The 57,671-nt window shown below is 73.9% G+C and carries 49 protein-coding genes (2 of these 49 running past the window's edge); 28 read left to right on the top strand and 21 right to left on the bottom strand.

The window, feature by feature from the left end; translation table 11 throughout:
- The 4 genes from rimO to CXR04_RS07720 form a co-directional block, all read left to right on the top strand.
- Positions 1–53, top strand: partial view of a 30S ribosomal protein S12 methylthiotransferase RimO gene (gene rimO / locus CXR04_RS07735; RefSeq protein WP_101421128.1) — the 3' end only. It extends 1,540 nt beyond the left edge of the window; only the last 53 of its 1,593 coding nucleotides appear in the window; its start codon lies beyond the left edge, outside the window; the stop codon is at positions 51–53.
- Complete coding sequence (pgsA, locus tag CXR04_RS07730; protein ID WP_047018425.1) at positions 50–652, top strand: CDP-diacylglycerol--glycerol-3-phosphate 3-phosphatidyltransferase; 603 nt, start codon at positions 50–52, stop codon at positions 650–652. The genes rimO and pgsA overlap by 4 nt, the downstream gene beginning before the upstream one ends.
- The gene (locus tag CXR04_RS07725; protein WP_101421127.1) at positions 649–1,215 is read left to right on the top strand and encodes a CinA family protein; all 567 of its coding nucleotides are present in this window, start codon (positions 649–651) and stop codon (positions 1,213–1,215) included. The genes pgsA and CXR04_RS07725 overlap by 4 nt, the downstream gene beginning before the upstream one ends.
- A gap of 90 nt (positions 1,216–1,305) precedes the next feature.
- Positions 1,306–1,674 carry a helix-turn-helix domain-containing protein gene (locus CXR04_RS07720; protein WP_101421126.1) on the top strand — a complete coding sequence of 123 codons (369 nt, stop codon included), beginning with the start codon at positions 1,306–1,308 and terminating at the stop codon, positions 1,672–1,674.
- Positions 1,675–1,764: 90 nt separating this feature from the next.
- Here CXR04_RS07720 and CXR04_RS07715 read toward each other — a convergent pair whose 3' ends face one another.
- A complete protein-coding gene (locus tag CXR04_RS07715) occupies positions 1,765–2,553 on the bottom strand; it encodes an Fpg/Nei family DNA glycosylase (RefSeq protein WP_101426248.1) in 789 nt (262 codons plus the stop codon).
- Positions 2,554–2,701: 148 nt separating this feature from the next.
- Between CXR04_RS07715 and CXR04_RS07710 the strand changes: the two genes are divergently transcribed.
- Complete coding sequence (locus CXR04_RS07710; RefSeq protein WP_101421125.1) at positions 2,702–4,306, top strand: sensor histidine kinase; 1,605 nt, start codon at positions 2,702–2,704, stop codon at positions 4,304–4,306.
- A gap of 49 nt (positions 4,307–4,355) precedes the next feature.
- The gene (locus CXR04_RS07705) at positions 4,356–5,009 is read left to right on the top strand and encodes a response regulator transcription factor (protein ID WP_101421124.1); all 654 of its coding nucleotides are present in this window, start codon (positions 4,356–4,358) and stop codon (positions 5,007–5,009) included.
- 322 nt (positions 5,010–5,331) lie between these two features.
- On the opposite strand, the gene CXR04_RS07700 is transcribed toward CXR04_RS07705, so the two are convergent.
- Positions 5,332–10,113 (bottom strand): ATP-dependent helicase, encoded by a 4,782-nt coding sequence (locus CXR04_RS07700; RefSeq protein ID WP_101421123.1) that lies wholly within the window; start codon positions 10,111–10,113, stop codon positions 5,332–5,334.
- Positions 10,114–10,159: 46 nt separating this feature from the next.
- Here CXR04_RS07700 and CXR04_RS07695 point away from each other — a divergent pair, with 46 nt between their 5' ends.
- From CXR04_RS07695 to CXR04_RS07685, 3 genes are all read left to right on the top strand, one after another.
- Positions 10,160–11,011, top strand: a complete 852-nt coding sequence (locus tag CXR04_RS07695) for an AraC family transcriptional regulator (protein WP_101421122.1) — start codon at positions 10,160–10,162, stop codon at positions 11,009–11,011.
- 89 nt (positions 11,012–11,100) lie between these two features.
- Positions 11,101–11,877, top strand: coding sequence for an AzlC family ABC transporter permease (locus CXR04_RS07690; protein WP_101421121.1), 777 nt, complete (start codon positions 11,101–11,103; stop codon positions 11,875–11,877).
- Positions 11,874–12,182 (top strand): AzlD domain-containing protein, encoded by a 309-nt coding sequence (locus CXR04_RS07685; protein ID WP_101421120.1) that lies wholly within the window; start codon positions 11,874–11,876, stop codon positions 12,180–12,182. The genes CXR04_RS07690 and CXR04_RS07685 overlap by 4 nt, the downstream gene beginning before the upstream one ends.
- 108 nt (positions 12,183–12,290) lie before the next feature.
- Here the strand turns inward: CXR04_RS07685 and CXR04_RS07680 are convergent, their stop codons facing one another.
- Positions 12,291–13,196, bottom strand: a complete 906-nt coding sequence (locus CXR04_RS07680) for a hypothetical protein (protein ID WP_101421119.1) — start codon at positions 13,194–13,196, stop codon at positions 12,291–12,293.
- 90 nt (positions 13,197–13,286) lie between these two features.
- On the opposite strand from CXR04_RS07680, the gene CXR04_RS07675 reads away from it, so the two are divergent.
- Complete coding sequence (locus tag CXR04_RS07675; RefSeq protein WP_027752675.1) at positions 13,287–13,481, top strand: DUF3046 domain-containing protein; 195 nt, start codon at positions 13,287–13,289, stop codon at positions 13,479–13,481.
- A 192-nt stretch (positions 13,482–13,673) separates the two neighbouring features.
- Positions 13,674–14,861, top strand: coding sequence for an AI-2E family transporter (locus CXR04_RS07670; protein WP_101421118.1), 1,188 nt, complete (start codon positions 13,674–13,676; stop codon positions 14,859–14,861).
- On the opposite strand, the gene CXR04_RS07665 is transcribed toward CXR04_RS07670, so the two are convergent.
- Positions 14,858–16,282, bottom strand: a complete 1,425-nt coding sequence (locus tag CXR04_RS07665) for a HAMP domain-containing sensor histidine kinase (RefSeq protein WP_101421117.1) — start codon at positions 16,280–16,282, stop codon at positions 14,858–14,860. The two genes, CXR04_RS07670 and CXR04_RS07665, sit on opposite strands and share 4 nt — an antisense overlap.
- A 12-nt stretch (positions 16,283–16,294) precedes the next feature.
- Positions 16,295–17,041: a response regulator transcription factor gene (locus tag CXR04_RS07660; RefSeq protein ID WP_101421116.1), complete on the bottom strand. Its 747-nt coding sequence runs from the start codon at positions 17,039–17,041 to the stop codon at positions 16,295–16,297.
- Positions 17,042–17,300: 259 nt separating this feature from the next.
- Here CXR04_RS07660 and CXR04_RS07655 point away from each other — a divergent pair, with 259 nt between their 5' ends.
- The 5 genes from CXR04_RS07655 to CXR04_RS07635 all read left to right on the top strand — a co-directional run bounded on the left by CXR04_RS07655 (position 17,301) and on the right by CXR04_RS07635 (position 22,453).
- Positions 17,301–18,080, top strand: coding sequence for an amino acid ABC transporter ATP-binding protein (locus CXR04_RS07655; RefSeq protein ID WP_101421115.1), 780 nt, complete (start codon positions 17,301–17,303; stop codon positions 18,078–18,080).
- Positions 18,081–18,116: 36 nt separating this feature from the next.
- Positions 18,117–18,965, top strand: a complete 849-nt coding sequence (locus CXR04_RS07650; RefSeq protein ID WP_101421114.1) for a glutamate ABC transporter substrate-binding protein — start codon at positions 18,117–18,119, stop codon at positions 18,963–18,965.
- A gap of 116 nt (positions 18,966–19,081) precedes the next feature.
- Complete coding sequence (locus CXR04_RS07645) at positions 19,082–19,753, top strand: amino acid ABC transporter permease (protein ID WP_101421113.1); 672 nt, start codon at positions 19,082–19,084, stop codon at positions 19,751–19,753.
- Positions 19,750–20,724 carry an amino acid ABC transporter permease gene (locus CXR04_RS07640; protein WP_101421112.1) on the top strand — a complete coding sequence of 325 codons (975 nt, stop codon included), beginning with the start codon at positions 19,750–19,752 and terminating at the stop codon, positions 20,722–20,724. The genes CXR04_RS07645 and CXR04_RS07640 overlap by 4 nt, the downstream gene beginning before the upstream one ends.
- Before the next feature lie 142 nt (positions 20,725–20,866).
- Positions 20,867–22,453 carry an FAD-dependent monooxygenase gene (locus CXR04_RS07635; RefSeq protein ID WP_101421111.1) on the top strand — a complete coding sequence of 529 codons (1,587 nt, stop codon included), beginning with the start codon at positions 20,867–20,869 and terminating at the stop codon, positions 22,451–22,453.
- A gap of 60 nt (positions 22,454–22,513) precedes the next feature.
- Here the strand turns inward: CXR04_RS07635 and dapF are convergent, their stop codons facing one another.
- From dapF to miaA, 3 genes are all read right to left on the bottom strand, one after another.
- On the bottom strand, positions 22,514–23,380 hold the full coding sequence (dapF, locus tag CXR04_RS07630; RefSeq protein WP_101421110.1) for a diaminopimelate epimerase: 867 nt from the start codon (positions 23,378–23,380) through the stop codon (positions 22,514–22,516).
- A 68-nt stretch (positions 23,381–23,448) separates the two neighbouring features.
- Positions 23,449–23,907 carry a hypothetical protein gene (locus tag CXR04_RS07625; protein WP_164716222.1) on the bottom strand — a complete coding sequence of 153 codons (459 nt, stop codon included), beginning with the start codon at positions 23,905–23,907 and terminating at the stop codon, positions 23,449–23,451.
- Positions 23,908–24,020: 113 nt separating this feature from the next.
- Positions 24,021–24,959, bottom strand: a complete 939-nt coding sequence (miaA, locus tag CXR04_RS07620; protein ID WP_101421109.1) for a tRNA (adenosine(37)-N6)-dimethylallyltransferase MiaA — start codon at positions 24,957–24,959, stop codon at positions 24,021–24,023.
- Between the two features lie 180 nt (positions 24,960–25,139).
- Here miaA and CXR04_RS07615 point away from each other — a divergent pair, with 180 nt between their 5' ends.
- Positions 25,140–25,376, top strand: coding sequence for a hypothetical protein (locus CXR04_RS07615; RefSeq protein WP_101421108.1), 237 nt, complete (start codon positions 25,140–25,142; stop codon positions 25,374–25,376).
- 66 nt (positions 25,377–25,442) lie between these two features.
- Here CXR04_RS07615 and CXR04_RS07610 read toward each other — a convergent pair whose 3' ends face one another.
- The 9 genes from CXR04_RS07610 to CXR04_RS07570 form a co-directional block, all read right to left on the bottom strand.
- Positions 25,443–26,165: a class III extradiol dioxygenase subunit B-like domain-containing protein gene (locus tag CXR04_RS07610; RefSeq protein ID WP_101421107.1), complete on the bottom strand. Its 723-nt coding sequence runs from the start codon at positions 26,163–26,165 to the stop codon at positions 25,443–25,445.
- Between the two features lie 150 nt (positions 26,166–26,315).
- Entirely contained in the window at positions 26,316–27,812 is a 1,497-nt protein-coding gene (miaB, locus tag CXR04_RS07605; protein WP_101421106.1) for a tRNA (N6-isopentenyl adenosine(37)-C2)-methylthiotransferase MiaB, read from the bottom strand.
- Positions 27,813–27,898: 86 nt separating this feature from the next.
- Positions 27,899–29,395, bottom strand: a complete 1,497-nt coding sequence (hflX, locus tag CXR04_RS07600; protein ID WP_101421105.1) for a GTPase HflX — start codon at positions 29,393–29,395, stop codon at positions 27,899–27,901.
- Positions 29,396–29,577: 182 nt separating this feature from the next.
- Entirely contained in the window at positions 29,578–31,140 is a 1,563-nt protein-coding gene (locus CXR04_RS07595) for a M1 family metallopeptidase (RefSeq protein WP_234380107.1), read from the bottom strand.
- 57 nt (positions 31,141–31,197) lie between these two features.
- On the bottom strand, positions 31,198–33,420 hold the full coding sequence (locus tag CXR04_RS07590) for a RelA/SpoT family protein (RefSeq protein ID WP_101421104.1): 2,223 nt from the start codon (positions 33,418–33,420) through the stop codon (positions 31,198–31,200).
- 97 nt (positions 33,421–33,517) lie between these two features.
- Positions 33,518–35,572 carry an ATP-dependent DNA helicase gene (locus CXR04_RS07585; RefSeq protein ID WP_234380106.1) on the bottom strand — a complete coding sequence of 685 codons (2,055 nt, stop codon included), beginning with the start codon at positions 35,570–35,572 and terminating at the stop codon, positions 33,518–33,520.
- 40 nt (positions 35,573–35,612) lie between these two features.
- Complete coding sequence (locus tag CXR04_RS07580) at positions 35,613–37,424, bottom strand: IucA/IucC family protein (RefSeq protein WP_101421103.1); 1,812 nt, start codon at positions 37,422–37,424, stop codon at positions 35,613–35,615.
- A gap of 21 nt (positions 37,425–37,445) precedes the next feature.
- Positions 37,446–38,225, bottom strand: a complete 780-nt coding sequence (locus CXR04_RS07575) for a GNAT family N-acetyltransferase (RefSeq protein WP_101421102.1) — start codon at positions 38,223–38,225, stop codon at positions 37,446–37,448.
- 40 nt (positions 38,226–38,265) lie between these two features.
- Entirely contained in the window at positions 38,266–40,209 is a 1,944-nt protein-coding gene (locus tag CXR04_RS07570; protein WP_101421101.1) for an IucA/IucC family protein, read from the bottom strand.
- 365 nt (positions 40,210–40,574) lie between these two features.
- Here CXR04_RS07570 and CXR04_RS07565 point away from each other — a divergent pair, with 365 nt between their 5' ends.
- On the top strand, positions 40,575–41,756 hold the full coding sequence (locus CXR04_RS07565) for a trypsin-like serine peptidase (protein ID WP_101421100.1): 1,182 nt from the start codon (positions 40,575–40,577) through the stop codon (positions 41,754–41,756).
- Positions 41,757–41,881: 125 nt separating this feature from the next.
- A complete protein-coding gene (locus CXR04_RS07560) occupies positions 41,882–42,883 on the top strand; it encodes a TAXI family TRAP transporter solute-binding subunit (RefSeq protein ID WP_101421099.1) in 1,002 nt (333 codons plus the stop codon).
- 51 nt (positions 42,884–42,934) lie between these two features.
- Here CXR04_RS07560 and CXR04_RS07555 read toward each other — a convergent pair whose 3' ends face one another.
- Positions 42,935–43,660, bottom strand: coding sequence for a class I SAM-dependent methyltransferase (locus CXR04_RS07555; protein ID WP_101421098.1), 726 nt, complete (start codon positions 43,658–43,660; stop codon positions 42,935–42,937).
- Positions 43,661–43,909: 249 nt separating this feature from the next.
- Here CXR04_RS07555 and recA point away from each other — a divergent pair, with 249 nt between their 5' ends.
- A complete protein-coding gene (gene recA, locus CXR04_RS07550; RefSeq protein WP_101421097.1) occupies positions 43,910–45,049 on the top strand; it encodes a recombinase RecA in 1,140 nt (379 codons plus the stop codon).
- 3 nt (positions 45,050–45,052) lie between these two features.
- Positions 45,053–45,859, top strand: a complete 807-nt coding sequence (recX, locus tag CXR04_RS07545) for a recombination regulator RecX (protein ID WP_101421096.1) — start codon at positions 45,053–45,055, stop codon at positions 45,857–45,859.
- 353 nt (positions 45,860–46,212) lie between these two features.
- Here recX and lexA read toward each other — a convergent pair whose 3' ends face one another.
- Entirely contained in the window at positions 46,213–47,004 is a 792-nt protein-coding gene (gene lexA / locus CXR04_RS07540; protein WP_101421095.1) for a transcriptional repressor LexA, read from the bottom strand.
- A gap of 528 nt (positions 47,005–47,532) precedes the next feature.
- Between lexA and nrdR the strand changes: the two genes are divergently transcribed.
- Both nrdR and CXR04_RS07530 read left to right on the top strand, forming a co-directional pair.
- Positions 47,533–48,126, top strand: a complete 594-nt coding sequence (gene nrdR, locus CXR04_RS07535) for a transcriptional regulator NrdR (protein ID WP_047018459.1) — start codon at positions 47,533–47,535, stop codon at positions 48,124–48,126.
- Between the two features lie 148 nt (positions 48,127–48,274).
- Positions 48,275–51,157 carry a vitamin B12-dependent ribonucleotide reductase gene (locus CXR04_RS07530; RefSeq protein ID WP_101421094.1) on the top strand — a complete coding sequence of 961 codons (2,883 nt, stop codon included), beginning with the start codon at positions 48,275–48,277 and terminating at the stop codon, positions 51,155–51,157.
- 179 nt (positions 51,158–51,336) lie between these two features.
- Here CXR04_RS07530 and CXR04_RS07525 read toward each other — a convergent pair whose 3' ends face one another.
- On the bottom strand, positions 51,337–52,236 hold the full coding sequence (locus CXR04_RS07525) for a LysR family transcriptional regulator (RefSeq protein WP_101421093.1): 900 nt from the start codon (positions 52,234–52,236) through the stop codon (positions 51,337–51,339).
- Between the two features lie 102 nt (positions 52,237–52,338).
- On the opposite strand from CXR04_RS07525, the gene CXR04_RS07520 reads away from it, so the two are divergent.
- Genes CXR04_RS07520 through CXR04_RS07510 form a run of 3 tightly spaced genes read left to right on the top strand, consistent with a single transcriptional unit; the run spans position 52,339 to position 54,558 of the window.
- Complete coding sequence (locus tag CXR04_RS07520; protein ID WP_101421092.1) at positions 52,339–52,761, top strand: RidA family protein; 423 nt, start codon at positions 52,339–52,341, stop codon at positions 52,759–52,761.
- 53 nt (positions 52,762–52,814) lie between these two features.
- Positions 52,815–53,420 (top strand): YdbC family protein, encoded by a 606-nt coding sequence (locus tag CXR04_RS07515; protein WP_101421091.1) that lies wholly within the window; start codon positions 52,815–52,817, stop codon positions 53,418–53,420.
- Between the two features lie 22 nt (positions 53,421–53,442).
- On the top strand, positions 53,443–54,558 hold the full coding sequence (locus tag CXR04_RS07510) for an ADP-ribosylglycohydrolase family protein (RefSeq protein WP_234380720.1): 1,116 nt from the start codon (positions 53,443–53,445) through the stop codon (positions 54,556–54,558).
- 28 nt (positions 54,559–54,586) lie between these two features.
- Here the strand turns inward: CXR04_RS07510 and CXR04_RS07505 are convergent, their stop codons facing one another.
- Entirely contained in the window at positions 54,587–56,134 is a 1,548-nt protein-coding gene (locus tag CXR04_RS07505) for an MFS transporter (protein ID WP_442802360.1), read from the bottom strand.
- Positions 56,135–56,249: 115 nt separating this feature from the next.
- Between CXR04_RS07505 and CXR04_RS07500 the strand changes: the two genes are divergently transcribed.
- On the top strand, positions 56,250–56,882 hold the full coding sequence (locus CXR04_RS07500) for a TetR/AcrR family transcriptional regulator (protein WP_101421089.1): 633 nt from the start codon (positions 56,250–56,252) through the stop codon (positions 56,880–56,882).
- A 96-nt stretch (positions 56,883–56,978) separates the two neighbouring features.
- On the top strand, positions 56,979–57,671 hold the 5' portion of the coding sequence (locus tag CXR04_RS07495) for a ribonuclease HII (RefSeq protein WP_101421088.1). It continues 21 nt past the right edge of the window; 693 of the gene's 714 nt are visible here — the first part of the coding sequence; its start codon is at positions 56,979–56,981; its stop codon lies off the right edge, out of view.

Here is a 57,671-nt window from a genome sequence, read left to right as displayed (position 1 = left end):
GCGAGCCCGATCGGCGGCGGCCCAGGGAGCCGGCCGAGGAGGCCGCGAGATGAGCCCCGCCCCGGCCGTCGGTCAGGCCGGTCTGTGGAACATCGCCAACGTCCTCACGATGGTGCGGCTGCTGCTCGTACCGGCGTTCGTGCTGCTCATGGCCGCCCACGGCGGCCATGACCCGGCCTGGCGCTCGTTCGCATGGGCCGCCTTCACGGTCGCCATGATCACCGACCTCTTCGACGGGGAGCTGGCCCGCCGCTACGACCTCGTCACCGACTTCGGCAAGATCGCCGACCCCATCGCCGACAAGGCGATCATGGGTGCCGCACTGATCTGCCTGTCGGCGCTGGGCGACCTGCCCTGGTGGGTGACGATCGTGATCCTGGCGCGGGAGATCGGCATCACCCTCATGAGGTTCTGGGTGATCAGGCACGGTGTGATCCCGGCCAGCCGGGGCGGGAAGCTGAAGACCCTGGCCCAGGGCGTGGCCGTGGGCATGTACATCCTCACCCTCACCGGACCGCTCGCCACGCTGCGCTTCTGGATCATGGCCGCCGCCGTGGTCCTGACCGTGGCGACCGGCCTGGACTACGTCAAGCAGGCGATCGTGCTCCGCCGCAGGGGGCTGGCCGCCGAACGGGAGCAGAGAGTCCAGTGACCACAAAGAACACCGACGGGGCCGCTGCCGGCCTGCTCGCCCTGTGCGACGAGCTCGGCGTCACCCTCGCCGTCGCCGAATCCCTCACCGGCGGCCTCCTCGCCGCCGAGATCACCGCGGTGCCCGGCGCCTCCCAGGCGTTCCGGGGCGCCGTCATCGCGTACGCGACCGACCTCAAGCGCGACGTGCTCGGCGTCGACAGCTCGCTGCTCGCCCAGCGCGGCGCCGTCGACGGCGAGGTCGCCAGGCAGATGGCCGCCGGGGTGCGCTGGCGGCTCGGCGCCGACTGGGCGGTGGCGACGACGGGCGTCGCGGGACCCGATCCGCAGGACGGCCAGCAGCCGGGTACGGTCTTCGTGGCCGTGGCCGGTCCCGAGGGGCGGACCGAGACGCGGTCGCTGAACCTGACGGGCTCTCGCACGGAGATCCGCACGGCGGCCGTGGGGGAGGCGCTGACGCTCCTCCGGCGGCACCTGGACGCGGTACCGAAGGGGCAAGACGGGCGGAAATACCCGGAAAATCCTGATCAGGAGGCCCCGTATTCCTCGCTTGGCGAACGGTGAAGATGACTTCCGTCGCCGCACTGTCACGGTCCGAGGCGGTACGGTGGAGCGGAGAGGATCCGGATCCGAGGTCCTAGGAGGGAGCCACGCATGATTCTGCTCCGTCGCCTGCTGGGTGACGTGCTGCGCCGGCAGCGACAGCGCCAGGGCCGGACGCTGCGCGAGGTTTCCTCGTCAGCGCGTGTTTCCCTCGGCTATCTGTCGGAGGTCGAGCGAGGCCAGAAGGAAGCCTCCTCCGAGCTGCTCAACTCCATCTGTGAAGCCCTGGACGTGCGGATGTCCGAGCTGATGCGCGAGGTGAGCGGCGAGCTCGCCCTCGCGGAGCTGGCCGAGTCCGCGGCGGCCACCGAGCCGATTCCCGCCCCCGTGCGGTCGTTCACCGTGACCTCGGTGACGGGAATGCCCGACGAGCGAGTCACCATCAAGGCGCCCAAGGAGCCCGACCCCGTCGCGGCCTGAGCGTAGAGAGCCTGGCACGAGAGCCTGGTCCGCCCTCGGCGGAGCCGGGCTCTCGGCTTGCGTGTGCGGGCGTACGGGCCGCGGCCGCGGTCACCCGCCCGGCTGGCAGCGCGGGCACCAGTACGTCACCCGCTCGTCCGCCGTCTCCCCCTGCGCCCGTTTGCGCACCGCCGTCCCGCAGCGCAGGCACGGGCGCCCGCCGCGGCCGTAGACCCACAGCCGCCGGTCGGGGCGCCGGGAGGGCGTCGTCGTACGGGCCACGCGGTCCCGGTTCGCCTCCAGCAGCCGCTGCGCGGCGGCCACGAGCCGGCCGGGCTCGGAGAGCGCGGCGACCGGTGCGTACGGGCTGACGCCGGCGAGGAAGCACAGCTCCGACTTGTAGACGTTGCCGATCCCGGCGAGGTTGCGCTGGTCGAGCAGCGCCTCGCCGAGCGGGCGGGCGGGGTCGGCGAGCAGCCGGCGCTCCGCCTCCGCCGGGTCCCAGTCGGGGCCGAGGAGGTCGGGACCGAGGTGGCCGACGATCCGGTCCTCGGCGGCGGTGCGCAGCAGCTCCAGCACCGGCAGCCGGTAGCCGACCGCGGTGCGGTCGGCGTTGCCGAGGACGGCGCGGATCTGGTGGCCCGGCCCGCCGCGCCACCGCTCCCCGTCCGCGTACGTGATCCAGGCGCCCTCCATCCGCAGGTGCGAGTGGAGCGTCAGGCCGCCCTCGACGCGGGTCAGCAGGTGCTTGCCGCGCGGGACGACCTCGGTGACCTCGCGGCCGGTGAGGTCGGCCGTGGCCAGCTTGGGCACACGGAGGTCGCAGCGGGTCAGCCGGCGCCCCGCCAGCGCCTCGTGCAGCAGGCGGGCGGTGCGCCAGACGGTGTCTCCTTCGGGCACGTACCCCATCGTGCCAGGCGCTGGGCGTACGCCTCTGGCGTACCGGGTGGGGATAACCCCACCCTGGTCCGGGGCCTGCGCGGGCGGTGCCCGGGGTGCCGCGCGGGCCACGATGGGCGGCATGATGAGGACGGAAGAAGGAGGCGGGATGAGCAGGCCACGGCGGTATGCGACCGCGCTGGGGCGCGCCCTCGTGCTGGTGGCGCTCGCCCCGCTGGTGACCCTGGTGCAGGCCGTCATGCTCGCGTCGCTCGTGCTCGCCTTCGGCCTGGGGCTGATGTTCGTCTTCCCCTGGGCCGTCGGCCTCACCCGCGGCGTCGCCAACCTGGCGCGGACCGTGCAGGGCCGCTGGACGGGACGCCCGATCCCCGCGCCGTACCTGCCCGCGCCGCCGCATCCGCGGCCCGGTCCCGACGGGCGCTACCGGCACCTGGGCATCAGCTACCGCAGCCCCGCCCTGCCGGAGTTCTTCGAGCGCGTGCACCGGCTGCTGGCCGACCGCGCGACCTGGCGGGACACCCTGTGGCTGGTCGCCGACCCGGTCGTCGGCCTGGCGATGGCCGCGCTGCCGCTGATCGCCGTCGGCTACGGGGCGGCCGGCATGGCGCTGCCGCTGCTGTGGGACCCGTCGTACCCCGGGGACACCCTCGGGCACTACGCGGGCGTCGAGGTCGCCTCGCAGGGCACCGCCCTGGCGCTCGTGCCGGTGGGCGCGGCGCTCTTCGTGCTCGGGCTGTGGGCCGGACCGCGGGCGATGGCGCTGCACGCGCGCTGGACGCGGGCGGTGCTGGCGCCGACGCGGGCGTCGGAGCTGGCGCTGCAGGTCGCCGAGCTGGACCGGAAGCGTACGGCGGCCACCGACTGGCAGGCGGCGGAGGTGCGGCGCATCGAGCGGGACCTGCACGACGGGCCGCAGGCCCGGCTCGTCGCCCTCGGCATGACGGTCTCGGCGGCGGAGGAGCTGGTCGACGAGGACCCGGCGGCGGCGAAGGTCCTGCTGCGGCAGGCGCAGGAGTCGTCGTCCACGGTGCTGCAGGAGCTGCGCGGGCTGGTACGGGGCATCCACCCGCCGGTGCTCGCGGAGCGGGGGCTCGGGGACGCCGTACGGGCGCTGGCGCTGGACAGCGCGCTGGACGTACGGGTCGAGGTCGACCTGCACGGGCACCTGCCGGACCCGGTGCAGTCGGCGGCGTACTTCGCGGTGGCGGAGATCCTCGCCAACGCGGGCAAGCACGCGGGCGCGGACCGGGTGGACATCGACCTGTGGCACCGCGACGGCGTGCTGCGCGCGACGGTCACCGACGACGGGCGCGGGGGCGCGGTGCCGGTGACGGGCGGCGGGCTGCGGGGCGTGGAGCGGCGGATCAAGCCGTTCGACGGGGTGCTGGCGATCAGCAGCCCCGAGGGCGGGCCGACGACGGTGGCGGTGGAGATCCCGTGCCCGCTGGGGGAGGAGTGCTGCGAGCCGGACGCCGCCGCGCCCGGAGCGGCGCGGGGAGCGGCGGCCGGGCGCGGGGAGCTGTGGCTGACGGCGCTGGCACCGGTACTGTGTTCCGTCGCGCTGTTCCCGCAAGGGCTGGTCGCGGGGCTGCTGCTGATCTTCGGCACGGACAACAGGTCGTGGTTCCTGGCGCTGTACATGCCGGAGCCGCTGCGCTGGCCGACGGTGCTGGCGATGGTGGCGCTGGGCCTGAGCGGGGTGCCGCCGCTGCTGCGACGGTGGCGGAAGACCGGTGCGGCGCAGCAGTGCTGACGGGGGACGTGCGGCCGTCCCGGGTGACGGGGCGGAGAGGAGCGGGGTAGTGCGAGTCGTCCTGGCGGAGGACCAGTACCTGCTGCGGGACGGGCTGACGCGGCTGTTGCAGGCGCACGGCATGGAGATCTGCGCGGCGGTCGAGTCCGGGGACGAGCTGCTGGCGGCGCTGCGCGCCGAGCGACCGGACGTGGCGGTGGTCGACATCCGGCTGCCGCCGACCTTCACGGACGAGGGGCTGCAGGCGGCGCTGGCGGCCCGCCGGGAGCGGCCCGACCTGCCGGTGCTGATCCTGTCGCAGCACGTGGAGCAGTTGTACGCACGGGAGTTGCTGGCGGACGGCCGCGGGGCGGTGGGGTACCTGCTGAAGGACCGGGTGTTCGCGGCGCGGCAGTTCGTGGACTCGGTGCGGCGGGTGGCCGAGGGCGGCACGGCGATGGACCCGGAGGTCATCGCGAAGCTGCTGGCGAGCAACGCGCGGGACGAGCCGCTGCGGCGGCTGTCGCCGCGGGAGCGGGAGGTGCTGGCGGGGATGGCGGAGGGCCGCTCGAACGCGGCCATCGCGCGTCAGCTCTTCCTCTCCGAGGGCGCGGTGAGCAAGTACACGACGAGCATCTTCGCGAAGCTGGACCTGCCCCCGTCGGACGACGACAACCGCAGGGTGCGGGCGGTGCTGGCGTATCTGAACGGGCAGGTGGAGTAGGCCCGGAGCCCCTGCGGCGGGCCACGGCGGGTCCGGTTCGGCAGCGGGGTGCGCGAGTGCCTGCGGAGGGACACGGGTGGCGACGCCCGCGCTGCGCGGGCCGGGACGGCGGTCTCGACCGGGCCGCGGCGGCTGCACCGGGGGATGCGGCTGGGCCGAGTTCGGCCCGTGGGTGCCGGGCGCTGCCGCGGCGCGGAGCGCTTGGTGGGGCAGCAGTGGGCGCGGGCGCGCTGCGGCTGGGGAGCGCGCGCCTGCACCGCCGCCGGCGGCGGGCGGCGGTGGCCGCTCCCTGCCCGGCCGGGCCCGGCCACCGCTCTCGCTCTCAGGCGCGGATGCGCAGGCCGCGGGGGGTGGCCAGGAAGCCGGACTGCTCCAGGAGTGAGCCCAGGGGAGAGTCCAGGGCCGCGGTGGCGTTGATGCGCTCCACCGTCGCCGTACGGCCCAGGGCGCCGCCGCGGGCCGACGCCGCGAGCGCTTCTGCCGCGGCGGCGAGGCGGGGGTCGTCCGCCGGGGGCCAGGCCAGCAGCGTGCGGCCGCCGCGCTCCACGTACAGCGCGAGGTCGCCGTCGACCAGCACCACCAGCGCGCCGGCCTTGCGGCCTGGCTTGTGCGTCGTGCCGGGCGGGGGCTCGGGCCAGGGCAGGGCCGCCCCGTACGCGTTCGCCGGGTCCGCCGCGGCCAGCACCAGCGCCCGCTGCCCGCCGCGGCCGGCACCCCCGGCGCCGTACGCCCGTGGGCCGCCGCCGCGCGGGCGGGCGCCGCCCAGGGTGTGCCCGCCGTACGGACCCGCCGGGCCCTCCTCGGCCACGAAGCCGTCGTCCGCCGCCGCCCCCGCCGCCGCGGCCTCCACCGCCCCGCGCTCCCGCGCGGTGGCCACCGCCCGCAGCCGGTCCACCGCGCCGTCCATCGCGAACTGCGCGGCGCCCAGCCCCTCCACGACATATCCGCGGCGGGCCTGGCCCGTCTCCTCGAACGCCGACAGCACCCGGTACGCCGCCGAGAAGCCGCCCTCCACGCCCTCCGCCGACACCGCGCCGCGGGTGACGACTCCGTGCCGGTCGAGCAGCGTGCGGGCCAGCGCGTGCGCGCGGTGCGTGGTGTCCGCTTCGCGCTCGGGCAGCAGGGACCAGCGGCCGGAGACCGTCGGCGGCCCGTTCCGTGACGCCGTGCGCGCGGCGCCCGCGACCGCCAGGCTGCCGTAACGCCCGCGCGGCGTGGGCCGCTTCGCGCGGTGCGCGGTGGCGCCCGCGGTGCGGCCCGAGCCGAGGAGGGCCCGCAGCGGTCCCAGGGTGTCGTTCGTCAGCCGCCCGGACCAGGCCAGGTCCCAGACGGCGTCGGCGAGCTGCGCGTCGGTGGCGTCCGGGTGCGTCGCGCGCACCTGCTCGGCGATCTGCCGGAAGAAGAGCCCGTACCCGCCGGTCAGCGCGGTCAGCACCGCCTGGTGCAGCGGCGTGACCTCCAGCGGATGCGGCTCGTGCAGCAGCAGCGGGGCGGAGTCCGCCGGATACAGGGAGATCCAGCCGTCCTTGCCGGGCAGCGCACCTGCGCCGGCCCACACCACCTCGCCCGAGTTCGTCAGCTCGTCGAGCATCGTCGGTACGTACCCCGCGACCCGCGACGGCAGCACCAGCTTCTCCAGCGCCGACGCCGGCACCGGCGCGCCCTGCAGTTGCTCCACGGCCCGGACGAGGCCGTCCAGGCCGCGGAGGCTGTGCGTGCCCAGGTGCTGCCACTGCGGCAGGAACGCGGCGAGCGCGGCCGGGGCGACGGGCTCCAGTTCCTCCCGCAGCGCGGCCAGCGACCGGCGCCGCAGCCGCCGCAGCACCCCGGCGTCGCACCACTCCTGGCCGATGCCGGCCGGATGGAACTCGCCCTGTACGGTCCGGCCCGCCGCCGCCAGCCGGTGCAGCGCGCCGTCGGTGACCGCCGCACCCAGGCCGAAGCGCGCCGCGGCCTGCCCGGAGGTGAACGGGCCGTGCGTACGGGCGAAGCGCGCCAGCAGGTCGCCGAGCGGATCGGTCACCGGCTCGGTGAACGCCTCCGGCACGCCCACCGGCAGCGCCGTGCCCAGCGCGTCCCGCAGCCGGCCGGCGTCCTCGACGGCCGCCCAGTGCGCCGTCCCCGCAAGACGCACCCGGATCGCCCGGCGCGCGCCCTCCAGCTCCCGCACCCACGCCGGCTCCGCGCCGCGCTCCGCCAGCTCCTCGTCCGTCAGCGGCCCGAGCACGCGCAGCGCGTCCGCGACGCCCTCGGCGTCCTTGAGCCGCCGGTCGTCCGTACGCCACTGCAGCTCGCGCTCCAGCTCCGCCAGCACCTCGGCGTCCAGCAGCTCGCGCAGCTCCGCCTGCCCCAGCAGCTCGGCGAGCAGCCGGGAGTCCAGCGACAGCGCCGCGGCCCGGCGCTCGGCCAGCGGCGAGTCGCCCTCGTACAGGAACTGCGCCACGTAGCCGAAGAGCAGCGAGCGGGCGAACGGCGACGGCTCCTGCGTCGTCACCTCCACCAGCCGCACCCGGCGGTTCTCGACGTCGCCCATCAGCTCGGTGAGCCCCGGGACGTCGAAGACGTCCTGGAGGCACTCGCGCACCGCCTCCAGCACGATCGGGAACGAGCCGAACTCGCTCGCCACCTGGAGCAGTTGGGAGGCGCGCTGCCGCTGCTGCCACAGCGGGGTGCGCTTGCGCGGGTCGCGGCGGGGCAGCAGCAGCGCGCGGGCCGCGCACTCGCGGAACCGGGCGGCGAACAGCGCCGAGCCGCCCACCTGGTCGGTGACGACCTGGTCGACCTCGCCCTTGTCGAAGAGGACGTCGGCCGCGCCGACCGGCGACTGCCTGTCGTCCCCGGCCGCGTCCGCGGCAGTGCCGCCGCCCGCCGGGTCGACGTCGAGCAGGTCGAGGCCCATCAGATCGGTGTCGGGCAGCCGCAGCACGATGCCGTCGTCGGCGTGCATCACCTGGGCGTCCATCCCGTACCGCTCGGTGAGCCGGGCGCCGAGCGCCAGCGCCCACGGCGCGTGCACCTGCGCGCCGAACGGCGAGTGCACCACCACGCGCCAGTCGCCCAGCTCGTCCCGGAAGCGCTCCACGACGATCGTCCGGTCGTCCGGCACGTGCCCGCAGGCGGCGCGCTGCTCCTCCAGATACGCGATCACGTTCCCCGCGGCCCACGTGTCCAGCCCCGCCGCCCGCAGCCGCTCCTGCGCCGCCTGCCGGTCCATGCCGCTCAGCTCGCGCAGGAACGCGCCCAGCGCCCGCCCCAGCTCCAGCGGCCGTCCCAACTGGTCGCCCTTCCAGAACGGCAGCCGGCCCGGCACCCCGGGGGCGGGGGAGACCAGCACCCGGTCCCGGGTGATGTCCTCGATGCGCCACGACGTCGTGCCGAGCGTGAAGACGTCCCCGATCCGGGACTCGTAGACCATCTCCTCGTCCAGCTCGCCGACCCGCCCGCCGCCCTTCTTCGGGTCGGCCCCGGCGAGGAAGACGCCGAAGAGGCCGCGGTCCGGGATCGTGCCGCCGGAGGTGACGGCGAGCCGCTGCGCGCCCGGGCGGCCCTTGACCGTCTGTGCCACCCGGTCCCACACGAGGCGCGGGCGCAGCTCGGCGAAGGCGTCGGAGGGATAGCGCCCGGCGAGCATGTCGAGCACGGCGGTGAACGCCGACTCCGGCAGCGCCGCGAACGGCGCCGCCCGCCGCACCAGTGCCAGCAGCTCCTCCACGTCCCACACGTCCATGGACGTCATCGCGACGATCTGCTGCGCCAGCACGTCCAGCGGGTTGGCCGGGATCCGCAGCGCCTCGATGGCGCCCTCGCGCATCCGCTCCGTGACCACCGCCGACTGCACCAGGTCACCGCGGTACTTGGGGAAGACCACGCCGCGCGAGACCGCACCCACCTGGTGCCCCGCGCGGCCCACCCGCTGCAGCCCGGACGCCACCGACGGCGGCGACTCGACCTGCACCACCAGGTCCACCGCGCCCATGTCGATGCCCAGCTCCAGGCTGGAGGTGGCGACCACCGCGGGCAGCCGCCCCGCCTTCAGGTCCTCCTCCACCTGCGCCCGCTGCTCCTTGGAGACCGAGCCGTGGTGCGCGCGGGCGATCACCGCGGGCGCACCCTGCGCCGCGCCGGACTGGGCCATGATCTCGGCCGGCGGCGGCGCGTCCTCCGCCATCGGCTCGCCGGCCGCGCGCTCGTACGCGATCTCGTTCAGCCTGTTGCACAGCCGCTCCGCGAGCCGGCGGGAGTTGGCGAAGACGATCGTCGAGCGGTGCTCCTCCACCAGGTCGGCGATCCGCTCCTCCACATGCGGCCAGATGGATGGCCGGTCGGCCCCCGCGCCGTCGTCCTGCGCGGGTGAGCCGCCCAGCTCGCCCATGTCCTCGACGGGCACGACCACCGACAGGTCGAACCGCTTCTCCGACGGCGGCTGTACGACCTCCACCCGCCGCCCGGGGGACAGGAACCGCGCCACCTCCTCCACCGGCCGGACCGTGGCCGACAGGCCGATGCGGCGCGCGGGCCGCGGCAGCAACTCGTCCAGCCGCTCCAGGGAGAGCGCCAGGTGGGCGCCGCGCTTGGTGCCCGCCACAGCGTGCACCTCGTCCAGGATCACGGTCTCCACGCCGGCCAGCGCGTCCCGCGAGGCGGACGTCAGCATCAGGAACAGCGACTCGGGCGTGGTGATGAGGATGTCCGGCGGGCGGTTGGCGATCGAGCGGCGCTCGGCGGCGGGCGTGTCACCGGAGCGGATCGCGACCCGCACCTCCGGCTCCGGCCGGCCGAGGCGGACCGCCTCCTGGCGGATGCCCGTGAGCGGGCTGCGCAGGTTCCGCTCGACGTCCACGGCCAGCGCCTTCAGCGGCGACACGTACAGCACGCGGCAGCGCTTGCGCGCCTCCGCGGGCGGCGGGGCGGAGGTCAGCCCGTCGAGCGCGGAGAGGAACGCCGCCAGCGTCTTGCCCGAGCCCGTGGGCGCCACGACCAGCACGTCGGAGCCCTCGCCCAGCGCCTGCCAGGCGCCCTCCTGGGCCGCCGTGGGCGCGGCGAAGGCACCCTCGAACCACGCCCGCGTCGCCGGGTCGAACGTCTCCAGCACCGATCTCGCCATGTGAACCATCGTGCACCCGACCACTGACACCCAGCACACTTGTCCCATGGGGTCGCGCACGGCGCGGGCGTCGGGCGACGCCGATCGCGAGTGGGCCCGGCACTGGCGCTACACCAGCCTGCCCGGCCTCGACCTGCTGCGCGCCCGCTACGTCGGGCACACCTTCCCCACCCACTCCCACGACGGCTATGTCTTCGGCGCCGTCACCGCGGGCGTGGAGGCCGTCGGCATGCCCGACGGCACGCTCCTCGCCGGCCCCGGGACCGTCGTCATGATCAACCCCGAGGTGCCGCACACGGCCCGCGCGGGCGCCGAGGAGGGCTGGTCGTACGCGACGCTCTACCCGACCGCGGGCCTGGTCGCCGAGGTGGCGGCGGAGGTCACCGCCATCGGCGGCACCGCGGGCTTCGGCGAGACCATGGTCGACGACCCCGGCGGCGCCCGCCTCATCACCGAGGTGCACCGCGCCGCGGAGGAGGACAACCCGCTGGCCGCCGACAGCGTGCTGCGCGTCGTGCTGGCCCGCCTGCTGCGCCGCCACGGTGCGCGGCTCCCGGGGCGCGTGGTGGCGTCCGCGGGCGCGCGGACCGCGGCGCGGGCGCGGGCGGTGCTGTACGAGCGGATGGCGGCGCCGCCGACGCTGGAGGCGCTGGCGGCGGAGCTGGGCACGTCCCCGTTCGCGCTGCTGCGGGCCTTCAAGGAGGCGTACGGCACGCCGCCGCACCGCTGGCTGACCGACGCCCGGGTACGGCGTGCGCGGCGGCTGCTGGACGAGGGGCTGCGGCCGTCGGAGGCGGCGGTGACCGTGGGGTTCACCGACCAGCCGCATCTGAACCGGCACTTCACCCGCATCGTCGGTGTGCCCCCGGGCGCGTACCAGCGGGAGCGGGCGGGCTGAGCGGGCCGCGCGCGTGGCGGGGTCACACGGGCGGGGTGGCGCAAGAACGTACAAGACCGGTCGCACCCCGGCCGCATAACGTCCGGCGCATGGCCACAGAAGCACAGCCTCCGTCCACCGCAGAGCCCGCGCCCGAGGACCGCGCCGCCCTGCGCGACGGGCTCGGGGTCGGGGTCGCCGTCGGGCTCTCCGGGTTCGCGTTCGGCGTCACCGCGGCCGGTGCCGGGCTCAGCGCCGCGCAGGCGTGCGCCATGAGCCTGCTGATCTTCACCGGCGCCTCGCAGTTCGCCCTCGCCGGTGCGGTGGCCGCGGGCGGCGGCCCGTTCGCCGCCGCGGCCGGGGCCTTCTTCCTCGGTGTACGGAACGCGTTCTACGGGCTCCGCCTCGCGCCCATGCTCCGGCTGCCCCGGGCGCTGCGGCCGCTCGCCGCCCAGTGGGTCATCGACGAGACGGCCGTCGTCACCATCGCCCAGTCCACCCGCCGCGGCCAGCGCATCGGCTTCGTCGTCACCGGACTCACCCTGTACGTCTGCTGGAACGTGACCACCCTCGTCGGCGTGCTCGGCGCCGAGGCGATCGGCGACACCGCCGCCTGGGGCCTGGACGCGGCCGGGCCCGCGGTGTTCCTGGCGCTGGTGGGGCCGATGCTGACGGGGACCGTGGAGCGGGCCACCGCCCTCGTCGCCGTCGCGCTCGTCCTCGGCACGCTGCCGGCGCTGCCCGCCGGGACGCCGGTGCTGGTCGCCGCGCTGGCGGCGCCGCTGGTGCTGGCGCTGTACGGCAGGCGCACGCGCGGGCGCGCGCAGGGTGATTCCCCGGACCGTACGGACGGGGCGGACGCGCACGAGGCGGAGGGCGCCGCGTGACCACCTGGCTCGCGATCGGGCTGACCTTCGCCGGCTGCTACGCGGCCAAGCTGCTCGGCCTCTCCGTGCCCTCGGGCGCCCTGGAGCGCCCCCTCGTCCGGCGCCTGGCCGCCCTGCTGCCCGTCGCCCTGCTGGCGGCGCTCACCGCGCAGCAGACCTTCGCCGACGGCGCCACGCTGGTCCTCGACGCCCGCGCCGCGGGGCTGGCGGCGGCCGGTGCCGCGCTGCTGCTGCGGGCGCCGTTCCTGGTCGTGGTGGCCGCCGCGGTGGTCGTGACCGCGGCGGTACGGGCCGTGGCCGGCTGACCGACCCCGGGGCGGCGCGGGCCGACAGGGGCCGGTGCCCGCGCCCGCCCCGGCCTCCGCCGCACGCCCATGCCCGCCCCGTACGCCCCCCACCCCGCCCGCGCGCCCTCAGATCCGCCCGTACGCCCGCAGCGTCAGCAGCGCCTCCAGCGTCGCCAGCGGCCGCGCCTCCAGCTCCGCCCCCGGCGACCAGCGCCGCCATGCCACCGGCCAGCCGCCGTCCGCCCGCTGGTTCGCCGCCAGGAAGTCCAGCGACCGCGCCATCTCCGCGTCGCTGAACCACCGCCGCGCCAGTGACGCCGGCCGCCGGGCGAAGTCGTGCGGGTGGTAGTGCTCGCCCGGCGCGTGGCCCTCCGCGGCCGGCTCCGCGTCCGCCCGGGCAGGGTCCAGCAGCACCAGCCGCTCGGCGCGCACCAGCCGGCCCAGCCGGTCCGCGGCGGCCTCGGCGCGTCGCCGGTCGGGCACGTGGTCGAGGAAGGCGACCGCGGCCTCCGCCTCGTACGGACGGCTGCCGCGCAGTGTCTCCACGGCGTGCCAGCAGAAGTCGGTGGCGCGGAAGAGCCAGGCGTGCCAGATGTCGTTGCGGTGCAGCAGCCCCACGACCGGCGCGGTGGTCAGCAGCGCGCTCGGCGGGTCCGCGGGCACCGGCAGCCACGGCGCGGCCGGATAGCCGCGCAGCGAGGGGTGCACGGCGGGCAGGGCGCCGTCGTGGTTGGAGACGGCGGTCAGATACCGGCAGACGTCCTCGGCCCGGCGGCCGGTGCAGCGGCCGAGGGAGTCGAGGACCCGCAGCGCGTGCGCGGTATGCAGCGGCTGGCTGCCGGGACCGCGCAGGTCGGGGTCCAGGGCGTGCCCGAAGCCGCCGTCGGCGTTCCGGTACGCCTCCAGCGCCTTCTCCACCCCGTCCGCGTCGGCGCCGCCGGGCACGAAGTGGTGGGCGAACCGGCGCTGCTCCAGCACACGGGCGGTCAGCCAGATGAACTCTGCGGCGCGGACCTGCGGGGAGTCAGCCATGGGGCGACGTTACGAGCACGGCGGGGCCGACCGGGAGGCCAACGGGCCGGGAGCACTCTCAGGTGCACGTACGCGCGGGATAATGGACGCATGCGGTTGACGGTCTTCTGGCAGCGGATGCGCGACTACTTCGGCGAGCCCTACGTCGACTCCTTCGCCCGCGACCACGTGATGTCCGAGCTGGGCGGGCGTACGGTCCGCGAGGCGCTGGACGCCGGGTGGGACGCGCGCGACGTCTGGCGCGGGGTGTGCGCGGCGATGGACATCCCGGCGGAGATGCGCTGACGCCGCCGGGGCGGAAGTCGGCCACACTGTTCGTCCATGGCTGCATCATCGGCTGCTTCCGACGGCACCGCTCGCGCACGAGAGACACCACCCGTCCCGGACGCCCGCACCGCGCCGGACGCCCAGGACGCCCCGTCCACGCCCGGCACGCCCCCCGGCGACGGCACCCCGCCCGCGAGCCCCCGCGAGCGCATGCCTCCCTGGCTGCCCCGCGCGATCGTCCTCGCGCTGGCCCTGTTCGCCTGCTTCCACGTCGCGGAGTGGGCCTTCCACGAGCTGTACGGGCTGCTGCTCAACATCCTGGTGGCGTTCTTCATCGGCCTGGCCTGCGAGCCCGCCGTCGACCGGCTCGCCGCCCGCGGCATGCGCCGCGGCGCCGCCACCGCGCTGGTCTTCCTCGGGGTGCTGGTGGCCGCCGCGGCGTTCGTCGCCGCCCTCGGCTCGCTGGTCGCCGACCAGGTCCGGCTGATCGTCGAGAACTTCCCGGACTACGTCGAGTCCCTCGTCGAGTGGATCAACGAGCAGTTCGGCACCGAGCTGCGCGTGGACGACCTCCAGCAGGACTTCCTGAAGTCCGAGGTCGTACGCGACTACCTGCAGCGCAGCGCCGACAACGTATGGGGCATCTCCACCACCGTCCTCGGCGGCCTCTTCACCGCGCTGACCGTGGTGCTGTTCGCCTTCTACTTCACCGCCGAGGGCCCGCGGCTGCGCCGCGCGATCTGCTCCGTACTGCCGCCGGCACGGCAGACCGAGGTGCTGCGCGCCTGGGAGATCGCGGTCGCCAAGACCGGCGGCTACCTCTACTCGCGCGGCCTGATGGCGATCGTCTCGGGCATCGCGCACTACATCGCGATGCTGCTGCTGGACGTGCCGTACGCGCCCGCGCTCGCGGTGTGGGTGGGGGTGGTCTCGCAGTTCGTGCCGACCGTGGGCACGTACATCGCCGGGGCGCTGCCGATCCTGCTGGCGTTCACCGTCGGGCCGTGGACGGCGGTGTGGCTGATCGGGTTCGTGATCCTGTACCAGCAGTTGGAGAACTACCTGCTGCAGCCGCGGATCACCGCGAAGACGGTGAACATACACCCCGCCGTGGCCTTCGGCTCGGTCATCGCGGGGGCCGCGCTGCTGGGCGCCGTCGGTGCCCTGATCGCGATCCCGGCGACCGCGACGCTGCAGGCGTTCCTCTCCGCGTACGTACGCCGCTACGAGGTCGACGCCCGCGTCCAGGAGGAGCGCCCCCTGCGCCGCCGCGGCCCGGCCCGGCTGGCCCGGATCCGCGCGCTGCTGCGCCACCCCGGGGCACCACCCGGCGCACCACCCGGCGCGAACCCCGACCGGGAGGCCGCGGAGTCCGGCGACGCACCCCGCGCGCCCTAATCGCCCCCCTGCACGCCGCCCTCCGGCGCCGTGCGCGGCACCGCGATCGTCACCCGGAGCCCCTCCGGCTCGTTGCGTTCATACGAGATACGTCCCCCGCCCGCCGCCAGCAGCGCCCGGGCGATGGACAGCCCCAGACCCGAGCCGGAGACGTTCTGATGCCGTCCGCTGCGCCAGAAGCGGTCGCCGACGCGGCCCAGCTCCTCGTCGGTGAGCCCCGGCCCGCCGTCGGCGACGGCGACCGTCACCTCGTCGCCGGCGGTGTCCACCCGCACCTCCACCTCGCCGCACCGCGGCGAGAACTTCACGGCGTTGTCCACCACCGCGTCCAGCGCGCTGGACAGCGCCACCTCGTCCGCCCAGCCGGTCACGGCCGTGGCGCCGGACAGGAACAGCCGTACGTCGTTTCCCTCGGCCAGCGGACGCCAGCTCGCGACCCGCTCCGCCGCCAGCCGGGCCACGTCGGTCACCCGCAGGTCGGCGGGGGAGTGCTCGGCCAGCGCCAGATCCAGCAGGTCGTCCAGCACCCGCGCCAGCCGGGTGCCCTCCGCCTGCACCGACTCGATCTCCGCCGCGGCCTGCGGCGCCTCAAGCCGCAGCAGCTCGATGCGCAGCAGCAGCGCGGACAGCGGGTTGCGCAGTTGGTGGGAGGCGTCCGCGACGAAGGTGCGCTGCTGCTCCAGGACGTCCTCGACGTTGTCGGCCATCTCGTTGAAGGACCCCGCGAGCCGGCGCAGCTCCGGCGGCCCGCCGGCGGCGGCGACGCGGGACTTCAGCCGGCCGGTGGCGATGTCGTGGGCGGCCTTGTCGAGTACGCGCACGGGCTTGAGCACCCAGCCGGTCAGCCGGTACGCCGCCGCCACCGCGACCGTCATCGCGGCGGCGATGCCCGCTCCGAGCCACAGCCAGCCGGTGAGCGTCCGCGAGCGCATGGCCCCGGTGGGCGAGTCGGTGACCACGACGGCGACCACGTCCCCGTCCCGTACGACCGGGGAGGCGACGGTCAGCCGGTCGTCCTGCCAGGGCCAGACCTGCGGGGGGTCGTGGCTGCGGCGGCCCGCCAGGGACTCCGAGAAGGCCCGGTCGCCCTCGGCGCGGGCCATGGCCCGCCAGCCGGTGGGGGCGGCGGCCATCGCGGCGCGGTCGCGGTAGTAGACGCCGGCGCGGATGCCGTAGAGGTCGTGGTACCGGTGCAGCTCCTCCTGGAGCGCGCGCAGCCGCTCGTCCTCGGCCGGCGGGCGGGCCTCATTGCGGGAGGCGACGTACTGCGCGAGGGAGGCGAAGCGGGCGGTGTCGTCGATCCGGTCCACGATCACCCGCTGCTGCTCCTGCCCGGCGATGCGGTCGGCCAGCGGGAAGCCGAGCGCGAGCAGCACGCCGGCCATGAGCACGATGAGCAGGGGGAGCAGACGGGTACGCATAGGGAGAGGGCCTCAGCCGGCCGGCGGGGGCACGAGGCGATAGCCGACGCCGCGCACGGTCTCGATGAGCGCGGGCAGGCCGAGCTTGCTGCGCAGGGAGGCGATGTGGACCTCCAGGGTCCGGCCCGTACCCTCCCAACTGCTGCGCCACACCTCGCTGATGATCTGCTCCCGCCGGAACACCACCCCGGGGCGCGCCGCGAGCAGCGCGAGCAGGTCGAACTCCTTGCGGGTGAGCTGTACTTCCGCGCCGCCGACGCTGACCCGGCGGGAGTGGGGCTCCAGCGTCACCGGGCCCACGACGACCAGCGGCGCCACGGGATCGTCGGCCCGCTCGCCGGCCGCGGCAGGACCCGTGCCGCCGGGCCCCGCGGCGGGCTCGGGCTCGGCCGCCGCGGTGCGCCGGGCGACGGCGTGCACGCGCGCGAGGAGTTCGCCCGTGTCGTACGGCTTGACGACATAGTCGTCGGCACCCAGGTTGAGCCCATGGATCCGGGACCGGACGTCGGAGCGTGCGGTCACCATGATTACGGGAGTGCCGGTCAGCTTGCGGATACGTCCGCACACCTCGAAGCCGTCCTGGTCCGGCAGCCCCAGGTCCAGCAGCACCACGTCGAACGGGGCCAGCTCGCTGTGCAGCAGCTCCTGCAGCGCCTCCTGGCCGCTGTGTGCCATGCCCACCTCGAAGCCGTGCCGGGCCAGCACCGCGGAGAGCGCGGTGGCCACGTGGTCGTCGTCCTCGACGAGCAGCAGCCTCATCAGCCCTCCCGTTCCTTCTCTCGCGTATCGTCTCAGCCTGTACAGGAATACAGGCGGATGCGGCCCTGCCGCGTCAAGTCCGGCCAGGTCACCCAGCGGTTTCCGTTGTGTGACAGGTACGTCGAGCGGCGTCCCGATTCCATCCATTGTGTCCGATTGCAGCCGGATCGTTATGCTCAATTTCCCCTCAGATGTGATGACGCTGGTCGCGGCTGCTCACTAAGGTCCAGGCAACCGAAAAGGACGGAGCAAGACGCGGATGACCGAGGTTTCGATGGCCAAGGACGCCGTCCCCGCAGCGGGCGAACCGCTGGTCGTGCTGGACAACGTCAACAAGCATTTCGGTGCGCTCCACGTGCTCCAGGACATCGACCTGACGATCGCGCGCGGCGAGGTCGTCGTCGTCATCGGGCCGTCCGGGTCCGGGAAGTCCACGCTGTGCCGGGCGATCAACCGGCTGGAGCCCATCGACTCCGGCCGCATCACGCTGGACGGCAAGCCCTTGCCCGACGAGGGCCGTGAGCTGGCGAAGCTCCGCGCCGACGTGGGCATGGTCTTCCAGTCCTTCAACCTCTTCGCCCACAAGACCGTGCTGCAGAACGTGATGCTCGGGCAGATCAAGGTCCGCAAGAAGGACAAGGCGGCCGCGGAGACCTCCGCCAGGGCCCTGCTTGACCGGGTGGGCGTCGGCAACCAGGCGGACAAGTACCCCGCGCAGCTTTCGGGCGGCCAGCAGCAGCGGGTGGCGATCGCCCGCGCGCTGGCGATGGAGCCCAAGGTGATGCTCTTCGACGAGCCCACCTCGGCCCTCGACCCCGAGATGATCAACGAGGTGCTGGAGGTAATGCAGCAACTCGCCCGGGACGGTATGACTATGGTCGTCGTCACGCACGAGATGGGCTTCGCCCGCTCGGCGGCGAACCGGGTGGTCTTCATGTCCGACGGCCAGATCGTGGAGGAGACGACCCCCGACCAGTTCTTCACCAACCCTCGCAGCGACCGGGCGAAGGACTTCCTGTCGAAGATCCTGCACCACTGAGCTGCCGGCAACACACCAGACAGAAGGATGCTCACCATGAATCTCCGCAAGGTCAGCGCGGCCGCTGCCTGCGCACTCGCCCTCACCGTCACCGCGGCCGCGTGCGGCTCCGACGACGACAGCGGCGACAACGGTGAAGGCGGCGGCGGTGGCAAGGACTCCATCACCATCGGCATCAAGTTCGACCAGCCCGGCCTCGGGCTGAAGGAGCCCGACGGCTCGTACTCGGGCTTCGACGTCGACGTCGCCACGTACGTGGCCAAGGAACTCGGCTTCTCCGAGGACCAGATCGAGTGGAAGGAGGCGATCAGTGCCGACCGCGAGACCATGCTGGAGCGCGGCGACGTCGACATGATCGCCGCCACCTACTCGATCACCGACGAGCGCAAGCAGAAGGTCGACTTCGCGGGCCCGTACCTGCTGGCCCACCAGGACCTGCTGATCCGCGCCGACGAGAACATCACCAAGGGTGAGGACCTCAACGGCAAGACGCTCTGCTCGGTCACCGGCTCCACCTCGGCGCAGAACGTCAAGGACACCATCGCGCCCAAGGCCCAGCTCGCCGAGCGCCCCGGCTACTCCGAGTGCCTCGACGCCGTCGCCAACGGCCAGATCGACGCCCTGACCACCGACGACTCCATCCTCGCCGGCTACGCCGCCCAGGACGCCAACGAGGGCAAGTTCAAGCTCGCCGGGCTGAACCTGAGCAACGAGAACTACGGCGTCGGCATCAAAAAGGGCGACGACAAGATGAAGACCGACATCGACGCCGCCCTGGAGAAGATGGTCTCCGACGGCTCGTGGGAGAAGTTCATGGACGCCAACCTCGGCCCCGCGAACTACGACTTCGAGCCCGCGCCGAAGATCGGCGACATCAAGCAGTGACCCCGCCGCACCGCCGCCCCGGCGGCGGTGCGACCGCACTGTCAGAGCGGTGGTGTGCCGCCCGGCCCGGGTGGTACACCACCGCGTCCACTTAAGGCGAGAGCGCTGGACTGACGTTGGACATCATCTCCGATTACGACACACAGATTCTGGACGCGTTCTGGGTCACCGTGAAGCTCACCCTGCTGTCCGGTCTGTTCTCCCTCGTCTGGGGAACGATCCTGGCGGGCATGCGGGTCAGCCCCGTCCCGCTCATGCGGGCCTTCGGCACCGTCTACGTGAACGTCATCCGGAACATCCCCCTGACGGTCATCATCGTCTTCTGCGCCCTCGGCCTGTCCGACGTGTTCGGCGTCACCTTGGGTGCCGGCTTCGACTTCGACTCCAAGTTCTTCCGGCTCGCGGTGCTCGGACTGTCCGCGTACACCGCGGCGTTCGTCTGTGAGGCGTTGCGCTCGGGCATCAACACCGTGCCCGTAGGACAGGCGGAGGCCGCCCGCGCCATCGGGCTGAGCTTCACCCAGGTGCTCACCCTCATCGTGCTGCCCCAGGCGTTCCGGTCGGTCGTCGGCCCGCTCACCAACGTCCTCATCGCGCTCACCAAGAACACCACGGTGGCGGCGGCCATCGGCGTCGCCGAGGCGGCGCTGCTCATGAAGGAGATGATCGAGAACGAGGCGCAGCTCCTCCTCATCTCGGCCATCTTCGCCCTCGGCTTCGTCGTGCTGACCCTGCCGACCGGGCTCTTCCTCGGCTGGGTCGGCAAGAAGGTGGCGGTCAAGCGATGAGCTCGGTTCTCTACGACGCCCCCGGCCCGAAGGCCAAGCGGCGCAACATCGTCTACACCGTGCTCTTCCTCGTCGTGCTGGCGCTGGGCGTGTGGTGGGTCCTCGACAAGCTGAACGAGAAGAACCAGCTCGAATGGGCGCTGTGGAAGCCGTTCTTCACGGACTCCCAGGCGTGGACCACGTACCTGCTGCCGGGCCTGGGCGAGACGCTGAAGGCGGCCGGGCTCTCGCTCCTCATCGCGCTGCCGCTGGGCGCGCTGTTCGGCATAGCGAGGCTGTCCGACCACGCGTGGGTACGGGTGCCGGCGGGCGCGGTCGTGGAGTTCTTCCGCGCCATCCCCGTGCTGCTCCTGATGCTGTTCGCGAACCAGTTCTACTCCGAGTCCACCGACATCAGCAGCGACCAGCGTCCCCTGTACGCCGTCGTCACCGGGCTCGTGCTGTACAACGCCTCCGTGCTCGCCGAGATCGTCCGCGCGGGCATCCTCTCCCTGCCCCGCGGGCAGACCGAGGCGGCCAAGGCCATCGGCCTGCGCAAGGGCCAGATGATGGGCAACGTGCTGCTGCCGCAGGCCGTCACGGCGATGCTGCCGGCGATCGTCAGCCAGCTCGTCGTCATCGTGAAGGACACCGCGCTCGGCGGCGCGATGATCGGCTTCAGCGAACTGCTCGTCGAGCGGCGCACGCTCGCGTCCAACTACTCCAACGTGTTCGCCAGCTTCATCGTCGTCGCGGCGATCTACGTCGTCGTGAACTTCATCCTGACCTCGCTGGCGAGCTGGCTGGAGAAGGTCGTCCGGCGCGGCAAGCGGACCACCGGCGCGGTGGTCGGGGTCGGGGAGGTCGACGACCTGAGCACCGGCGCCGTAGGCGGCGGAGTGGGTATCGCGACCGGCGGGGTGCCTCCATCGGTCCTCAAGGGCGATGCCGACCCCGGCGGCGGGGGCGGTCGCAGAGACGTCGGTAAGTAGCTCGAAGGCAGCGCGAGGGGGGCGGCCGGAAGCCCTCGGCTTGACTGCGGTGTGCGGCAGTGGGTTGCATACCTCGTGTGATCGCGCACCGGGCTCCCCACCCCTTAGTACGTAGGCACCATGGCGCCGGAGGCGCATCACCGTGGACCCGGTGATCATCGTCGGGGCGGGCCCGGTCGGGCTCGCCCTGTCGTTGGCTCTGGCACGGCACGCGGTCCCCACCGTCCTCCTCGACGACCGGCCCGCCGGCGACGCCGAGGAGGACGGCAGGCCCGCGGGACCGCGCCCGGCCCGTACCGCCGTGCTGCGCCCGCACACCACCGCGTTCCTCGACCGCCTCGGCGCCGCGGAGACCCGCGAGCACGGCGCTCCGCTCGCCGGCTGGCGCGTGCTGCGCGGCGGCCGGACGCAGGTGCGGGTGGAGTTCGGCGAGGCCGCGGGACCCGCCCCGCTGCACGTCGCGCAGTCCGCCCTGACCACCACGCTGGCGGCGCTCGCCGACAACTCCCACCACGTGGAGGTCTTCCGCGGCAGCCGGCTGACGGAGCTGACGCAGGAGCCGTACGGCGTCAACGTCCGCACCCGGGCCGGGACCTGGTGGCACGGGAGCTGGCTCGTCGGCTGCGACGGCGCCCGGTCGACCGTGCGCAAGCTGCTGGAGGTGCCGTACGCCGGCCGCACGGCCGTCGAGCGGCACGCCGTCGCCGCGGTACGGGCCGACCTGCCCTGGCCCGGCGAAGGCGTCCTGTACCGCGGCGCCCCGCGCAGCGGACCCGGCGCCGAGTGCGTCGCCAGGCCGCTCGGCGACGACCGGTGGCGGCTGGACTGGCTGCTGCCGCCCGGCGGCGGCGTCGTCACCCCGGAGGCCCTCGTCGCCCGGCTGGAGGCCACCCTGCGCGTCTGGACGGGCACCCGCCACCCCTCGTACGAACTCCTCGACACCGGCGTGCACACCGTCCACCACCGGCTCGCCCGCCGCTGGCGCCGCGGCCGCACGCTGCTCGCCGGCGACGCCGCGCACCTCGTCGGCTCGCTGGGCACCCAGCAGCTCGACGAGGGCCTCGCCGACGCCGAGAACCTCGCCTGGAAGCTCGGCCGCGTCTGGCACCAGGCAGGACGCGACGACTCCGGTGACGACCTCGTCGACACCTACGTCACCGAGCGCCGCGGCGCGATCAGCGCCCGGCTGCGCGCCGCCGACCAGGTCCGCCCGCTGCTGCGCCGCGCCGGCGGCCTGCGGGCGGCGGTGCGCGGCAAGTCGGCGGCGGAGCTGCTGACGGACGGGCACCTGGGGCGCGGCCGCATAGGCGGCCCGCCGGTGTACGCCACGGCGCCGACGGGTCTGGACGGGACGGTGGAGGTGGGCACGGTTCCCGGCGCCCGGGTCGACGACGTCCAAGTGATCGCTCCGGACGGTTGGACGGGCCGGCTCTCCGAACGGTTGGGCGGCGACCCCCTGGTGGTGCTGGTCGCGCCCGGCACCCGGGTCTGGGACCGCAGCCGCTGGCTGCAGGCGGGGCTGATGCCGAAGCTGGTGCGGCTCGTGGGCGAACTCCCCGCCCGCGCCCGGCTGCTGGTCGCGGAGACCTACCCGGGCGCGGCGCCGCACACGGTTCTCTACGTCCGCCCGGACGGCCATCTGATGGCGGCGTTTGCGGGGGTGCGCGAGGAGTCGATGCGGCTGTGCGCGAACCGGATGCTGGGCCGGCCGGACGACGCGGAGGAGTAGCCGGGCGGGGAGCGCGGCCCGGCAGGACGGGCCGGGGGCCGGACCCCGGCCCGGCGCCGGCTACAGCCAGCCGGCCGCCGTGTCGCCTTCGGCGACGATGAGGGCCGGGCCCGTCATCTCCACCTCGCCGTCGGGGTGTTCGGTCACCACGAGGCGGCCCCCGGGCAGATCCACGGTGTACGTCTCCGGGCGGCCCGTCGCCGCCGGGTCCACCCCGTCGCGGCGGGCGGCGGCGACGGCCACCGCGCACGCGCCCGTACCGCACGAGCGGGTCTCGCCCGAGCCGCGCTCGTGGACCCGCATCGCCACGTGCCGCGGGCCGCGGTCCACGACGAACTCCACGTTCACACCCTTGGGATACGCCGACGCCGGCGCGACCCCCGGCGCCTCGTACAGCCGCCCCGCGTCCGCGAGGTCGGCGACGAACGCGACCGCGTGCGGATTGCCCATTCCGACGTTGCGCGCGGGCCAGCTCCGCTCGCCCACCGTGACCGTCACCTCGGCGTCCGGCCCGGCCGCGAGCGCCGCCCGGCCCATGCCGACCGTGATGTCACCGTCCTTCGCCAGGTGCACCCGCCGCACTCCCGCGCGCGTGCCGACCGCCAGGTCGCCGCTCTCCGCGAGCCCGGCGTGCTGGAGATAGCGGGCGAAGACCCGCACCCCGTTCCCGCACATCTCGGCGACGCTGCCGTCCGCGTTGCGGTAGTCCATGAACCACTCGGCGTCGGCGGCCATCCGCCGCCCCTCCGGGTGCGCGTCGGACCGCACGACCCGCAGCAGGCCGTCGGCGCCGATGCCCGCACGCCGGTCGCAGAGCCGGGCCACGGCGGCGGGGGACAGGTCGATGAGACCGGCCGGGTCCGGGACGATCACGAAGTCGTTCTCGGTGCCGTGTCCCTTGAGGAAGTGCAGTTGCGCGGTGCTCACTCTGTGATCGTAACCGTCCGCGCCGACAACGCCCCGGCGACGGGGTGGGACCGGGCTCCGGGCGCCGGTCAGCCCAGCCGGGCCACCCGCCAGACGGCCAGCGCGACGACCGCCGCCACCGCCACCGCGTACAGCAGCGCGATCCGCCAGTCCGCCCGCCGCCCCGAGCCGCGCCGCGGCAGCCCCGGCAGCGCCAGCCCCACCCGGCGCGCGGCCATCATGGCCCAGCCGGCGGCACAGCAACTGATGAGCAGCCCGAGCATCGCCACCACGGGACCGCCGCCGCCGAACTCGAAGGCCAGCGGGAACGCGAACATCAGCGAGCCCAGCGCGGCCAGCGCGACGATGGGGGCGAGCTGCCAGAAGCGGAGCAGCCGCGGCGGACGCAGCTCGCGGAACGACTCCTGGCCCACAGGCTCCGGCGCGTCGGTGAGATCCCCCGCGAGGTCGTCCGCGGGCTCTGCCACGGGCCCGGCGATCCGGTCGTCCTGCGGCTCCCGTCGACTGTCACGAGGGCCGGCCTCCATAGCCACGTGCCCTCCCAACCTCCGGCGACTTTCAGGCTTCCCAGCTCGCCTCGATGATGGCACGGCGGGGAACACCCGCAATGCCACCGAGGCGTCCCGATGCCATGACGTGATCAGCCTGTAACCGACCGTTCGAGTAGGTCACACGCGGTGTCCGGAAGGCGGTCACGGTCGGCCTCCGAGCCGCTGATCCAGTGCACGCGCGCGTCGCGCCGGAACCACGTCTCCTGCCGCCGCGCGAACCTCCGGGTGGCTCTCACGGTCTCGTCCCGGGCCTCCGCTTCCGTGCACTCGCCGGCGAGGAACGCCAGCACCTGCTGGTACCCCAGGGCCCTGGCGGCGGTACGGCCCTCACGCAGCCCTTCCGCTTCCAGCCGCCGCACCTCGTCCACCAGACCGGCCCGCCACATCCGGTGCACGCGCCGCTCGATCCGGTCCGCCAGCTCGGGCCGCGGCACGGCGATGCCGATCTGGACGGTGTCGTAGACCGACTCGTGCGCGGGGAGGCTGGCCGTGAAGGGGCGGCCCGTCAGCTCGATCACCTCCAGGGCCCGGACGATCCGGCGGCCGTTGCCCGGCAGGATCGCGGCGGCGGCGTCGGGGTCGGCGGCGGCGAGGCGCGCGTGCAGCGGCCCCGGCCCGCCGGCCGCCAGCTCCGCCTCCAGCCGGGCGCGGACGGCGGGGTCGGTGCCGGGGAAGTCCATGGCGTCCACGGCCCCGCGCACGTACAGTCCGGAGCCGCCGACGAGCACCGCGGTGCGGCCGAGGGCACCGAGCCGGTCGATCTCGGCGCGGGCCAGGCGCTGGTACGCGGCGACGCTGGCGGTCTCCGTGACGTCCCACATGTCGAGCAGGCGGTGCGGCACGCCCTGCCGCTCCGCGGGCGTCAGCTTGGCCGTGCCGATGTTCATCCCCCGGTAGAGCTGCATCGAGTCGGCGTTGACGATCTCGCCGCCGAGCCGCCGGGCGAGCGCGATCCCGAGCTCGGACTTTCCGGTGGCCGTGGCCCCGACGACCGCGGCGACCTGGGGGCGGGGGGTGGTCTCTGTCACGCGGCAAGTCTCGCAAACAACGGGACACCCCTCGAACGAGTGACGTAACGGGATGTCCTCGGGGTCGTTTGCCGTTCCGAGGTTCCGGACGCCGGTTTACGGACCGGGCCCCCGGGCGGCGCAATGAGCCGCTCCGGGCGGCGCGGAATTTCGCCCACGCGAGTCAGTTTTGGAGTAGAGATGGGCGTTTTTGCCAAGCTTCTTCGTCGCGGCGGATCGAGCGGGGAGGGGCAGGCCGCCAAGGAGCCGGCGCCCGCAGCCGAACCGCCGGCCGGGGAGGCCACGGCGACCGCGGCGCGGCCGGAGGCCACCGAGGAGCCGGCGAACGCGGAGGCCGCGGCCGCCGCGGGGATCCCGAAGCAGCAGTCGGCCGAGGGGGCCGCGGACAGCGACGCGGGCGACGAGGCCCGTAAGTAGGACCGCCGGGGAGGCGCGCGGCCCCGCACGGGGCCCGCGGCCTCCGGCCCGCCGCGGCGGCGGGCGTCAGGACCAGGTGGCGACGAAGTAACCCACGCCGTACGGGGCCTCGTTGTACAGAAGGGCTCCGCGCAGGGCGGCGTCCTCCGCCGCGCCCGCGGCGACCTGCCAGCAGGCGCGGCCCGCGGCCTGAAGATCCGCGGCCAGCTCCGCGTCCAGCGCCGCCAGGGCGGCGGCGTCGGCGGCGCCGAGCGCGCGGGCCGCCTCGGCGTCGAAGCCGGCGGCGCGCTCGTCGTAGTAGCCGGGGGCCTTCTGTGTACGGCGCGCACTGCCGTCGCCCAGCACCAGCAGCGCCACCCGCCCGGCCCGCGCGGCGATCTCCCGGCCCGCCGCCGCGCAGCGCTCGCCCGCCAGCGGCTCGCCGACACCCAGTCCCTCCACGGGCGGGCCCTCCCACTCCGCCCGCTCCAGCAGCCACGCGCCCACCGCGAGCGACGGGGGCAGCTCCCGCCCGCCGGGCTCCTGCTCCGCACCCCCGGCCGGCCCGAGCCGTACCGGCAGATCCACGCCGTAGCCCCGGAAGGATCCCGCGGTCCCCTGCGGATACGGACCGCGCCCGGACTCCTCCGCGGGCCCGACGACGACCAGCACGTCCGGCCGCGCCGCCGCCAGCACCCCCACGGCGTCCATACACGCCGCTCTGAGCGCCTCCAGCTCGCCGGCGGCACCCGAGGCCACCTCGGGCACCAGCAGGGGCGGACACGGGCAGCAGGCGGCGGCGACGAGCATGAGCCGCAGCCTAGCCGCCCCGGATCCGGCGGCCCCGGCACGTACGGCGATCACGGCAGGCCGCACCCGGGGGAGGCAGGGATCTACGCGCGCGTAGACCGCACGCGGCACCCTCGGGACGTCGTACGGGGAGCTGCGCGGCGGAGCCGGTCAGTGCGCCGCGCAGCCCTGCGCGGCCGGCAGCGGATCCGGGACGCCCACCTTCGGCAGGCCCAGCAGCACGCCAGCCCCGCCCGCGTCGGGCGCCGCCTGCCGCGCCGCCCAGGCGTCGCCTGAGCGCGTGCGCCGTACCGCCCGCGGCGGGGCCTCGGCCAGCAGGTGGTGCGGCGCCGCGTACGTGATCTCGACCGTCGCCATGTCGCCCGGCCGCACCGGCTCCTCCGGCCGCGCGAAGTGCACCAGCCGGTTGTCGGGCGCCCGTCCCGACAGCCGCCGCGTGGCGCCGTCCTTGCGGCCCTCGCCCTCGGCGACCATGACCTCCAGCACCCGGCCGACCTGCTTCTTGTTCTCGCCCCAGGAGATGTCCTCCTGGAGGGCCACCAGCCGCTCGTACCGCTCCTGCACGACCGCCTTCGGCACCTGCCCGGCCATCTCCGCCGCCGGCGTCCCCGGCCGCTTGGAGTACTGGAAGGTGAACGCCTGCGTGAAGCGCGCCTCGCGGACCACGTGCAGCGTCTGCTCGAAGTCCGCCTCGGTCTCGCCGGGGAAGCCCACGATGATGTCCGTGGTGATCGCCGCGTCCGGGATCGCGGTCCGCACCTTGTCGATGATCCCCAGGTACCGCTCCTGCCGGTACGAGCGCCGCATCGCCCGCAGCACCGTGTCCGAGCCGGACTGCAGCGGCATGTGCAACTGCGGCATCACGTTCGGCGTCTCGGCCATGGCCTCGATCACGTCGTCGGTGAAGTCCCGCGGGTGCGGCGAGGTGAAGCGCACCCGCTCCAGGCCCTCGATCCGCCCGCAGGCCCGCAGCAGCTTGCCGAACGCCTGCCGGTCGCCGATGTCGGACCCGTACGCGTTGACGTTCTGCCCCAGCAGCGTGATCTCGCTGACGCCCTCGGACACCAGCGCCTCGACCTCGGCGAGGATGTCGCCGCTGCGGCGGTCCTTCTCCTTGCCGCGCAGCGCCGGGACGATGCAGAACGTGCAGGTGTTGTTGCACCCGACGGAGACCGAGACCCACGCCGCGTACGGGCTCTCCCGCCGCGTCGGCAGCGTGGAGGGAAACGCCTCCAGGGACTCGGCGATCTCGACCTGCGCCTCGCGGGCCACCCGGGCGCGCTCCAGCAGCACCGGCAGCTTGCCGACGTTGTGCGTGCCGAAGACGACGTCGACGTACGGGGCGCGGCTCACGATCGTGTCGCGGTCCTTCTGCGCGAGGCAGCCGCCGACCGCGATCTGCATGCCGGGCTTCGCGGCCTTCTTCGGCGCGAGCTGGCCGAGGTTGCCGTACAGCCGGTTGTCGGCGTTCTCCCGTACCGCGCAGGTGTTGAACACGACCACGTCCGCGGTGCCGGCGTCCGGCTCCGCGCGGACGTAGCCCGCCTCCTCAAGCAGCCCCGACATCCGTTCGCTGTCGTGGACGTTCATCTGGCAACCGAACGTCCTGACCTCGTACGTGCGCGGCTGTGCGACTTCCTCGGGCATGCCAGCGATCATCCAAACGGCGACGGGGGTTCACGGACGGGCCGCCGGGGCGGCCCGTCCGTCAGTCTACGGCTTCGGCGACCGCCTCAGTCGGCCTGTCCCGCGGGGGCGTACCGCCTCAGCTCGGCGGCCAGTTCCTCGTGGACGAGGGCCTTGAGCAGCGTGCCCGCGGCGATGTGCTCCTCCACGAGCACCTCGCCCTCGTCGTGCACGCGCGAGACGAGCGCGCCCTTCGTGTACGGCACGACGGCCTCGATCTCGACCTGCGGGCGCGGCAGCTCCACGTCGATGAGCGCCTTGAGCTCCTCGATGCCCTCGCCGGTCGACGCCGAGACCGCGATCGCCCGCGGCTCGATGCGCAGCAGCCGGCGCAGCACGTCCGGGTCCGCGATGTCCGCCTTGTTGATCACCACGATCTCGGGTACGGATGTCGCGCCCACGTCGCGGATCACCTCGCGCACGCTGACGAGCTGTTCCTCGGGCGCCGGGTGGGACCCGTCGACCACGTGCAGGATCAGGTCGGCGTCGCCGACCTCCTCCATGGTGGAGCGGAACGCCTCGACGAGGTGGTGCGGCAGGTGCCGGACGAAGCCGACGGTGTCCGCCAGTGTGTAGAGCCGCCCGCTGGGCGTCTCCGCCCTGCGCACGGTCGGGTCGAGGGTGGCGAACAGCGCGTTCTCCACCAGCACGCCCGCGCCCGTGAGCCGGTTGAGCAGCGAGGACTTGCCCGCGTTCGTGTAGCCGGCGATGGCCGCAGACGGCACCTTGTGCCGCTTGCGCTCCTGCCGCTTGACGTCCCGGCCGGTCTTCATGTCGGCGATCTCCCGGCGGAGCTTCGCCATCTTCTCGCGGATGCGCCGCCGGTCCGTCTCGATCTTCGTCTCACCGGGACCGCGGGTGGCCATGCCGCCGCCCGCGGAGCCCGAGCCGCCGCCGCCCATCTGCCGGGACAGCGACTGGCCCCAGCCGCGCAGCCGCGGCAGCATGTACTGCATCTGTGCGAGCGCGACCTGCGCCTTGCCCTCGCGGGACTTGGCGTGCTGGGCGAAGATGTCGAGGATCAGCGCGGTGCGGTCCACGACCTTGACCTTGACGACGTCTTCGAGGTGGATGAGCTGGCCGGGGCTCAGCTCACCGTCGCAGACGACCGTGTCGGCCGCGGTCTCGACCACGATGTCGCGCAGCTCCAGTGCCTTGCCGGAGCCGATGTACGTCGCCGGGTCGGGCTTCTCGCGGCGCTGCACCACGCCGTCGAGCACGACCGCACCGGCCGTCTCGGCGAGCGCGGCCAGCTCCGCCAGCGAGTTCTCCGCCTCCCGGGCCGTACCGGAGGTCCACACGCCGACGAGCACGACCCGCTCCAGCCGGAGCTGCCGGTACTCGACCTCGGTGACGTCCTCCAGCTCGGTCGACAGACCTACGACGCGGCGCAGCGCCGCGCGGTCCTCGCGGTCGAACTGATCGCCGTCGCGATCGGCGTCGGATCCGGGACTCCACGCGGCTTCGGCTTCCATGAGGGCGTCGGCACGCAGGCCTTCCGGGAGACGCTGATCGTCCTGGGGAAGGTGGGTGGGAGAAGTCATCGGATCCTTGTCTGTGAGATCGGTCGTCTGCCTCTACGACAACGCCTCGCACACCGGGAGGATTCCCCGCACGGCGGGCGTCGTGGCATCCACGATGGTCGCACGCTGCCGCACGGGCGTCACCCGCTTTACCGCCCGCGAAGCCCGCCGGGACGCCCCGGCGGCCCCGGGGGCCTGGCGGCTCAGCGCGCCCGCTCGGCGGCCTTCTCGGGCTCAGCGTTCTTGGCAGGCGCGGCCGCCTTTTCCGGCGTCGTCGCGGGCTTCGCCGGCTTCCAGCCCGGGTGGCCCGGCATCGGCGGGGTGCGCTCGTCGTACAGCCAGGCGTGCAGGAAGCCCCCCAGGTCGCGGCCGGCGACCTCGGAGGCGAGCGCGACAAAGTCCGCGGTGCCCGCGGTGCCGTCCCGGTGGCGCGTCACCCACGCCCGCTCCAGCTCCTCGAAGGCCGGCGCGCCGATCTCCTGGCGCAGCGCGTACAGCACCAGCGCGCTGCCGTCGTAGACGACCGGGCGGAACAGCTCCAGTTGGCCGCCGTCCGCGGGCCGCCGCGGCGCGGCCGGCGGGCCGCCTGCCCGCCGCCAGCCGTCGGACTGCCCGTACGCCGTGCGCATCCGGCGCACCAGGCTGCCGCGGTCGTGCAGCTCGTCGGTGAACAGCGCCTCGTACCAGGTGGCGTGGCCCTCGTTCAGCCACAGGTCCGACCACCTGCGCGGCGTCACGCTGTTGCCGAACCACTGGTGCGCCAGCTCGTGCACGAGGACGCCCTCGGCGCGCTTCGGGTACTGGTCGACGGCGCGCAGGAAGCCGCGGCCGAAGACCGACAGGGTCTGCGTCTCCAGCGCGAAGTTCAGCGGCGCGTCCACGGACAGCACGCCGTACGACTCCAGCGGATAGCGGCCCACGTGCCGCTCCATCCAGGCGATCTGTGCGGGCGTGCGGTCGACGACGGGGCGGGCGATGCGCCGGTCGCGCTCGGGGACGACGTGGCGCAGCGGCAGCCCGTGCGGGCCGGTGCCGCGCAGCACGGCGGAGCGGCCGATGGAGACCTGGGCCAGCTCGGTGGCCATGGGGTGCGCGGTGCGGTACGTCCACGTGGTGCGTGCGCCGGCGCGCTCGCGGGCCAGGCGCAGGCCGTTGGCGACGACCGTGAGGTCCTTGGGCGCGGTGACGCGGAAGGTGAAGCGCGCCTTGTCCGCGGGGTGGTCGTTGCCGGGGAAGACGCGGTGGGCGGCGTCGGCCTGGTTGGCCATCGCCAGCCCGTCCTTCGTACGGATCCAGCCGCCGCCGTTGCCGCGGGGGTCGCTGGTGTGCCGTACGGCGATGCGTAGCGGCTCCCCGGGGTGCAGCGTGCGCCCGGGGGTGACGACGAGGTCCTCGCCCGCGCGTGCGTGAGCCGCCGGCCGGCCGTTGACGGTGACGTCACGGACGGTGCCGTGGGAGAAATCGAGGTTGATGCGGGGCAGCCGGTCGGTGGCGCGGGCCGTGATCTCGGTGCGGGCGGTCAGGGGGGCGTCGTTGCGGCCCGGATAGGTGAGGGCGATGTCGTAGCCGAGGACGTCGTAGCCGGGGTTGCCGAGGTGCGGGAAGAGCGGGTCGCCGATGCCGGCGGGGCGGGGCGACGGGACGTCCTGTGCGCCGGTACGGCCGACGGCGGCCGGTGCGGCCGGTGCGGCGGCCAGGGTGGCGAGGACGGCGGCGGCGAGCAGGACGTGGCGCAGCGGACGGCGCGGGCGGGCGGAGCTGAGCATGCGCTACCGCTATCAGCGGGCGGCCTACGCGCGCCGCCGACGCGGCAGCGGTGCACTCTAACGAGTGCGGGCGCGCGGCCCGGGCGCCTGTTCGTCCGCGCCCGTGGGGTGCTGGGCACGGGAGACGTCGTACACCCCGGGCACCTTGCGCATCGCGCGCATCAGCCCCGGCAGCTCCGCCGGGTCGGGGAGCTGCAGCGTGTACGTGTGCCGGACGCGCTGCTCGTGCGGCGGCTCGACGTCGGCGGCGACGATGGCGACGCCCTCGGCGGCGATGGCCTCGGTGAGGTCGGCGAGCAGATGCGCCCGTACGAACGCCTCCGCCTTGAGCGTCACCCGCAGGTCGGCAGGCGGTGCGCCCTCGCCCGCACGCCAGTGGACCCGCAGCTCCCGGCGGCCGGCGGCGGCCATCCGGGCCACGGTGGCGCACTGCGCCCGGTGCACGGCGACGACGGCACCGCCGCGGATGACGAAGCCGGTGACGGCGTCGGGGGGCACGGGCGTACAGCAGCGGGCGAGGCGGGGCGTGGCGTCCGGCAACTCGGCCACGGCGGGTTCGGCGGCGCGCGGAATGCCGTCGGCCGGGAAGCCGTCGGCGGGTACGTCGTCTGCCGGTGCGTCGTCTGCCGGTACGCCGGCGGGGGCTTCGGCCTCGTCGGCGACGAGGGAGCCGGGGGCGGCGGGGGCGGCCGGGACGTAGTCGGCCGGGAGGGGGATCGCCGCGTCGGCGGGCTGCGCCGACGGGTGGTCCCCCAGCCAGCGGGTGATCGCGATGCGCGCCGCCGGCGTCTGCGCGTGGTCCAGCCACTCCGGGGCGGGCCCCGACGCCTCCGGCGCCAGCAGCAGCGTCACCGCGTCGCCGTCCCGCAGCCGGGTCCCGAGGCCGGCGAGCCGCCCGTTGACGCGCGCGCCCACCAGGGTGTGCGCCGTCTCCCCGTGGCGCGCGTACGCCGCGTCCACGCAACTGGCGCCCGCTGGGAGCACCAACGGCCCGCCCGGGTCGCAGAAGACCGTGATCTCCTGGTCGGGGGCGAGGTCTTCGCGTAAGGCGGACCAGAAGGCGTCGGGGTCGGGCGTGGCGCGCTGCCACTCCAGCAGCCGCTTCAGCCAGTCGCCCACCTGGCCGGCCGCGGGCCGCGCCAGCGGGCTGGCCAGGGCCACCACCCCGGCCTCGGCGACGCGGTGCATCTGCCGGCTGCGTACCAGCGTCTCGACGACATACCCGCGCTGGTCGGCGACGGCCGTGTGCAGCGACTGGTACAGGTTGAACTTCGGTACCGCGATGAAGTCCTTGAACTCCGCGGGCACTGGCTTGAAACACGTGTGCAACTCGCCCAGCACCGCATAGCAGTCGGCCGCCTCCGGCACCATCACCAGCAGCCGGCCGAAGTCCGTCCCGCGCAGCTCGCCGCGCTTCTGCAGCACCCGGTGCACCGAGACGATGTGCCGCGGCCGGATGGCGACTTCCGCGGTGATCCCCGCCGCGTGCAGGATCTCGCGCATCTCGGCCGCGGTCTCCTCCAGCGGGTCAGGCCGCCCGGCGTTCGCGAGCAGCAACTCACGGCTGCGCGCGTAGTCCTCGGGGTGCAGGACCGCGAAGACCAGGTCCTCCAGCTCGGTCTTGATCGCCTGTACGCCGAGCCGTTCGGCCAGCGGGATCAGCACGTCGTGCGTGACGCGCGCGATGCGCACCTGTTTCTCCCGGCGCATCACACCCAGCGTGCGCATGTTGTGCAGCCGGTCGGCGAGTTTGATCGACATCACCCGCACGTCGCTGCCGGTCGCCACCAGCATCTTGCGGAACGTCTCGGGCTCGGCGGCGGCCCCGTAGTCGACCTTCTCCAGCTTGGTGACGCCGTCGACGAGGTACGCCACCTCCTCGCCGAAGCCCGACCGCACCTGATCGAGCGTCACCTCGGTGTCCTCGACCGTGTCGTGGAGCAGCGAGGCCGTCAACGTCGTGGTCTCGGCGCCGAGTTCGGCCAGGATCAGGGTGACGGCCAGCGGATGCGTGATGTACGGGTCGCCGCTCTTGCGCATCTGGCCCCGGTGCGCGTCCTCGGCGAGCAGATAGGCCGTACGCAGCGTGGGGATGTCGGCGTCGGGATAGAACCCGCGGTGCGCCTTGGCCACATGCTCCAGAGCGTGCGGCAGACCGTCCCGCGACGACGCGCCGCCCAGCAGGGCCACCCGGCCCAGCCGGCGGAGATCGAGGCGGGCCCTGCCGCGTCGGCGGGGGCCGCCCGCCGGATTGCCCGGACTGTGGACCTCTGCGCTCAATCGGCACCTCCGGCAGCTCACCGGCTCCCGTGCCGGTACTTGATGCTACCGAGCCCATCACGCAGTGCCGTACGGCTCTCGCCCAGCGTGGTCCAGATCACCCATTCGAGCGATCGGACCTTGCGGTGGCGTCGATCGCGGCCAGCGACCGACGCACCTGGTTGCGGTCGGTCGTGTACCAGAAGTCCGGCATGGAGGCGCGGAGATAGCTGCCGTAACGGGCCGTCGCCAGCCGCGGGTCGAGCACCGCGACGACGCCGCGGTCGCCCGTGGCGCGTACGAGCCGGCCGGCGCCCTGCGCCATGAGCAGCGCCGCGTGCGTCGCCGCGACCGCCATGAAGCCGTTGCCGCCGGCCTTCTCCACCGCCTCCTGCCGCGCGGTGGCCAGCGGGTCGTCGGGGCGCGGGAAGGGGATGCGGTCCATCACCACCAACTGGCAGCCGGCGCCCGGCACATCGACGCCCTGCCAGAGCGACAGACTGCCGAACAGGCACGTCGCCTCGTCCGCCGCGAAGCGCTTGATCAGCTCGCCGAGCGTCTCCTCGCCCTGCAGCAGCACCGGGACGTCGAGCCGGCCGCGCAGCTCCGTGGCCGCCACCTCGGCGGCCCGCTTCGAGGAGAACAGGCCCAGCGTGCGCCCGCCGGCCGCCTCCACCAGCTCCGCCAGCTCATCGAGCATGTCCTTGCGCATGCCGTCCCGTCCCGGCCGCTCCAGATGCCTGGCGACGTAGAGGATGCCCTGCTTGCGGTACTCGAAGGGGGAGCCGACGTCGAGCCCCTTCCAGACCGGGGCGCCCTCCTCGCTGCTGCCCTCCGGCGGCAGCCCCAGCGAGGCGCCGATCCCCGCGAAGTCGCCGCCCAGCTTGAGCGTCGCCGACGTGAGCGTCACCGACCGGTCGCTGAACACCTTCTCGCGCACCAGCCCCGACACCGACAGCGGCGCCACCCGCAGCGACGCCCCGAACCGGTCGTGCCGCTCGAACCACACCACGTCGAACTCCGAGCCCTGCGTGATCCGCTCGGTGACCTCCTGCACGTTCTCCACGGAGGCGAGCGCGAGCCGGCGCACCACGTCCTCGTCCTGCACGGAGGAGTCCCGGGTCGTGCCCAGCGCGGAGATGACCGTACGGGAGGCGTCCCGCAGCGCCAGCAGCGCGTACCCCAGGTCCTCGGGGACCGGCTCCAGGCGGCCCGGCAGTGCCAGCTCCATCAGCCGCTCGAAGCTCTCCGCGGCCGTCTGCAGGGCGTCCGCCACCTTCTCGTTGACGAGCTTCGCCGACAGCCGCACCGCGCGGTTGACCCGCCCCGGGGTCAGTTCGCCGGTGGCCACACCGGTGACGCGGGAGACCAGCTCGTGCGCCTCGTCGACGATCAGCACCTCGTGCGACGGGAGCACCGGGGCTCCCTCCAGGGCGTCGATGGCCAGCAGCGCGTGGTTCGTGACCACCACCTCCGCCAGCTTCGCCCGCTCCCGCGCCGCCTCCGCGAAGCACTCCGGGCCGTACGCGCAGCGCGCCGCGCCCAGGCACTCCCGGGCCGACACCGACACCTGCGACCAGGCGCGGTCCGAGACACCCGGCGTCAGCGAGTCCCGGTCGCCGCTCTCCGTCTCGTCCGCCCAGTCGCGCAGCCGCAGCAGATCCTGGCCGAGCTTGCTCGACGGCTGCGACGACGCGCTCTCGAACGGGTCGAAGAGCCCGGCGCCCAGGTCCGGGTCGTCCTGCGGCACGCCCTCGTGCACCCGGTGCAGACAGAGGTAGTTCGACCGCCCCTTCAGCGTGGCGAACTCCGGGCGGCGGCGCAGCCGCGGGTGCAGCGCGTCCACGGTGCGCGGCAGATCGCGCTCGACGAGCTGGCGCTGCAGCGCCAGCGTCGCCGTCGCGATCACGACCCGCTCGCCGTGCGCCAGGGCCGGCACCAGGTAGCCCAGCGACTTGCCCGTCCCCGTCCCGGCCTGCGCCAGCAGGTGTGAGCCGTCCGCGATGGCCTCCGCGACCGCCTCGGCCATCGCCACCTGGCCCTCCCGCTCGACGCCGCCGACGGCGGCCACGGCCGCATGGAGCAGTTCACGCAGCTCGCTGCGGTCGTCGGAGCCGTCGTGCGTGGGGGTGCCGGCGCCTTCGTCGGGCGCGAGGACGTTCTGGTCTGCCATGGCACGCAACCCTAAGGGGCGGCACTGACAGTGACGGCCGTCACGTCGAGTGAAGAGGGTTGGGTACGGTGCCGTCGACGGCGGCGTGCGGGCGCCGGGCCCGGTCGCGGTAGCCGTCGAGGTAGAGCCGGTTCCGGTTCAGGCAGAGCCGGTCGATGCGCGGCGCCAGCAGGTCGAAGAGCGCGAAGCGTTCCTTCAGCTCCGGGAACCGCCGCTGGTAGCGCAGGATCTCCGCCCGTACGAGGCCGAAGAACTCCGCTTCCGGCACGCCCAGTTCGTCCGCGCACAGCGGCGCCAGATAGCGGAAGACGCCGATGAAGAGACCCGAGTGGATGAACTGCGGCAGGAACTCCGGCGGTTCCGTCAGCAGCGTGCGGCGTACGTCGCCCGGCATCCCGGCGTGCTCCGGCAGCGGCTTGGAGCTGATGTTGACGTCGTCGACGAAGTCCTTCACCGCCAGCCGCACCGGCACGTCCGCGCCGTCGAAGACCACGACGGCGTTCTCGCCGTGCGGGGAGAAGACGGTGCCGTAGCGGTACAGGAAGTGCAGCAGCGGCGGCAGCAGGGCGGCGAACAGCCGCGCCAGCCACGCGCGGGGCGTGAGCCCCGAGCGGCGTACCAGCTCGGCCGTCAGCGAATGCCCGTCCGCGTCCGTCCACAGCAGGGCCGCCAGCGTCCTGGCCCGCTCCCCGGGGTCCAGCAGCGGGCCGACGGGCTCCCGCCAGATGCAGCCCAGCAGCTCGCGGTACTGGTACGGGACGCCCCGAAGGGAGTCGTAGAGCGGATGGCGCACCGTCACGCTCGCGGTCTCGCCGAGCAGCACGACGCGCGTCTCCTCGGCGAGGAAGGGGTCGGCGTCCCGCATGCCGTGCACCCAGCGGGTGACGGCGGGGGCCGCGAGGGTGCGCTCGGTGGGCAGGCCGCGCCAGACCAGGGTGTTGAGCACGGACAGCGGCAGCTTGACGGAACGTGCCTGCGGACGGGTGAGGTTGAGGAACGTACGCACCGACTGCTGCGGCAGCCACATGTCGGCGGGGCCGGCGTCCGGCGGCAGCGGGATCACGAGCCCGGCGGCGATCTGCGGCGCGTAGAGCGTGGCGACGGTCTCGTCCCACTGCCACGGGTGCACGGGCAGCCACAGGTAGGCGTCCGGGTCCCGGCCGGCCGCGGCCACCGCGGCGGCGAACCCCGCGCGCGCGGTGTCGCCCAGCTCCTGCGCGTACAGGTCCTCGGGGCGGGCGAGGGCGGGCACGCCGCGGTACTCGGCGAGCGAGCGGTGCACCGCCAGCCACGGCAGCCGCCGGGGGACGCGGGCCTCCGGGGCGTACACGGCGGCGTCGGCGGCGGAGAAGCCGATGCGTCCCTTGTTGGCCACCAGCCACGGATGGCCGGTCTGGTGACCCTCCAGCTCGGCGTACCCGAGGTCGGCGAGGCGGGCGGCGGACGGGGCACCGCGGGCGAGCCGGACGTCGGCGGCGAGGGTGGCGGTCAGCTCGCGGATCAGGTGGCCGGTGGTGTCGCCGGCCAGTTGCAGAAGGCCGTCGTGCGCCTGCGCGAGGAAGCGCAGCGGGTCGCCGTCGGGGGTCAGGGAGCCGGGGTCGACGCGCCAGTGGCCGTACGGGCCGCGGCGGGCGGTGAAGTGGTAGGTCACCTCGTCGGTGACGGGGAGGCGGTAGGGGTACCGGCCGTCGTCGGCGGGGCCCGGACGCGGCCCGGGGCCGGGTGCTGGTGCCGGGTCGGGCTCCGGGGCGACTATGCCCTCGTAGGCGAACTCGCCCAGCATCTTGGCGAGCAGCCGCCGGGCGGCCAGGTCCCAGTCGGTTCTGTGGGTGGTATTCGCGGCGTCGGACAAGGGCGTTGGCTCCTCTCCGTCCTACGGCCGCCCGGGCCGGGGCGGCCCGGGCGGGCTCGGGGGCGGGGCGGGCGGCGGCGCGGTCCCGGCGCCGGTCTCACTGTCACCGGCGCCATTGCTGTCGCTGTCGCGCAGCGCGCGCTCCCGCACCATCAGCGCCGCCCGCTTGTCGGGCAGCGCCAGCTCCTCCTGGAAGTGGAAACCGGCGTTCAGGAAGGCCGCGACCGACGGCACGTTGTGCACGTCCGGCTCCGCGAGCACCCGCTCGCACCGCGCGGCGTTGTCGAAGACGAGGTCGCTCACCGCGCGGATCAGCAGGGAACCGAGCCCCCGGCCGCGGTCGGCGCCGCCGCCGAGGAGCAGATGGACCCCCGTGTCGTACGGGCGCGCGCGGTAGTACCGGGCGAGCGGGTCGCGATCCGCGCGGTAGACCTCCCAGTAGCTCATCCGCACGCCGTCCAGGACGCCGAAGCAGGGCACACTGTGCCCCGCTTCCACCTGCGCGCGGACATGTCGCGCGGTGACCTCGACGGGGCCAGCGAGCTTCCAGAAGGCGGCCACGGACGGATCGTTCATCCAGCGGTGCAGCAGCGTCAGGTCGCGCTCCGGCCGGGTCGGGTCGACGGGCTCCAGACGGAAGGGGCCGGCGGGGGTGCCGGCGGGCGTCCAGCAATTGATGTCGTACGGGACGGGGGACCGGGCGGCGTCCCTGAGGAGCCGGGCGAGGCCGACGCCGAAGTCGATGGTGTCGTCGGGGAGCAGCTCCGGGGGCCTGGTGGGGGTCGGCGGATCGGGTGACACGGTGCCTCTTCTCGTCGTACGGAAGGGAGCCGAGGGGCGGTCAGGAGAGCAGCGGGTTGGAGACGGTGACGTACACGGACTGCGTGTCCACCGGGCCGACCAGCTCGTCCAGGCCGTGCACCCGGGTCAGCAGATTGGCCTTGCAGCGCAGCGTCCCGCCGCCCAGCAGCCGTTCGGCCAGCGCGCAGCGGCCCCCGCCCGCGGCGGACTGCTCCAGGAAGCGGCGGAACGCGGCGAGCAGCACGCGCTCGTCGACCAGCTCCGCGGAGCCGAAGGCGCCCACGAGGCCGAGGACGTTGTTGACGCCCACGTAGTAGGCGAAGCGCTCGTCGGTCACGTCGTCCGGCACGAACGTGTCGCTGGCGGCGCCCAGGCCCGGCAGCCGGCGCTCCAGCTCGACGCGGCGGGACTCGCGGAAGTAGTACCCCTGGTTGTCCCGGTACCGGCCGCCGGCCGGCCAGCCGTCCGCGTCGAGGAGCAGCACGGTGTTCTGCTGGTGCGCCTCAAGCGCCACGCCCGCCTCGGAGTCCAGCCACATTACGGGCCGTACGACGACCTCCAGGTAGCGCAGGAACCACTCCGCGGCCACCGCCGCCGTCCCCTGCCCCGTGCGGTCCGCCAACTGCCCGACGACCTCCTGCAGACGGGAGCGCATCGCCCCCTTCGGCGACCGCGGCACCGGGGACGTCAGTGCCGCGATGCACAGTGCGTCGTCCTGCGCCGCGAAGGGCTGGTGCCGCACGACCGCGTCCAGACCCGCGACCGGCTCGCCGGAGGGGGTGTCGACGGCCAGCCACGCCGGATCCCGTACGACGTCGAAGCCCGGCGCGCCCGGGAAGCCGCCGGGGAACGACGCCTGCCACTCCTTGCCGAGGCCGGCGCGCAGCAGCCGGTGCACCTCCGTGCCGCGGTGCAGCTCCTTGCGCAGGTTCTCGCGGCGGGAGTTGGTGATCCGCACGCCGAGCGAGAGCTTCAGCATCGCGGGGGCACCGGGGCGGTACAGCGTCCTCACCGACGCGGTCGGGTGCCAGGGGTCGCCGTGCGGACCCAGGTCCCGCAGCAGTCCGGCGTCGAAGAGCGCGGCGACGCCGGGGCGCTCGCGGACCTCGCGGACCTGCCACGGGTGTACGGGCAGCGGCGTGCAGCCCGGCGGCACCAACAGCCCGGGGCCCGCCAGCCGGGCGGCCAGCTCGCGCGCGGGCACGCCCTTGCCGCGCTCGGTCCACGCCGAGTCGCAGGCGAGGACGCTGTCGTGGACGGCGAGCCAGTGCAGCGGGAAACTGCCGCGCAGCTCGGGGGAGTAGCGCCGGGCCTCGGCCTCGGAGAGCCCCTCGCGGCTCTTGGGCGTCGGGTGCAGGGGGTGGCCGAGGAGCAGGGACTGCTCGCCGGTCAGGAACGGGTCCGCGGTCGCGGGCGGGGAGCCGGCGCGGCGGGCGGCGAGGAACACCGCGGTGTGGCGTACGGAGTCCGCGACGCGGCCCACGAGGTCGGCGGCACCGCCGGCCGGCTCGGGCACGGTACGCGCCCCGCTGCCGCCGGCGTCCGCGGCCTGTGCGGCGTCGTACCCGGCCTCCCGGCTCAGCAGCGACGCCAGGGTCACCGCGTCCACCGGCGGCGCGTCCTTGGGGGCGCCGTGCAGCACGGGCCGCCCGAAGCGGTGCCATCCGGCCGCAGACCAGTACCGCACCGGGACGCGCAGGCACGCCCCGCTGGCGGGCAGCAGCAGCCGCAGCGTGCCGTTCTCCGGCTCCGCCACGCCCTGTTCGCGCACCCAGCAGCGCAGCAGGCTCTCGGCGGCGGCCGCGTCCGCGGCGGCCCCGGCGTCCGGGTGCTCCAGCGGGTCGGGCTCGGGCTGCCCGCCGCCCTCGGCGCCGCGCCGGTACTGGCGGGGCACCGCGGGCTCGATGAGCCGGGCCAGCCGCCGGTGCACCGGGGGCCGGCCGCTGCCGGCGGGGAGTTCGTCGCCGGCGGGCTTCGCGTTCACAGACGTGCACCTCGGGATGGGTCGCGTACGGGATCGAGCGTCCCCCGGCCGCACGGAGGGGCCTGGGAGGAGGGACGAAGGACCCGGAGCGGGGGGCGCGGCGGGGGCGTGGCGCGTACGGCAGACGCGCGCGTGCACGTCCGCTGCGCGAACCGCGGGCACAGCCCCACCCCCTCGCACCGGATACGGGTCCGCATCCCCCGCCCTACCAACGACGCACCCGCCGCCGGAACACGGCCCGCCGCCAAGATCCTTGGGCCCGGTGGAACCACGGGGCCAGGTGCGGCCGTCCCCAACGGCACCGGCATAGTGGGGGCTCGTGTCCCGCCGGGGCACCTGTGCGGAGAAACTGGGGGATTCTATTCATGCCCGCCAACGGGAAACGTCGTATACCGAGGAAGGCGCTGGCCGCCGCGGCCCTCGCGGTCACGCTGGCACTGACCGCCGGCGCCTGCGAGGACGGCGACGGTGACAGCGGCGCCGACGACAAGCAGCAACAGCAGGAGTCGCAGGCGCCCGAGAAGGATCTGGCGCTCCCCGAGGGGATCCCGGACGCCCTGAAGAACCTCGACCTCGACAAGTGGAGGGACGGCGGCTGGGAGGACTGGGCCAAGGAGGACTGGCTGCGCGACGCGCGCGAGTTCATCAACCCGATCATCGAGGACCTCTGGGACCCCGACCGAATGTGGGACGCCGAGCAGCCGCCCAACCGGGTCGACGAGGACGACGTGTCCGAGGACCAGGGTGTCACCGACCCGGAGCCGGCGCCCGTCGAGGCCGTCGAGGCGTCCACGCCGTACGACGAGTCGCAGCCCGCCGCCGGGAAGATCTTCTTCGACACCCCCGAGGGCCCCATGGTCTGCTCCGGCACCGTGGTCGCGGACCCGGCCAACCCGGGCAAGTCCAACCTGGTGGCCACCGCCGGCCACTGCGTGCACAAGGGCTCCGAAGGCGGCTGGTGGCGCAACATCATCTTCGTGCCCTCCTTCAACCCCGAGGGCAAGACCGTCGCCGAGCTGGAGGCCGAGCAGGCGACCGAGGCCGACATCGCGCCGAAGGGCACGTTCTGGGCCGAGGAGGCCCGTACGACCGACGAGTGGATCTCCGAGGGCAAGTCGCAGGGCGGCGTGGGCGCCCCGTACGACTTCGCCGTGATGAAGGTCCAGCCGAAGGACGGCGGCGGGCAGTCCCTGGAGGAGGCCGTGGGCGCCGCGGTGCCCGTCTGGTTCGACGCCCCGGCCGTGAAGGACGTCGGTGACCTGACCGCCACCGGCTACCCGGCGGCGGCGCCGTACGACGGCGGGCGGCTGTACTCCTGCACCGACGCGCCGGGCCGGCTGTCGATCCAGGCGTCGCAGCCCACGATGTACCGCATCGGCTGCACCATGACCGCCGGCGCCTCCGGCGGCGGCTGGACCGCGTCGAACGACGGCGAGGAGCAGCTCGTGTCCGTCACGTCCATCGGCCCGCTGCAGGCCACCTGGCTCGCCGGGCCGCGGCTGGACAAGGAGGCCGAGGCGGTCTTCGACGAGGTGAGCGGCGGCTAGCCCGCCCGTACCGTACGGTCCCGCGCCCCGGCGCCGGGCCGTACCCGGGCCCGACAGCGCGCCGGGCTCCCACCGGGAGTCCGGCGCGCTGGCCGTGCCGGGCCCCGGTTTGGCAGGATCGCCGCGTGGTCCCCTTCGTCCCGCGCCGCCCCGGCAGGCGCCGAGCACTGCAGGCCGCCGTGGCGACGGCGGCCGTGCTCGGGCTGCTCCTGTGGTGGCTGCTGCCGCTGGGCGGCGGCGGCAGCCCGGCGGGGAAGGTGGTCTTCGCGACGGGGGTGCGCTCCGGCGTGTACGCGGAGTACGGACGGCTGCTGCGCGCAGGGCTCGCCCGGGACGAGCCGGACCTCGACGTACGTCTGCACACCAGCCAGGGCTCCATCGACAACCTGCGCAAGGTCACCGCGGGCCGCGCCGACTTCGCCGTCGCCACCGCCGACTCCGTGGCCACGTACCGCCGCGACCGGCTGCCCGGCTGGCAGGGGCTGCGCGCGGTGGCCCGGCTCTACGACGACTACATGCAGCTCGTCGTCCTGCGCGACTCGCCCGTGCGGCACACCGCCGACCTGCGCGGCCTCAAGGTCGGCGTCGGCGAGGACGGCTCCGGCGTCCAACTGATCACCCGGCGACTGCTGTCGGCGGCCGGGCTCGACTTCGACGAGGACGTGACGGCCGTACGCGAGGGCCTCGACACGATGCCGGAACTCCTGCGCGAACGGGAGATCGACGCCTTCTTCTGGTCCGGCGGCCTGCCCACGGAGGCCGTCGAGCGCCTGGCGCAGCAGACCGAGATCGAACTCGTACCGCTCGGTGACCTCCTCGGCCCCCTCCACGCCCAGGGCGAACTGGCCCGCTACTACCGCGCCGCGGTCATGCCGCCCGACGCCTACCCCACGGTCCAGCGCGACACCGCCGTGCCGACGCTCGCGGTGGCGAACCTGCTGGTCACCACCGACCGGGAGGACCCGCGGCTGACGGAGAGCGTGACCAGCACGGTGATACGGGACCGGGACCGGATCGGCCGCGTGGTGCACGCCGCCCAGCGGGTCGACCTGCGCACGGCGGTCTTCACCGACCCGCTGGAGCTGCACGAGGGCGCGGCCCGCTACTACCGGCAGGAGAAGCCGTAGGCCGGGCGCCGTCCTGCGCGGATCACATCCGGGTGGACGCGCGACTGACGCTCACGGACGCCGGGCCAGGAACACGAACTCCTTTCCCGGCCGGTCGGGCGCGTCCCGGACGTCCTCCACCGCGTAGCCGTGGGCGGCCAGGTCCTGCTCGACCTCCTCCCGCTCGCGGAAGCGCAGCGTCGAATCCGAGGTCAGCACCTGGCCGTCGGCGGCGAACTCGTACGTCCAGCGGAAGGTCACCAGCGGCAGGTCCACCTCGATCAGCTCGACCCGGCTCGCGACGGAGCCGGCGCCCGGGATCTCCGTCACACGGGAGGAGCGCTCGCGGGTCCACTCCTCCCAGGCGCGCCGTGCCGGGTCCCGGGTCTCGAAGACCAGGTGCCCGCCGGGCCGCAGTGCGGCGTGCGCCCCGCGCAGGGTCTCGTCCCACGCCCGCGGATCGGCGATCGCCTGGGCGACGTTCGCCGTCATCGTCGCGAGGTCCGCCCGCAGCGGCGGGAGGTCGGTCGCGTCGCCGCAGATCCAGCGCACTCGTCCGCCGCCCGGTTTGGCCCGGGCGACGTCGATGGACGCCGGGGCGGGATCGACGCCGACGACCTCGATCCCGCGGTGGGCCAGGAGGAGCGCGAACACCCCCGTGCCGCAGCCGATGTCCAGCACCCGGTGGGCGCCGAACTCGTCCGTGAGCCGCAGGTACGCGTCGAGATCGCGGCGGTCGGGGTGGAGCGGGTCGTAGAGCGCGGCGAGCCGTGGATGCGCGAAACAGTCGTCGGCCATGCGGCCGAACCTATGCGGCGCCGGGTCGGCGCGGCCACGGGATGTGATGCGGCGGGATCGCGCAGGACACGGGAACGCACGGGGCGGATGGGTCCGGCGGTGCGGGTTGACAGCAAAATCGAACATAGGTTCCCATGAGGGTTCGGCCCGGGTTTCCCCCAGGCCGGCCCGACGCGAGGCGTGTTGTCAGTGGCAGGCGCTAGCGTCGTGGACGTGAAGCGATCGACTCAGACATCCCGGGTGGAACCCATGGCAGCGACTGACCGCGAGAAGGCGCTCGACGCCGCACTCGCCCAGATTGAACGGCAATTCGGCAAGGGCGCCGTGATGCGCCTCGGTGAGCGGCCGAACGAGCCCGTGGAAGTCATCCCCACTGGGTCGACCGCGCTGGACGTGGCCCTCGGTGTGGGCGGCCTGCCGCGCGGCCGCGTGGTGGAGGTGTACGGGCCGGAGTCCTCCGGCAAGACGACCCTGACCCTGCACGCGGTGGCCAACGCGCAGCGGGCCGGCGGCACGGTCGCGTTCATCGACGCGGAGCACGCCCTCGACCCGGAGTACGCGAAGAAGCTCGGCGTCGACATCGACTCCCTCATCCTCTCCCAGCCCGACAACGGCGAACAGGCGCTGGAGATCGCGGACATGCTCGTCCGCTCCGGCGCGCTCGACCTGATCGTCATCGACTCGGTCGCGGCCCTCGTGCCGCGTGCGGAGATCGAGGGCGAGATGGGCGACTCCCACGTCGGCCTGCAGGCCCGGCTGATGAGCCAGGCCCTGCGGAAGATCACCAGCGCGCTGAACCAGTCGAAGACCACCGCGATCTTCATCAACCAGTTGCGCGAGAAGATCGGCGTGATGTTCGGTTCGCCCGAGACCACCACCGGCGGCAAGGCGCTGAAGTTCTACGCCTCGGTGCGCTTGGACATCCGGCGCATCGAGACGCTCAAGGACGGCACAGAGCCCGTCGGCAACCGCACGCGCGTGAAGGTCGTGAAGAACAAGGTCGCGCCGCCCTTCAAGCAGGCCGAGTTCGACATCCTCTACGGGCAGGGCATCAGCCGCGAGGGCGGCCTGATCGACATGGGCGTGGAGCACGGCTTCATCCGCAAGTCCGGCGCCTGGTACACGCACGAGGGCGACCAGCTCGGCCAGGGCAAGGAGAACGCCCGGACGTTCCTGAAGGACAACCCCGACCTGGCCGACGAGATCGAGAGGCGGATCAAGGAGAAGCTCGGCATCGGCCCGAAGCAGGAGAACCCGGAGGGCGAGCCGGGTGCGGACGCGGCTGCCGGTCCCGCGGCGGCCGCGGACGGCGCCGCCCCCGCGGGCAAGAAGACGGTGCCGGCGCCGGCCAAGACCGCGAAGGCGGCCAAGACCGCGGCCAAGAGCTGACCCGTGGTCCGGCGCACCGACTGGCCGCTCCCGCCTCCGGACGACGGCCGCCCGCCGTTCGGGGGCGGCCCGGAGGACGGCGCCGCCCCGCCGGGCGGACGCCGTCGGCGGGGCGGGCACGGCCCGGCGGCGTACGGCGAAGGGGACGGGCCCGACGCCGCCCGGCCGGAGGACGGGGGGTACGGGCCGGAGGAGGACCCGGACGGCTACGGCGGGCCGGGACACCCGGGCCGGTCCGGGCGCGGCGGGGCCTCCCGGCGGGGGCGCTCGCGCGGCCGGCGGGAGCCGTCCGGGGAACGGGTGCGGGAGACGTCGCTCAGCCCGGAGGAACGGGCGCGGGCGATCTGCCTGCGCCTGCTCACCGGGTCGCCGCGCACCCGCAAGCAGCTCGCGGACGCGCTGGCCAAGCGGGACGTCGACGCCGAGGCGGCGGAGGCCGTGCTCGACCGCCTCGAAGCAGCCGGGCTGATCGACGACGCGGCGTTCGCCGGCGCCTGGGTGGAGTCCCGGCACCACGGCCGGGGTCTCGCCCGCCGCGCGCTCGCGCGCGAACTGCGCACCCGGGGCGTGGCGGCCCCGGTGGTCGACGAGGCGGTGGGCCGGCTGGACGCGGACACCGAGGAGGAGACGGCCCGCGAGCTGGTCGCCCGCAAACTCCGCGCCACCCGCGGCCTGGACCGCGACAAGCGCATCCGTCGCCTGGCGGGCATGCTGGCCCGCCGGGGCTACGGGGAGGGGCTGGCGATCCGCGTCGTCCGTGAGGCGCTGGAGGCGGAGGGCGAGGACGCCGAGGACCTGCTGGCGGACTGAGCCGCGGGGGGCCGAAGGCGCCGGGGGCTGCCCCGGCTCGGCGCCGGAAACGGCCTCGGTGGGCCGAGTCGCCCCGGCGTACCAGCGCCGGACGGGCAGGAGGGGTGGCTCTGTGCTGCCGTGGATGCCTGGCCCGGCAGACCTGAGCGGTCCGGAGTCGTACAGACTCCTGCGCGGGCCGGGGGCGGTGGCATCGCCGCCCGTACCCGCCGCGTGTACCTGTCGTACGCGAGGCCGTGCCTCCGCCGTGCGCGCGTGTCCGGCCGCCGCCGCGGCCGGTTCGCGACACTCCGCGCCGCGCAAGGCGGCGGCCCGGGGGCCAGGTCCCGGGCCCGGATATGCCGTGCCGGGTCTCAGACCCGGCGGAGGACCGCGACGACCTTGCCGAGGATCGTCGCCTCGTCGCCGGGAATCGGCTGGTACGCCGCGTTGTGCGGGAGCAGCCACACGTGGCCGTCCTCGCGCTTGAACCGCTTGACCGTGGCCTCGCCGTCCAGCATCGCGGCGACGATGTCGCCGTTCTCGGCGACCGGCTGGCGGCGCACCGCGACCCAGTCGCCGTCGCAGATCGCCGCGTCGATCATCGAGTCCCCGACGACCTTCAGCACGAACAGCTCGCCGTCGCCGACGAGCTGCCGCGGCAGCGGGAACACGTCCTCGACCGACTCCTCGGCGAGGATCGGGCCACCGGCGGCGATCCGGCCGACCAGCGGCACGTACGACGCGGCGGGCTTGCCCGTGGTGTCGGTGGCGGCCTGGGTGGTGGGCGTGTCCGCACCGCGCACCTCGTAGGCCCGCGGCCGGTGCGGGTCCCGGCGCAGGAAGCCCTTGCGCTCCAGGGCCATGAGCTGGTGTGCGACCGACGAGGTGGACGAGAGGCCGACGGCCTGGCCGATCTCGCGCATCGACGGCGGGTAGCCACGGCGCTGCACCGAGTCGCGAATGACCTCGATGACCCGGCGCTGCCGCTCGGTCAGGCCCGAGCTGTCGGCCCTGATGCCCGGCGGGCGCCCGGGCATGGAGCGCTTGGGTGGCTGTGCCTCGCCCTCACGGGCGTCCCCGGAAGGCGGCGTGAGCTGCGGCTCTGCTGCCTGCTGGGGCCGTTCGTGGGCGGCGATGGCTGTGGTGTCTGCGGTAGTGGTCACGTCGGCGGGCCCCTCTCGAGACGGGTCTCTCTCTCGTTAGACCAACGGTAGTTGCTTTCGAAAGGTTGCGCCAAACACACGTTCGAGTGAAATATTTCGGTTTTACTTCCGTGGTCCATCAACTGGGTGTAAAGCGCTGGCCTGATGGCTGAGAGCTGCCCGCCGCCTGCCCCGTACCGGCCTGTCGCCGCGGGGGGGCCGTGCGCCGGCCCGCCCCTGCGGGTGCCGTCCAGCTTGTCACCCATGCCCCTCCCGTGTCGCGGTCCGCGGGCTCACGTAGGCTGCCGATGTCCCGCGCGGTGTCCCGTCCCGCGCCCCGCCCGGTCTCGTGGCGCAGCAACACGCTCTCGGCTCTCAATGGCAGCCAAACCCCAGATCTAGTGGTTAGATGGGTGTCAGCAGCCCACAAGTTGTGGTCCCCCTTCCTCTCACCGGAAGGGCATCCCATATGATTGCGGTCTGCTCCGGCGGGCCGCGGGGGGCCGCCGGACCGACGTGCCGTGCGCGAGAAGGGGAGGGTGGAGAGCGATGCACTGCCCCTTCTGCAGGCACCCCGACAGCCGGGTCGTCGACAGCCGCACCACCGACGACGGCGCAGCAATCCGCCGCCGCCGGCAGTGCCCCGACTGCTCGCGCCGCTTCACCACGGTGGAGACCGCGTCCCTGATGGTCATCAAGCGCAGCGGGGTCACCGAGCCCTTCAGCCGCGCCAAGGTGATCACGGGTGTCCGCAAGGCATGCCAGGGCCGCCCCGTCACCGAAGACGCGCTGGCCCAGCTCGGCCAGCGGGTCGAGGAGGCGATCCGGGCCACCGGCAGCGCCGAGGTCTCCAGCCACGACGTCGGGCTCGCCATACTGGGCCCGCTGCAGGATCTCGATCTCGTCGCCTACCTGCGCTTCGCCTCCGTCTACCGCGCCTTCGACTCCCTTGAGGACTTCGACGACGCCATCACGCAGTTGCGGACCGCGGACAGGCCCCCCGCCGACAGCGGCGGCCCAGACGGACAGGACGACCAGGCCCCACCTCCCGCGCCGGGCGACCCCGGCGCGCCCGGCCCCGGCCGCAGTCCGGGCCGCGGCGAGGCCCCCGGAGTCCCGTCACCCGGCAGAGCGGCCGGCTGACGCCCACCGCGGGCCACCCCGTCATCCACACCCGGCCGGTGCGCGGCGCAGCGCGCCGTCCGCCTGCGGAACAGCAGATCAAGAACAGGAACCGTGCCCGGGAAGATGCGGGCACATCAGGGCGTTCACGCCCGTATAGGGAGGCGGCATGACAGAGACGACGAGCGGCCCGGCGCGCAGTTCCCGCAAGGGCGGCGCCAAGGGGAGCAAGGGCCTGCGCATCGAGCGGATCCACACCACCCCCGGTACGCACCCGTACGACGAGGTGGAGTGGGCTCGCCGTGACGTCGTCATGACCAACTGGCGCGACGGTTCGGTCAACTTCGAGCAGCGCGGCGTGGAGTTTCCCGAGTTCTGGGAGGCCAACGCCGTCAACATCGTCACGAGCAAGTACTTCCGCGGTGCGGTGGGCACCCCCAAGCGGGAGACCAGTCTCAAGCAGGTCGTCGGCCGGATCGTGAAGACGTACCGCAAGGCCGGCGAGGACCACAAGTACTTCGCCTCGCCCGCGGACGCCGAGATCTTCGAGCACGAGCTGACCTACGCCCTGCTGCACCAGATCTTCAGCTTCAACTCGCCGGTGTGGTTCAACGTCGGCACCCCGCAGCCCCAGCAGGTCAGCGCCTGCTTCATCCTCTCGGTCGACGACTCCATGGAGTCGATCCTCGACTGGTACAAGGAAGAGGGGATGATCTTCAAGGGCGGCTCCGGCGCCGGCCTCAACCTCTCCCGTATCCGCTCCAGCAAGGAACTGCTCTCCTCCGGCGGCAACGCCTCGGGACCCGTCTCCTTCATGCGCGGCGCGGACGCCTCCGCCGGCACCATCAAGTCCGGCGGCGCCACCAGGCGGGCGGCGAAGATGGTCGTGCTCGACGTCGACCACCCCGACATCGAGGCGTTCATCGAGACCAAGGTCAAGGAAGAGGAGAAGATCCGCGCCCTGCGCGACGCGGGCTTCGACATGGACCTCGGCGGCGACGACATCACCTCCGTGCAGTACCAGAACGCCAACAACTCCGTGCGCGTCACCGACGACTTCATGAAGGCCGTCGAGAACGGCGAGGAGTTCGGCCTGCGCGCCCGGATGACCGGCGAGGTCATCGAGGAGATCGGCGCGAAGAAGCTGTTCCGGCAGATGGCGGAGGCCGCCTGGGCCTGCGCCGACCCCGGCATCCAGTACGACGACACCATCAACCACTGGCACACCGCGCCGGAGTCGGGCCGCATCACCGCCTCCAACCCGTGCAGCGAGTACATGCACCTGGACAACACCTCGTGCAACCTCGCCTCGCTGAACCTGATGAAGTTCCTCAAGCAGGACGCCGACGGCCGGCAGAGCTTCGAGGTCGAGCGCTTCGCCAAGGTCGTCGAGCTCGTCATCACGGCGATGGACATCTCCATCTCCTTCGCCGACTTCCCGACCCAGAAGATCGCCGAGAACACCCGCGCCTTCCGCCAGCTCGGCATCGGCTACGCCAACCTCGGCGCCCTGCTCATGGCCACCGGCCACGCCTACGACTCCGACGGCGGCCGCGCCCTCGCCGGTGCCATCACCTCCCTGATGACCGGCACCGCCTACAAGCGCTCCGCGCAACTGGCCGCCTCCGTCGGCGCGTACGACGGCTACGCCCGCAACGCCACCGCGCACAAGCGCGTCATGCAGCAGCACGCGGACGCCAACGGCACGGCCAAGCGCATGGACGACCTGGACACCCCCGTCTGGGCCGCCGCCACCGAAGCCTGGCAGGACGTGGTGCGCCTCGGCGACAGGCACGGCTACCGCAACGCCCAGGCGTCGGTGCTGGCCCCGACGGGGACCATCGGCCTGGCGATGTCGTGCGACACGACGGGCATCGAGCCGGACCTGGCGCTGGTGAAGTTCAAGAAGCTGGTCGGCGGCGGCTCGATGCAGATCGTCAACCAGACGGTGCCGATGGCGCTGAAGCGGCTGGGGTACCAGGAGGAGCAGATCGAGGCGATCGTGGCGCACATCGCCGAGCACGGGAGCGTCGTGAACGCCCCGAGCCTCAAGCCCGAGCACTACGAGATCTTCGACTGCGCCATGGGCGAGCGCTCCATCTCGCCGATGGGGCACGTGCGGATGATGGCGGCGACGCAGCCGTTCCTGAGCGGCGCCATCTCCAAGACGGTCAACATGCCCGCGACGAGCTCCGTCGCGGACGTCGAGGAGATCTACCTCCAGGGCTGGAAGCTGGGCGTCAAGGCCCTCGCCGTGTACGTGGAGGGCTCGAAGGTCGGCCAGCCGCTGTCGGCGAAGAAGAAGGCGGCCGACAAGGCCGCCGACAAGGCGGAGGAGACGATCCGCGAGGCCGTGGAGAAGGTCGTCGAGTACCGTCCGGTGCGCCGCCGCCTCCCCAAGGGCCGCCCGGGCATCACCACGTCCTTCACGGTCGGCGGCGCCGAGGGCTACATGACCGCCAACTCCTACCCGGACGACGGGCTGGGCGAGGTGTTCCTGAAGATGTCGAAGCAGGGCTCGACGCTCGCGGGCATGATGGACGCCTTCTCGATCGCGGTCTCGGTGGGCCTGCAGTACGGGGTGCCGCTGGAGACGTACGTCTCGAAGTTCACGAACATGCGCTTCGAGCCCGCGGGCATGACGGACGACCCGGACGTGCGGATGGCGCAGTCGATCGTCGACTACATCTTCCGCCGCCTGGCGCTGGACTTCCTGCCGTTCGAGACGCGCTCGGCGCTGGGCATCCACTCGGCGGAGGAGCGCGAGCGGCACCTGGAGACGGGTTCGTACGAGCCGACGGACGAGGAGCTGGACGTCGAGGGCCTGGCCCAGTCCGCCCCCCGCGAGCCGGCACCGCTGCCGACCCCGCCGGTGACGACGGAGCAGGCCAAGCCGGCTCCGAAGGAGGCCCACACGTCGGCGGAGCTGGTGGAGATGCAACTCGGCATCCAGGCGGACGCACCGCTGTGCTTCTCCTGCGGCACGAAGATGCAGCGGGCGGGAAGCTGCTACATCTGCGAGGGCTGCGGCTCGACCAGCGGCTGCAGCTAACCCGGCCGGGTCCGTGACCCGCCCACGGAGCTGACCGCACGTCCCGGAGGGGACCGGCCACCGGCCGGTCCCCTCCGTCGCTTTTCGGGGCGTGACGGACGCACGTTCCGGTGAACTCCGGGGCGAGGCGCCGATGGCTATTCCCGCAGGCGTCTCCGGCGGTGCGGTGTTCGCGGGTGTCAGGTCCTCGTCGCCGCGGCTGCCCGTTGCAGGTACGGGAGGAAGCCCCTGACCGATGGAGGATGGGCGGTGTGGGGGGTGGCTGTGTGGACTGTGCGGGTGGGGGCGTCCTCGGGGTGGAGGGGGGCGAGGGTGACGCCCGGAGGGAGGGCTTCGGCAGCGAGGGCGGGGACGAGGGTCAGTCCCAGGCCGGCCGCGACGAAGCCGAACTTCGCCGTCCACTCGCGGGCGACGTAGTCGATACGGGGCCGGAAGCCCTGCCGCAGGCAGGCGCTGATCAGCGTCTCCTCCGGCGCCTGGCTGCCCGCGACCCAGCTCTCGCCGGCCAGGTCCGCAAGCCGCAGCGGGCGGCTGCTTCCGGCCAGCCGGTGGCCGGCCGGCAGCGCGACGAGCACCGGGTCGTCGAGCAGATGCGTCAGTTCCACCCCCTCGTACGCCGCCACCTGCTCCGGGTAGCCCGACAGCAGCGCCAGGTCCAGCCCGCCGGCCGCCAGCGCGGCGACGTGGTCGCGGCTGTAGCCCTCGACGTGCGTCACGCGTACGCCCGGGTGGTCGGTGGCGAAGGCCGCCAGCGCGCGGGGTACGAGGGCGGCGTCCGCGGTGGCGAAGGAGCCGAGCCGCAGTCGTCCGGCCGCCAGCCGGTCCAGCGCGGCGAGGTCGCGCCGGGCGTCGGCGAGGCGGTCGAGGGCGGCCTCGGCGTGGCCGAGGGCGTGGCGGCCCTGCTCGGTGAGCCGTACGCCGCGGGGCAGCCGGTCGAAGAGCGGCGCGCCGAACTCCGCTTCCAGCGAGGCGATCTGCCGGGACACGGCGGACTGCGTGAAGCCCAGTTCGGTGCCCGCGGCGGTGAAGGAGCCGTGGCGGGCGACGGCGCGGAAGACCTCCAGCCAGGCGGTGTCCATACAACGGCTCCCGGGGTGGGCAAAGGCATGCGGTTTCCGCATTGTACGCATGCGAGACATTCGTTGGTCAGATGAGTAGGCGCCCGCCTAGCGTTTCGGCACATGACGCTGCAGAAGACCTTCGACAACCCCGCCGCCGTCCCGCCGCCCGCGGGCAGCTTCTCCCATGTCGTACGCCTCGGCCTCGGCGGCGACGACGCCCTGCTGTTCGTCTCCGGGCAGGTCGCGCTGGACGCCGACGGGCGGGTCGTCGGCCCCGCGGACATGCGTGCGCAGGCCCGGCACGTGATGGAGAGCCTGGCGGCGATCCTCGCCGCCCACGGCGGCACCCTCGCGGACGTCGTGAACATCCGCTCGTTCGTCACCGATATGGGCCTGCTCGCCGAGTACGCGGAGGTGCGGCGCGGGTACTTCTCCGGCCCGCCGCCGTCCAGCACCACCGTCGAGGTTTCCCGGCTCTTCCGGGACAGCGCGCTGCTGGAAGTGGAGATCACCGCGGCGGTGACCGGCGGCCAGGGGGCGTGAACTGCCGCTCGCACGCCGGTGATCGCCGCTGAACCAGGCCGTAAGATAGCGCGGTGCTGGTCAAGTGGATTCGCTGCACCGTGGTGGACCGCCGGGGTTTCGAGCGGGGGCAGCGGAAGTGGGCGGGGCTGCCCGGCGAACCTGGCTTTCTCGGGCAGGGCGGGGGCTGGAGCCGGGCGCGCGAGGGTGTGGTGCACCTCATTGCCTTCTGGGAGAGCCGCGCGCTGTACGACTCCTTCATGGCCCGCTCCCACGACCGGCTCGCCGCTGCCCAGCTCGGCACGTTCCGCGACATGCGGGTGCGGCTCTTCGAGTACCGGATGGACGTGAAGATGGGCTTCGAGCCCCGGTTCGAGGGCGCCGACGTGATGCGGCTCGCGCACTGCCGGGTGCACGAGGAGCGCGTGGAGCACTTCACGATGATGCAGGAGAAGGTGTGGAACCCGGCGATGGCGGGGTCGCCGGGGATGCTGCGGGGGGTGCTGGGGCAGTCGGGGGAGGGCGAGTTCCTGGTGCTGTCGCTGTGGTGGGCGAAGGCGGAGCACGGCAAGTACCGCGAGGAGCGGGTGGAGCGGCTGGCGCTGCGCGCGCAGACCGCGGCGGACGTGGCGGCGCTGGCGGGGGACGTGGTGGATCTCGTGGAGTCCTGGACCGTCTGACCGGATGCCCGGCCGCTACGCTGTGCCCGAGATGACACCGGCCCCCGCTTCCGCCCCGCCGCCGGACCCGTCCCCGGACCGGTCCGCCGCTCCGGGCGCGGCCCAGGAACCGGCCCCGGGCACGGCTGCAGCGGCCGGCCCCGGCCGGGGCGCTCGGGCGCCCGAAGGCCCGGGCGCGCGGGTGCCCGACGCGCGCCTCGTACGCGCCCTCGCGAGCCTGCGCGGGCTGGCCGTCGGCGACGCGCTCGGCGCCCGGTACTCGGAGCCCGGCAGCTTTCCGCTCCTGGCCCGCCGTGAGCTGCCGCACGCGCCGTGGCGGTGGACCGACGACACGGAGATGGCGGCGTCGGTGGTGGCGGTGCTCGCCGCGCACGGACGCGTCGAACAGGACGCGCTGGCGGCCTCGTTCGCCGGCCGGCAGAACGCCGGCGGCCCCCGCGGGTACGGGCGCGCGGTGAACCGGATCCTGCGGCAGGTGCGCGACGGCGAGGACTGGCGCCGGCTCGCCGCCGCCCTCTTCGACGGCCAGGGCTCCTGGGGCAACGGCGCGGCGATGCGGGTGGCGCCGCTGGGCGCCTGGTACGCGGGGGACGTCCAGGAGGCGGTACGCCAGGCGGAGGTCTCGTCGTACGTCACCCACCAGCACCGCGAGGCCGTCACCGGCTGCATGGCGGTGGCCGCGGCCGCGGCGCTGGCCGCCGACCGGCCCGGCGACGCCGCCGCGGGCCCGGCGGACGGCGCACCCGGGCCCGATGGTGCCGCGCTGCTCGACCAGGTGATCGCGCTCGTGCCGCGCAGCGCCGTCGGCCAAGGGCTGCGCCGGGCACGGGACATGCTCGACTACGACGACGTCGCCACCGTCGCCGCCGTGCTGGGCAACGGCCGCCGCACCACCGCGCACGACACCGTGCCGTTCGCCCTGTGGTCGGCCGCCCGGCACCTCGGCGACTTCACGGGTGCCTTCTGGGCCACGGTGCAGGCCGGCGGGGACGTGGACACCACATGCGCGATCGTCGGAGGCGTGCTCGCGGGCGCGGCGGCCGGCGCGCCGCCGGCGGAGTGGGTACGGCACGTGGAGCCGCTGCCGGAGTGGGTTCCCCAGGAGCCCCCGTACCCGGTGACCCCGCCCCGCCACTGACGGGGCCACCGGCGTCCGGAACGTCGCGTCAGCCCGCGCCCGGTCCCGCCATGCCGGACAGCGCCTCGATCTCCGCCTTGCGCACCTTGATGGCCACCACGGCGATGATCACGGCGAACACGACCATGGCCGTAGCGGCGACGAACGCCTGGGACATGCCCACCGTGAGCACCTCCTTGCTCCACGGCGGCGGCAGTTCGCCGGACTTCTCGAAGCCCGCTATCTGCTCCGGCGACGCCTTGTCCACGAACGCCGGTATCTGCTTCTCCGCCTCGTCCCTGCTGGCCGTGCCGTACACCGTGGTCAGGATGGACAGGCCGAGCGAACCGCCCACCTGCTGGGTGGCGTTGAGCAGGCCGGAGGCGGCGCCCGCCTGGTCCTGCGCGACGCCGGAGACGGCGGTGATGGTGAGGGTCACGAAGTTCATGCCCATGCCGAAGCCGAAGACGACCTCGGGTCCGAACACCCCGCCCAGGAACGAGCTGTCGGTGTCCAGCAGCACCATCCAGGCGAGCGCGACCGCGGTCATGGACGAGCCGCCGATCACGAACGGCTTGGGCCCGAGCACCGGCAGGAACTTCTGCACGAGGCCGGCGCTGGCGACGATCGCCACCGAGATCGGCAGGAACGCCACGCCCGCCTTGATCGGGCTGTACTCCAGGACGTTCTGCACGAACAGCACCAGGTAGAAGAAGATGCCGAACAAGGCGGCCGCCAGGCTCAGCATGATCACGTAAGAACCGGAGCGGTTGCGGTCGGCGAACATCTTCAGCGGCGTGATGGGGTCCTTCGCGCGGCGCTCGACGAAGACGAACGTCACGAGCAGGATCGCGGCCGCCGCGAACGAGCCGACCGACAGGCTGTCCCGCCAGCCTTCCTCGGCGGCGCGGATGAACCCGTAGACGAGCGCCGCCATGCCGGCGGTGGACGTCAGCGCGCCGGAGATGTCGAAGCGTCCCGCGTGCCGCTCGGACTCGTCGATGTACAGCGGGACGGCGAGGATGATCAGCAGGCCGATGGGCACGTTGACGAAGAGCACCCAGCGCCAGTTGAGCCACTCGGTGAGCATGCCGCCGGCCAGCAGGCCGATGGCGCCGCCGGCCGCGGAGACCGCTGCGAACACACCGAACGCCCGGTTCCGCTCGGGGCCCTCGGGGAACGTGGTGGTGACGAGTGCCAGCGAGGTGGGCGAGGCGATGGCGGCGCCCGCGCCCTGGACGGCGCGCGCCACGAGCAGGTGCCACGGCTCCTGCGCGAAGCCGCCGAGCAGCGAGGCCGCGATGAAGATCGCGATGCCGAAGACGAGCACGCGGCGGCGGCCGAGGATGTCCCCGGCCCGGCCGCCGAGGAGGAGCAGACCGCCGAAGGTGAGCGTGTACGCGCTGACGACCCAGGTCAGGCCGGTGGTGGAGAAGTCAAGGGAGTTCTGGATGTGCGGGAGCGCGATGTTCACGACCGACACGTCGAGAACGACCATGAGCTGGCAGGACGCGATCACGAGCAGCGCCATGTTGCGCTGGTCGGCGCGCGGAGCCTTGCCCTTTCCCCGCTCGTTCGCTAATTGGGAGGCAGTCACCGTGTTCCCCATACGTGTGAGAGAGTGAACGGCAGCGTTCACTGAATGAGTTGAGCGTAGGAGCCCTCGCGAAGGAACGCAAGCGTTCACTATGGCCGCTTACGGAGAGACCGATATGGGTAGTTCGCGCCGGACCGCTCCCGGAGCGTGCACCGAAACCGGCCGGAGCCAGGGCATGCGCCGCCGAGGCGACGTACTCGAGCGCGCCATCCTGGACGCCGCGCTCGAACAGCTAGGCGTCGCCGGCTGGAAGGGTCTGACCATCGAGGGCGTCGCCGCCCGCGCGCAGACCGGGAAGGCGGCCGTCTACCGGCGCTGGGCGTCGAAGTCGGAGCTCGTCCAGGACGCGCTACGGGCCGGGGTGCCGCCCCTGGAGACCCAGCCCGACCGGGGCAGCCTGCGGGCCGACCTCACCGAGTTCTGCCGGGCGCTGCGCGACCGGATGTACTCCAGCGGCGGGCAGGCGCTGCGCGCGGTGCTCGACGAGTGCGACCGCGAGCAGGCCGAGCAGTTCCACGAGGTGATCATCGGGCAGATCATCGACCCCGGCAAGGAGCTGATCGCGGAGCTGCTGCGCCGCGGGGTCGAGCGGGGGGACGTGCGGCCCGAGGTCAACGGGGACCTGGTGCTCGACGTGGTGCCGGCGATGATGATGTACCGGCACAAGACCACCGGCCGGGACCTCAGCGACAAGGACATGGACGAGCTGGTCGACCAGGTGATGGTCCCGCTGCTGCAAGGGCAGTGACCGCGGAGCGGCCAAGCCGCCGGCGCCCCGCGCAGCCGCCGGCGCCCCGCGCGGGTGCGCGTGAGCCGGGCTCGGGCCGGGTCGTAAGCTGACCTTGTGAGTCCCTACGAGCCGCCCACCCACCGCGTCGAGCGCTCCCTGCGCGCCACCACCGGCGCCAAGGTCGTCGCGGGCGTCGACGAGGTCGGCAGGGGTGCGTGGGCCGGACCGGTCACCGTGTGCGCGGCCGTCACCGGCCTGCGCCGCGCGCCCGAAGGGCTCACCGACTCCAAGCTGTTGACGGTCAAGCGGCGCGAGGAACTGGCCGCAGAGCTGAAAGGGTGGGTCACCGCGCACGCGCTGGGACACGCCTCGTCGCGGGAGATCGACGAGCTGGGGATGACGGCGTGCCTGCGGCTCGCCGCGGGCCGGGCGCTGGAGGCGCTGCCCGTACGGCCGGACGCGGTGATCCTCGACGGCAAGCACGACTATCTCGGGGCGCCCTGGCGGGTCCGTACGGTGATCAAGGGCGACCAGTCGTGCGTCGCCGTCGCCGCCGCGTCCGTGCTCGCCAAGGTCCACCGCGACGCGCGCATGGCCGAACTGGGCGCCGTGCGGGCCGAGTACGAGCCGTACGCGTTCGGGGACAACGCCGGCTACCCCTCGCCCGTGCACCGGGCCGCCCTCCAGGAGTGCGGGCCCACCGACCTGCACCGGCTCTCCTGGGCGTACATGGACGGGCTGGACAAGTGGCAGCATCTGAAGCGCCCGCGGATCGCACCCGAGGCCGCGGAGCTGGAAGCGGCCGGG

Origin of the sequence: Streptomyces sp. CMB-StM0423 (genome assembly GCF_002847285.1) — a bacterium.
GTDB lineage: Bacteria > Actinomycetota > Actinomycetes > Streptomycetales > Streptomycetaceae > Streptomyces.
Note: the sequence above shows the minus strand (reverse complement) of the source record. Positions and strands in the feature narration are given on the sequence as shown.

Excerpts from the sequence above, each read along its gene's own strand:
- pgsA (WP_047018425.1), top strand. The coding sequence starts at position 50 with ATGAGCCCCGCCCCGGCCGTCGGTCAGGCCGGTCTGTGGAACATCGCC.
- CXR04_RS07720 (WP_101421126.1), top strand. The coding sequence starts at position 1,306 with ATGATTCTGCTCCGTCGCCTGCTGGGTGACGTGCTGCGCCGGCAGCGA.
- CXR04_RS07710 (WP_101421125.1), top strand. The coding sequence starts at position 2,702 with ATGAGCAGGCCACGGCGGTATGCGACCGCGCTGGGGCGCGCCCTCGTG.
- CXR04_RS07700 (WP_101421123.1), bottom strand. The coding sequence starts at position 10,113 with ATGGCGAGATCGGTGCTGGAGACGTTCGACCCGGCGACGCGGGCGTGG.
- CXR04_RS07695 (WP_101421122.1), top strand. The coding sequence starts at position 10,160 with ATGGGGTCGCGCACGGCGCGGGCGTCGGGCGACGCCGATCGCGAGTGG.
- CXR04_RS07690 (WP_101421121.1), top strand. The coding sequence starts at position 11,101 with ATGGCCACAGAAGCACAGCCTCCGTCCACCGCAGAGCCCGCGCCCGAG.
- CXR04_RS07680 (WP_101421119.1), bottom strand. The coding sequence starts at position 13,196 with ATGGCTGACTCCCCGCAGGTCCGCGCCGCAGAGTTCATCTGGCTGACC.
- CXR04_RS07675 (WP_027752675.1), top strand. The coding sequence starts at position 13,287 with ATGCGGTTGACGGTCTTCTGGCAGCGGATGCGCGACTACTTCGGCGAG.
- CXR04_RS07670 (WP_101421118.1), top strand. The coding sequence starts at position 13,674 with ATGCCTCCCTGGCTGCCCCGCGCGATCGTCCTCGCGCTGGCCCTGTTC.
- CXR04_RS07665 (WP_101421117.1), bottom strand. The coding sequence starts at position 16,282 with ATGCGTACCCGTCTGCTCCCCCTGCTCATCGTGCTCATGGCCGGCGTG.
- CXR04_RS07660 (WP_101421116.1), bottom strand. The coding sequence starts at position 17,041 with ATGAGGCTGCTGCTCGTCGAGGACGACGACCACGTGGCCACCGCGCTC.
- CXR04_RS07655 (WP_101421115.1), top strand. The coding sequence starts at position 17,301 with ATGACCGAGGTTTCGATGGCCAAGGACGCCGTCCCCGCAGCGGGCGAA.
- CXR04_RS07650 (WP_101421114.1), top strand. The coding sequence starts at position 18,117 with ATGAATCTCCGCAAGGTCAGCGCGGCCGCTGCCTGCGCACTCGCCCTC.
- CXR04_RS07640 (WP_101421112.1), top strand. The coding sequence starts at position 19,750 with ATGAGCTCGGTTCTCTACGACGCCCCCGGCCCGAAGGCCAAGCGGCGC.
- CXR04_RS07625 (WP_164716222.1), bottom strand. The coding sequence starts at position 23,907 with ATGGAGGCCGGCCCTCGTGACAGTCGACGGGAGCCGCAGGACGACCGG.
- CXR04_RS07615 (WP_101421108.1), top strand. The coding sequence starts at position 25,140 with ATGGGCGTTTTTGCCAAGCTTCTTCGTCGCGGCGGATCGAGCGGGGAG.
- CXR04_RS07610 (WP_101421107.1), bottom strand. The coding sequence starts at position 26,165 with ATGCTCGTCGCCGCCGCCTGCTGCCCGTGTCCGCCCCTGCTGGTGCCC.
- miaB (WP_101421106.1), bottom strand. The coding sequence starts at position 27,812 with ATGCCCGAGGAAGTCGCACAGCCGCGCACGTACGAGGTCAGGACGTTC.
- hflX (WP_101421105.1), bottom strand. The coding sequence starts at position 29,395 with ATGACTTCTCCCACCCACCTTCCCCAGGACGATCAGCGTCTCCCGGAA.
- CXR04_RS07595 (WP_234380107.1), bottom strand. The coding sequence starts at position 31,140 with ATGCTCAGCTCCGCCCGCCCGCGCCGTCCGCTGCGCCACGTCCTGCTC.
- CXR04_RS07585 (WP_234380106.1), bottom strand. The coding sequence starts at position 35,572 with ATGGCAGACCAGAACGTCCTCGCGCCCGACGAAGGCGCCGGCACCCCC.
- CXR04_RS07565 (WP_101421100.1), top strand. The coding sequence starts at position 40,575 with ATGCCCGCCAACGGGAAACGTCGTATACCGAGGAAGGCGCTGGCCGCC.
- CXR04_RS07555 (WP_101421098.1), bottom strand. The coding sequence starts at position 43,660 with ATGGCCGACGACTGTTTCGCGCATCCACGGCTCGCCGCGCTCTACGAC.
- recA (WP_101421097.1), top strand. The coding sequence starts at position 43,910 with ATGGCAGCGACTGACCGCGAGAAGGCGCTCGACGCCGCACTCGCCCAG.
- nrdR (WP_047018459.1), top strand. The coding sequence starts at position 47,533 with ATGCACTGCCCCTTCTGCAGGCACCCCGACAGCCGGGTCGTCGACAGC.
- CXR04_RS07530 (WP_101421094.1), top strand. The coding sequence starts at position 48,275 with ATGACAGAGACGACGAGCGGCCCGGCGCGCAGTTCCCGCAAGGGCGGC.
- CXR04_RS07525 (WP_101421093.1), bottom strand. The coding sequence starts at position 52,236 with ATGGACACCGCCTGGCTGGAGGTCTTCCGCGCCGTCGCCCGCCACGGC.
- CXR04_RS07520 (WP_101421092.1), top strand. The coding sequence starts at position 52,339 with ATGACGCTGCAGAAGACCTTCGACAACCCCGCCGCCGTCCCGCCGCCC.
- CXR04_RS07500 (WP_101421089.1), top strand. The coding sequence starts at position 56,250 with ATGGGTAGTTCGCGCCGGACCGCTCCCGGAGCGTGCACCGAAACCGGC.